General features: G+C 62.9%; 46 protein-coding genes (2 of these 46 cut by a window edge). 27 read left to right on the top strand and 19 right to left on the bottom strand.

The annotated features are described in order from the left end of the window. The 7 genes from A6F65_RS12065 to A6F65_RS12035 all read right to left on the bottom strand — a co-directional run. Positions 1 to 326, bottom strand: the 5' portion of a protein-coding gene (locus A6F65_RS12065; RefSeq protein WP_067789283.1) for a L,D-transpeptidase family protein. The gene continues 454 nt to the left of window position 1, outside the view; only the first 326 of its 780 coding nucleotides appear in the window; its start codon is at positions 324 to 326; the stop codon falls past the left edge of the window. 94 nt (positions 327 to 420) lie between these two features. Beyond that, positions 421 to 3,195, bottom strand: coding sequence for a phosphoenolpyruvate carboxylase (locus A6F65_RS12060; protein WP_067789281.1), 2,775 nt, complete (start codon positions 3,193 to 3,195; stop codon positions 421 to 423). Then, the gene (eda, locus tag A6F65_RS12055; RefSeq protein ID WP_067789279.1) at positions 3,192 to 3,806 is read right to left on the bottom strand and encodes a bifunctional 4-hydroxy-2-oxoglutarate aldolase/2-dehydro-3-deoxy-phosphogluconate aldolase; all 615 of its coding nucleotides are present in this window, start codon (positions 3,804 to 3,806) and stop codon (positions 3,192 to 3,194) included. Before eda ends, A6F65_RS12060 begins: the two co-directional genes overlap by 4 nt. A gap of 21 nt (positions 3,807 to 3,827) precedes the next feature. Further along, positions 3,828 to 4,808 (bottom strand): glucokinase, encoded by a 981-nt coding sequence (gene glk / locus A6F65_RS12050; RefSeq protein ID WP_067789277.1) that lies wholly within the window; start codon positions 4,806 to 4,808, stop codon positions 3,828 to 3,830. Beyond that, positions 4,805 to 6,631 (bottom strand): phosphogluconate dehydratase, encoded by a 1,827-nt coding sequence (gene edd, locus A6F65_RS12045; protein ID WP_067789273.1) that lies wholly within the window; start codon positions 6,629 to 6,631, stop codon positions 4,805 to 4,807. The genes glk and edd overlap by 4 nt, the downstream gene beginning before the upstream one ends. Next, complete coding sequence (zwf, locus tag A6F65_RS12040) at positions 6,624 to 8,063, bottom strand: glucose-6-phosphate dehydrogenase (RefSeq protein ID WP_067789271.1); 1,440 nt, start codon at positions 8,061 to 8,063, stop codon at positions 6,624 to 6,626. The genes edd and zwf overlap by 8 nt, the downstream gene beginning before the upstream one ends. 71 nt (positions 8,064 to 8,134) lie before the next feature. Then, positions 8,135 to 8,941 (bottom strand): transglutaminase-like domain-containing protein, encoded by an 807-nt coding sequence (locus A6F65_RS12035; protein WP_067789268.1) that lies wholly within the window; start codon positions 8,939 to 8,941, stop codon positions 8,135 to 8,137. Positions 8,942 to 9,311: 370 nt separating this feature from the next. Between A6F65_RS12035 and A6F65_RS12030 the strand changes: the two genes are divergently transcribed. The 3 genes from A6F65_RS12030 (at position 9,312) to A6F65_RS12020 (ending at position 13,185) form a co-directional block, all read left to right on the top strand. Further along, the gene (locus A6F65_RS12030) at positions 9,312 to 9,614 is read left to right on the top strand and encodes a hypothetical protein (protein WP_067789265.1); all 303 of its coding nucleotides are present in this window, start codon (positions 9,312 to 9,314) and stop codon (positions 9,612 to 9,614) included. A gap of 60 nt (positions 9,615 to 9,674) precedes the next feature. Continuing rightward, positions 9,675 to 11,360, top strand: coding sequence for a bifunctional helix-turn-helix transcriptional regulator/alpha/beta hydrolase (locus A6F65_RS12025; RefSeq protein WP_067789260.1), 1,686 nt, complete (start codon positions 9,675 to 9,677; stop codon positions 11,358 to 11,360). Between the two features lie 118 nt (positions 11,361 to 11,478). Beyond that, positions 11,479 to 13,185 carry an alpha/beta fold hydrolase gene (locus A6F65_RS12020; RefSeq protein WP_067789257.1) on the top strand — a complete coding sequence of 569 codons (1,707 nt, stop codon included), beginning with the start codon at positions 11,479 to 11,481 and terminating at the stop codon, positions 13,183 to 13,185. A 13-nt stretch (positions 13,186 to 13,198) separates the two neighbouring features. Here the strand turns inward: A6F65_RS12020 and rimO are convergent, their stop codons facing one another. Next, positions 13,199 to 14,581: a 30S ribosomal protein S12 methylthiotransferase RimO gene (gene rimO / locus A6F65_RS12015; protein WP_067789254.1), complete on the bottom strand. Its 1,383-nt coding sequence runs from the start codon at positions 14,579 to 14,581 to the stop codon at positions 13,199 to 13,201. A 76-nt stretch (positions 14,582 to 14,657) separates the two neighbouring features. On the opposite strand from rimO, the gene A6F65_RS12010 reads away from it, so the two are divergent. Continuing rightward, the gene (locus A6F65_RS12010) at positions 14,658 to 15,056 is read left to right on the top strand and encodes a DUF1761 domain-containing protein (RefSeq protein ID WP_067789251.1); all 399 of its coding nucleotides are present in this window, start codon (positions 14,658 to 14,660) and stop codon (positions 15,054 to 15,056) included. Between the two features lie 22 nt (positions 15,057 to 15,078). Here A6F65_RS12010 and A6F65_RS12005 read toward each other — a convergent pair whose 3' ends face one another. The 4 genes from A6F65_RS12005 to serS are packed head-to-tail and all read right to left on the bottom strand — an operon-like array spanning position 15,079 to position 18,997. Next, positions 15,079 to 16,161 carry a potassium channel family protein gene (locus tag A6F65_RS12005; RefSeq protein ID WP_067789248.1) on the bottom strand — a complete coding sequence of 361 codons (1,083 nt, stop codon included), beginning with the start codon at positions 16,159 to 16,161 and terminating at the stop codon, positions 15,079 to 15,081. Positions 16,162 to 16,164: 3 nt separating this feature from the next. Beyond that, positions 16,165 to 16,947 carry a M23 family metallopeptidase gene (locus A6F65_RS12000; protein WP_067789245.1) on the bottom strand — a complete coding sequence of 261 codons (783 nt, stop codon included), beginning with the start codon at positions 16,945 to 16,947 and terminating at the stop codon, positions 16,165 to 16,167. Continuing rightward, complete coding sequence (gene surE / locus A6F65_RS11995; protein WP_067789242.1) at positions 16,947 to 17,717, bottom strand: 5'/3'-nucleotidase SurE; 771 nt, start codon at positions 17,715 to 17,717, stop codon at positions 16,947 to 16,949. Before surE ends, A6F65_RS12000 begins: the two co-directional genes overlap by 1 nt. Continuing rightward, positions 17,717 to 18,997: a serine--tRNA ligase gene (serS, locus tag A6F65_RS11990; protein WP_067789239.1), complete on the bottom strand. Its 1,281-nt coding sequence runs from the start codon at positions 18,995 to 18,997 to the stop codon at positions 17,717 to 17,719. The genes surE and serS overlap by 1 nt, the downstream gene beginning before the upstream one ends. Before the next feature lie 108 nt (positions 18,998 to 19,105). Between serS and A6F65_RS11985 the strand changes: the two genes are divergently transcribed. After that, a complete protein-coding gene (locus tag A6F65_RS11985; RefSeq protein ID WP_067789236.1) occupies positions 19,106 to 19,357 on the top strand; it encodes a hypothetical protein in 252 nt (83 codons plus the stop codon). 70 nt (positions 19,358 to 19,427) lie between these two features. Here A6F65_RS11985 and fsa read toward each other — a convergent pair whose 3' ends face one another. Next, positions 19,428 to 20,081: a fructose-6-phosphate aldolase gene (gene fsa, locus A6F65_RS11980; protein ID WP_067789232.1), complete on the bottom strand. Its 654-nt coding sequence runs from the start codon at positions 20,079 to 20,081 to the stop codon at positions 19,428 to 19,430. A gap of 202 nt (positions 20,082 to 20,283) precedes the next feature. On the opposite strand from fsa, the gene A6F65_RS11975 reads away from it, so the two are divergent. Then, complete coding sequence (locus tag A6F65_RS11975) at positions 20,284 to 23,193, top strand: FecR domain-containing protein (protein WP_067789228.1); 2,910 nt, start codon at positions 20,284 to 20,286, stop codon at positions 23,191 to 23,193. Continuing rightward, positions 23,193 to 24,953 carry an adenylate/guanylate cyclase domain-containing protein gene (locus A6F65_RS11970; protein WP_067789225.1) on the top strand — a complete coding sequence of 587 codons (1,761 nt, stop codon included), beginning with the start codon at positions 23,193 to 23,195 and terminating at the stop codon, positions 24,951 to 24,953. Before A6F65_RS11975 ends, A6F65_RS11970 begins: the two co-directional genes overlap by 1 nt. Here the strand turns inward: A6F65_RS11970 and A6F65_RS11965 are convergent. Both A6F65_RS11965 and A6F65_RS11960 read right to left on the bottom strand, forming a co-directional pair. Further along, a complete protein-coding gene (locus A6F65_RS11965) occupies positions 24,950 to 25,792 on the bottom strand; it encodes a phosphodiesterase (protein WP_067789220.1) in 843 nt (280 codons plus the stop codon). The genes A6F65_RS11970 and A6F65_RS11965 overlap by 4 nt on opposite strands. A gap of 69 nt (positions 25,793 to 25,861) precedes the next feature. Next, on the bottom strand, positions 25,862 to 26,914 hold the full coding sequence (locus A6F65_RS11960) for a magnesium transporter (RefSeq protein WP_067789218.1): 1,053 nt from the start codon (positions 26,912 to 26,914) through the stop codon (positions 25,862 to 25,864). Between the two features lie 224 nt (positions 26,915 to 27,138). Between A6F65_RS11960 and A6F65_RS11955 the strand changes: the two genes are divergently transcribed. The 5 genes from A6F65_RS11955 (at position 27,139) to A6F65_RS11935 (ending at position 34,877) form a co-directional block, all read left to right on the top strand. Further along, on the top strand, positions 27,139 to 28,110 hold the full coding sequence (locus A6F65_RS11955; RefSeq protein ID WP_067789215.1) for a hypothetical protein: 972 nt from the start codon (positions 27,139 to 27,141) through the stop codon (positions 28,108 to 28,110). 158 nt (positions 28,111 to 28,268) lie between these two features. Then, complete coding sequence (locus tag A6F65_RS11950) at positions 28,269 to 30,161, top strand: sensor histidine kinase (RefSeq protein WP_205631878.1); 1,893 nt, start codon at positions 28,269 to 28,271, stop codon at positions 30,159 to 30,161. A 99-nt stretch (positions 30,162 to 30,260) separates the two neighbouring features. Next, positions 30,261 to 30,932, top strand: coding sequence for a response regulator (locus tag A6F65_RS11945; protein ID WP_067789210.1), 672 nt, complete (start codon positions 30,261 to 30,263; stop codon positions 30,930 to 30,932). 239 nt (positions 30,933 to 31,171) lie between these two features. Then, the gene (locus A6F65_RS11940) at positions 31,172 to 34,315 is read left to right on the top strand and encodes an autotransporter outer membrane beta-barrel domain-containing protein (RefSeq protein WP_169817029.1); all 3,144 of its coding nucleotides are present in this window, start codon (positions 31,172 to 31,174) and stop codon (positions 34,313 to 34,315) included. Positions 34,316 to 34,379: 64 nt separating this feature from the next. After that, positions 34,380 to 34,877, top strand: a complete 498-nt coding sequence (locus A6F65_RS11935) for a DUF3617 domain-containing protein (protein WP_067789203.1) — start codon at positions 34,380 to 34,382, stop codon at positions 34,875 to 34,877. Between the two features lie 93 nt (positions 34,878 to 34,970). Here A6F65_RS11935 and A6F65_RS11930 read toward each other — a convergent pair whose 3' ends face one another. Beyond that, positions 34,971 to 36,641, bottom strand: coding sequence for a pentapeptide repeat-containing protein (locus A6F65_RS11930; protein WP_067789199.1), 1,671 nt, complete (start codon positions 36,639 to 36,641; stop codon positions 34,971 to 34,973). Between the two features lie 311 nt (positions 36,642 to 36,952). On the opposite strand from A6F65_RS11930, the gene A6F65_RS11925 reads away from it, so the two are divergent. Next, a complete protein-coding gene (locus tag A6F65_RS11925) occupies positions 36,953 to 38,245 on the top strand; it encodes a tyrosine-type recombinase/integrase (protein WP_237164824.1) in 1,293 nt (430 codons plus the stop codon). A gap of 27 nt (positions 38,246 to 38,272) precedes the next feature. On the opposite strand, the gene A6F65_RS13240 is transcribed toward A6F65_RS11925, so the two are convergent. Then, entirely contained in the window at positions 38,273 to 38,512 is a 240-nt protein-coding gene (locus A6F65_RS13240; protein ID WP_157093137.1) for a helix-turn-helix domain-containing protein, read from the bottom strand. Between the two features lie 602 nt (positions 38,513 to 39,114). On the opposite strand from A6F65_RS13240, the gene A6F65_RS11920 reads away from it, so the two are divergent. The 11 genes from A6F65_RS11920 to A6F65_RS11870 all read left to right on the top strand — a co-directional run bounded on the left by A6F65_RS11920 (position 39,115) and on the right by A6F65_RS11870 (position 55,190). Further along, positions 39,115 to 39,876 (top strand): hypothetical protein, encoded by a 762-nt coding sequence (locus A6F65_RS11920; protein WP_067789192.1) that lies wholly within the window; start codon positions 39,115 to 39,117, stop codon positions 39,874 to 39,876. Positions 39,877 to 39,901: 25 nt separating this feature from the next. After that, positions 39,902 to 41,521 carry a site-specific DNA-methyltransferase gene (locus A6F65_RS12760; protein WP_083989515.1) on the top strand — a complete coding sequence of 540 codons (1,620 nt, stop codon included), beginning with the start codon at positions 39,902 to 39,904 and terminating at the stop codon, positions 41,519 to 41,521. After that, positions 41,521 to 44,220: a DEAD/DEAH box helicase family protein gene (locus A6F65_RS11905; RefSeq protein WP_067789185.1), complete on the top strand. Its 2,700-nt coding sequence runs from the start codon at positions 41,521 to 41,523 to the stop codon at positions 44,218 to 44,220. The genes A6F65_RS12760 and A6F65_RS11905 overlap by 1 nt, the downstream gene beginning before the upstream one ends. 678 nt (positions 44,221 to 44,898) lie before the next feature. Continuing rightward, positions 44,899 to 45,261, top strand: coding sequence for a hypothetical protein (locus tag A6F65_RS12985; RefSeq protein ID WP_157093136.1), 363 nt, complete (start codon positions 44,899 to 44,901; stop codon positions 45,259 to 45,261). A 58-nt stretch (positions 45,262 to 45,319) separates the two neighbouring features. Next, on the top strand, positions 45,320 to 46,585 hold the full coding sequence (locus tag A6F65_RS11900; protein ID WP_067789182.1) for a TolC family protein: 1,266 nt from the start codon (positions 45,320 to 45,322) through the stop codon (positions 46,583 to 46,585). Continuing rightward, positions 46,582 to 47,733, top strand: coding sequence for an efflux RND transporter periplasmic adaptor subunit (locus tag A6F65_RS11895; RefSeq protein WP_067789179.1), 1,152 nt, complete (start codon positions 46,582 to 46,584; stop codon positions 47,731 to 47,733). The genes A6F65_RS11900 and A6F65_RS11895 overlap by 4 nt, the downstream gene beginning before the upstream one ends. Next, positions 47,723 to 51,004: an efflux RND transporter permease subunit gene (locus A6F65_RS11890; RefSeq protein WP_067789175.1), complete on the top strand. Its 3,282-nt coding sequence runs from the start codon at positions 47,723 to 47,725 to the stop codon at positions 51,002 to 51,004. The genes A6F65_RS11895 and A6F65_RS11890 overlap by 11 nt, the downstream gene beginning before the upstream one ends. Then, positions 50,994 to 52,979, top strand: coding sequence for a heavy metal translocating P-type ATPase (locus A6F65_RS11885; protein ID WP_083989513.1), 1,986 nt, complete (start codon positions 50,994 to 50,996; stop codon positions 52,977 to 52,979). The genes A6F65_RS11890 and A6F65_RS11885 overlap by 11 nt, the downstream gene beginning before the upstream one ends. Before the next feature lie 674 nt (positions 52,980 to 53,653). Continuing rightward, entirely contained in the window at positions 53,654 to 54,235 is a 582-nt protein-coding gene (locus A6F65_RS11880) for a tyrosine-type recombinase/integrase (RefSeq protein ID WP_067789172.1), read from the top strand. Positions 54,236 to 54,291: 56 nt separating this feature from the next. Next, positions 54,292 to 54,657: a DUF3768 domain-containing protein gene (locus A6F65_RS11875; RefSeq protein ID WP_067789169.1), complete on the top strand. Its 366-nt coding sequence runs from the start codon at positions 54,292 to 54,294 to the stop codon at positions 54,655 to 54,657. Beyond that, entirely contained in the window at positions 54,657 to 55,190 is a 534-nt protein-coding gene (locus A6F65_RS11870) for a hypothetical protein (RefSeq protein WP_067789166.1), read from the top strand. Before A6F65_RS11875 ends, A6F65_RS11870 begins: the two co-directional genes overlap by 1 nt. Here A6F65_RS11870 and A6F65_RS12755 read toward each other — a convergent pair. Next, positions 55,147 to 55,416 carry a helix-turn-helix domain-containing protein gene (locus A6F65_RS12755; protein ID WP_083989511.1) on the bottom strand — a complete coding sequence of 90 codons (270 nt, stop codon included), beginning with the start codon at positions 55,414 to 55,416 and terminating at the stop codon, positions 55,147 to 55,149. The genes A6F65_RS11870 and A6F65_RS12755 overlap by 44 nt on opposite strands. A gap of 90 nt (positions 55,417 to 55,506) precedes the next feature. Here A6F65_RS12755 and A6F65_RS11865 point away from each other — a divergent pair, with 90 nt between their 5' ends. Then, the gene (locus A6F65_RS11865; protein ID WP_067789163.1) at positions 55,507 to 55,851 is read left to right on the top strand and encodes a hypothetical protein; all 345 of its coding nucleotides are present in this window, start codon (positions 55,507 to 55,509) and stop codon (positions 55,849 to 55,851) included. Further along, positions 55,848 to 56,624, top strand: coding sequence for a hypothetical protein (locus A6F65_RS11860; protein WP_067789161.1), 777 nt, complete (start codon positions 55,848 to 55,850; stop codon positions 56,622 to 56,624). The genes A6F65_RS11865 and A6F65_RS11860 overlap by 4 nt, the downstream gene beginning before the upstream one ends. Positions 56,625 to 56,673: 49 nt before the next feature. Here A6F65_RS11860 and A6F65_RS11855 read toward each other — a convergent pair whose 3' ends face one another. After that, entirely contained in the window at positions 56,674 to 57,390 is a 717-nt protein-coding gene (locus tag A6F65_RS11855; RefSeq protein ID WP_067789158.1) for a hypothetical protein, read from the bottom strand. Positions 57,391 to 57,566: 176 nt separating this feature from the next. Here A6F65_RS11855 and gntA point away from each other — a divergent pair, with 176 nt between their 5' ends. Then, positions 57,567 to 57,671: the 5' end (the start) of a guanitoxin biosynthesis heme-dependent pre-guanitoxin N-hydroxylase GntA gene (gene gntA, locus A6F65_RS11850; protein WP_067790626.1), read on the top strand. 546 nt of this gene lie beyond the right edge of the window; the window shows 105 of its 651 coding nt (coding positions 1-105); the start codon lies at positions 57,567 to 57,569; its stop codon lies off the right edge, out of view.

The following is a 57,671-nucleotide window of genomic DNA, read 5'->3' as shown; positions in this document are numbered from 1 at the left end:
GACTTGATGACGAACGGGTCGGAGCGGGGCGGCACGGCCTGCACGACCGGCTCCGAGATATAGCGCGTCTCGCCATCGGCCTCTGCGCGGCTTGTTTCGGCAGCGGTCTCCGCCGTCTCTCCGGCAAAGTCGCTCTCGAGCACATCAGTGCTCGTCTCGCCGGCCGTCACGCTGGTGTCGGCCGCGCCAAGCACATCCTTGCTATCGAGCCACTGTTCGGGATCCATCTCCCGTGCTTCCAGGGCGTTGCCACCCATCGCCAGCGCCGCGAAAACCGCGATGACGCCAAGGGTGGCCGCCACAATCCATTTGATGCCTGCGTTCATGGGCATGCTTATAAGCGCCGGAACGCCCGATTTCCAAGATTGCGAGCGCCTGCGTCCCGCCGCGGGACACGGGCGCACGACCGGTTAACGCGCGCTAACCATGCGCCCCGAATTCATTCGCAATCGCGGTCGAGATGCGCAGGGTCAGGCCATAGGCGCGCTCGATCGGATCGATGAACTCGGCGCGAAGTGCTGCATAACCGGCATCCCCGCTTTCCGGATAGTCGGTCGGCTCGTCCAGGTCGAAGTCGCCGATGCGCGGGAAATGCACCGGGAAGGCGCGCCGAAGCTGCGCCAATGCATCGTCGATGCGGAGGGTGAAAACCATCTCGATCACGTCGTCGCGGCTGATATCGTTCGCGCGGCTGAAGGCCGGGATGCTGACGGCCTTGATGAACATGTGTTGCAGCAGGGCGAGGCGAACAGCCTGCGCTGCCCCGATCACGCGGCGCACATGCTCGCGGTCGTCGCGTGGGGCCTCGTCGGGGATCACATCCAGCAGGCGGTGAAGCTTCAGCGCGTCGCTGCGCAGGCGGCTGGCGAGGCGGCGAAACACTCCGTTGCGATCATCTTTCACCAGGTAATCGGCCAGCGCCTCGCAGGCTTCGGAAATGTTGTTTTCCGTTCCGCGATAGGTGCGGCTGGCCCAGTAGGCGGAATTGAAAAGCTCGCCGTAAGCCGCGACCGTCTTGATGCTGGCGAGCGCATTGGACGCGCGCACCAGGCGGATGATCTGTCGGCCGCGCGCGCTCTCCTGCAGCAGCGCGCCCAGCTCCTCGTAATTGCCTTCCGCCGCGCTGCCGATACCGGCGATGATATTCACCGGGTAACCCAGCTGCTGCAGGATGGCATTGTGCGGGATGGCGCGGATCTGGCGCAAGCTCATCTCGCGGTCGGCGCTGAGATCGCTCTGGCGGCGGCTGACGCGGCTGCCGGTGGAATTGAGGAGGCCAAGGCCGAAGGCGGTGATGGCGCGGCTGTAAGTCCGGCTTTCCAAGTGGTCGCGCTGGTGTTCTTTTACCGCGCGGTAGAAATCCAGGCTCAGGTCCGTGCGGCGATAGAACGGGTCGGTCGGCGCGTCCGGATCCGCTTCGGCCGGGCGCAGTTCGGCGATGCGGGTGAGGGTGGCGAACGCCAATTCGGGCGTGGCGAATTTCAGGTAACCGTCGCCGCCCTGGAAGCTGACCTCGGGCTCCAGCCGGATGCCGCTGCGCATGAAACGCCGCTTGGCCCATGGGGAGAGCGGCCATGTGAGCCGGTCTTCCATGCCGGCGGGATGCGCGCCGCGGCCCATGCTTTCGCCATGGGTGTTGAAGATCAGCGCGGCGCAGTCGCCCAGGCCGTTTTCCTGCATCGCTTCGGCCAGCCGGCCCTGCAGCCGCTCGATGGCGAGGCTGGCGGGAACCTGCCCCACGAAACGCCCTGCATCGGAGAAACCGGTCTGGATCGCCACGCGCCCGCGCGCCTTGGCGTATGCCTGGTAAGCGTCCTCGGCCAGCAGCTCGTCCACGAAGCGCCCGCCATGTTCCAGCGCGGTTTCGGTTTCGAACAAGGGCGAGATATCGACCTTGTCCTCGATCCCGAACAGCTTCGCGAAATAGAGCGCGGAGAGCATGGTTGCAGGCTCTTCGCATTCCGCCACCAGCATGCGGATGGGCGTGTCTGAATCCACATGGGCAAGGATCTGCGCCATGGCCAGGAATTGCCGGATCGCCGTGCTGCTTTCGATGGCGAGGGCGGCGAAGTTGGAACGCAGCGGCTCGATATCCTCGATTGCGCGGCGCAGGTGAGACATGGCGCCCTTGCTGGCCAGGTCGATTTCGCCCGAAGGGTCCACGCGGCGGCGAATGGCATTGTGCAGCTGCTTGGCATTAACGCGGAAGTGGATCCAGCCCATGCCCAGGCCATCGCTGCGCATCGCGGCGGCGAGCGTCTTCAGCCCGATGGCGCGGTCCGTGTCATCGCTGTCACGCGCGTCGGCTTCCAGCCGGGCGATCGTGTCCTTCAGCGTCAGCAGGCGCCGCGGATCGGCTGCGGTGAGGCGGTTGGCCGCAACCGTCAGCGCGGCGGGATCGGTCAGGTCGGACTGGAAATCCTTCGCCCGTTCCTGCGCATAGGCGGTTGCCGCACGCAGTTCCGGCACCAGGTCGTGGCTGTCGTCGACACCTTCCAGCTGCGCCGTATAGCGCGCCAGCCGCTGTGCCTTTTCCGCCAGGCGGAAGCCGATGGAGGTGAACCACTTGATATCGGTTCGCCCGTCCATGTCGTAACCGACCCAGGTGGCGAAGCGGACCGGTTCGGGCTCCAGCCCGTCCCATTCGGCGGGGAAGGCGTCCTTGGCGCGGCGCAGCACATTGCCCACGATCCGGTCGCGCGCGTCCTGCGCATTGGCGATGGCGCGCATGGCGCGTTCGTGTTCGAACTGCAACGTGATTGCCGGCCGCTCTGCGCCGCCGGCATGGCAGGTCAGGTCGCTGCCGTGGCTGGCAGCCGCCGCAACCTGCGCGTGCTGTTCGGGCTCGAGCAGGAAGGTCGGGTGCGCGGTGAAGACGGCATGCAGCAGCGGGTTTTCCCAGCGCTTCCGGAATGCCGCGAAGTCATCGGCCGCAAGGCTTGCCCCCAGAGCGTTGTCGTTCGCTTCCAGCGCCACGGGGCCGAGGAGTGCGTCGAGCTGCTGCGCGCGGCTGCGCAGGCTTTCGCACTCCAGCTCGTCCACCAGCGCGGTCAGGCTATCGAGCGACATCTCGCCGCTTTCCAGCTTGCGCGACAGGTCGAGCGACAGCTGGAAGACCGGGTTGAACAGGGGCGTGGACTTGGTCTGCCGGTGCAATTCCTGCAGGCGGGCGATCAGGTCATCGACGCTGGTCATGCTGCCAGCGCCGCCGCGCGCCGTGCGCCCTCGGCAATGGCGACGTAATCGGGCGAGCCCTTGGGCACGAGCCAGCTGCCGCCGCAGCACAGCACGCTGTCCATCGCCAGCCAGTCGGATGCGGTATCTTCCGTGATGCCGCCGGTGGGGCAGAAGCGCACCTTGTGGAACGGCGCGGCGAGGGACTTCAGCGCGGGGATGCCGCCCGCTGCGGTGGCGGGGAAAAACTTGAAGCGGTCCAGCCCCAGGTCCAGCCCGCGCATTATGTCACCTGCATTGGCCGTGCCGGGCAGGAAGGGGATGCCGCTGTCGACCGCCGCGCGGCCCAGCGTTTCGGTGAGGCCAGGGGAGACGATGAACTCGCTGCCAGCCTCGATCGCCTGCTCCAGCTCCTGCGGATTGGTGACCGTGCCTGCGCCCACGATGGCGCCTTCGACCTGCTTCATTTCGCGGATCACATCGAGTGCGGCGTCTGTGCGCAGCGTCACTTCCAGCACCGTCAGGCCGCCTTTCACCAGTGCCTCCGCGAGCGGACGGGCCATGGCCACATCCTCCACCACCAGCACGGGTATGACCGGGGCGGTCCGCATGATTTCATCGATCCGGCTCATGCGAGATATCTCCGTTGCGTTCTATTTGAGGTGTTGCGAGGCATAGGCCGCAGCCGCACCATACAGGCCGGGCTGGGGGTGGACCATCAGCTTCACGGGAATTTTTGCCATCAGCGACTGAAAACGGCCTTTCGCCGCAAAGCGCTCAGCAAAGCCGGAAGAGACCAGCGTGTCGCGCAGGCGGAAGCCGAGGCCACCGGCGATCACCACGCCGCCAAAGCCGCCTTGGGCGAGCGCAATGTCGCCCGCAACGCTGCCCAGCGACATGCAGAACCGGTCCACGGCGGCAGCGCACAGGCTGTCTTCCCCGCTCATGCCCTTGGTCCAGATTTCGATATCGTCGCTCTCGGTCGTCGCGCGCTTTTCCATCGCCGCCAGCGTCTCGTAGATGTCGCTGATGGCGGGGCCTGCCACGACACGTTCGACCGACACACGCGTGTGGCGTTTGCGCAGCCGGGCGAGGATCGCGTCCTCGATCTGGTCGAGCGGCGCGAAGTCGATGTGCCCGCCCTCGGTCGCGGATACGCGGTAGCGCCCGTCCGGCTCGCGGTAGAGATGCGCCACGCCAAGCCCGGTGCCCGGCCCGAGCACGCTGAGGCGGCCGGTGGGGCTGAGCGGCTCCTCCGGCCCGGCGAGATGGGTGAAGCAGTCTTCCGGCAGGCGGGCGACGGCGTGGGCCACCGCCTCGAAATCGTTGACGATGGTGTGATGCGCCACGCCCAGCTTCTCTCCCACCAGAGCGGGGCGGATGATCCAGGGATTGTTCGTGAAACGGATCACGTCGCCGCCGGTGGGGCCAGCAATCGCCATGCTCACGCCATCGGGCAGCGCGCCGCCCTTGCGCTCGCGGAAATCCTCCCACGCGGTCTGGAAACTGGCGTGATCTTCGGTGTGGAGCGTGGTGGGCTCCTCCATCGTGATCGTGCCGTCACCGGCGATGTCCGCAATGGCGAAACGGGCATGAGTGCCGCCGATATCGACGGTGACGATCTGCGTGCTCAAAGTCCTGCTCCTGCCAGCATCGGGCTTGCGCCCTGTTCTGCGCCGTCCGCCAGCAGGCGGAAGGATGCGAAGAGTTCGCGGCCCATGCCCATGTCCGGCGCGGGATCGGGTGCTGCCTCGCGCGCATCCAGGTCTGCGGTGGTGGAAAGCGTGCCGGTGGCGGCGCAGACGCGCACGATGTCGCCATCTTGCAGTTTGGCCAGCGGGCCGGATGCGCCATCATGCGCCAGCGCCTCTGGCGTGACATGGATGGCGGCGGGCACCTTGCCGCTCGCCCCGCTCATGCGGCCATCGGTGACCAGCGCCACCTTGTATCCCCGGTCCTGCAGCACGCCCAGCGGCGGCGTCAGCTTGTGCAGTTCCGGCATGCCGTTGGCGCGCGGCCCCTGGAAGCGGACGACCACGACCACGTCGCGGTCCAGTTCGCCAGCCTTGAACGCCTCTGCCACGTCATGCTGCGTCTGGAAGACGCGGCACGGCGCCTCCACCGTCCAGCGATCGCGCTCAACGGCGCTGGACTTGAAGCAGGCGCGGCCCAGATTGCCTTCCAGCAGGCGCATGCCGCCATCGGGCTTGAAAGGGTTGCTGGCAGGGCGCAGCATCGTGTCATCCCCGCTCTCGCCGACATCGCGCCAGACCAGCGTGTCATCCTCGGCCAGCCCCGGTTCCTGCGCGTATTTCGACAGGTCGCTGTCGCTGACGGTCAGGATATCGCGGTGGCACAGTCCGGCATCCAGCAGCGCGCCGATGACATATCCCATGCCGCCCGCGTCGTGGAAGTGGTTCACATCGCCCGAACCGTTGGGATAGACCTGCGTTATCAGCGGCACCGCGCTGCTGAGTTCGGACAAATCCGTCCAGTCGAAGCTGATGCCCGCCGCGCGCGCCATGGCCGGGATGTGGATGGCGTGGTTGGTGGAGCCGCCCGTGGCCAGCAGGCCGATAGCGGCGTTGACGATGGCCTTTTCATCCACGCATTTGCCCAGCGGACGGTAATCCTCGCCATCCTGGTGCATGGCGGCGGTGCGATGCATGGCGGCCCGGTCCAGCGCCTGGCGCAGCTTCGTGCCCGGCTGGATGAAGGCCGAGCCGGGGACGTGCAGGCCCATCATTTCCATCATCATCTGATTGGAATTGGCCGTGCCATAGAACGTGCAGGTACCGGGCGAGTGATAGCTGCCCATTTCGCTGGCCAGCAGTTCGTCGCGCCCGACCTTGCCTTCTGCATAAAGCTGGCGGGTCTTCTGCTTTTCCTTGTTGGCGATACCGCTGGGCATGGGGCCACTGGGCACGAAGACGCAGGGCAGGTGCCCGAAGCGCAGCGCCCCCATCAGCAGGCCCGGCACGATCTTGTCGCAAATGCCCAGCAGGGCCACGCCGTCATACATCGCGTGGCTGAGCGCAACCGCAGTGCTGAGCGCGATGGTGTCGCGGCTGAACAGCGAAAGCTCCATGCCTTCCTGCCCCTGCGTCACGCCATCGCACATGGCCGGCGTCGCGCCTGCCACCTGCGCCGTAGCGCCCACTTCGCGGGCATAGATCTTCAGGCGTTCGGGGTACCGGCCGTATGGCTGGTGGGCGGACAGCATGTCATTGTACGACGTGACAATGCCGATATTCGGCCCCTTGGCGGCGACCAGCGCAGCCTGGTCTTCCGGTGTCCCGGCATAGGCATGGGCGAGGTTGGAGCAGGACACGCTGGCCCGGTCCGGCCGGTTGTCCGCCTCGCGCGCAATCAGGTCCAGATAGGCCTGCCGCCGAGGGCGCGATTTCTCTATGACGCGCTGGGTGACGCGGTGGATCGTGTCATTAAGCTCAGTCATGCCAGGTCACTCCGTCGCGTTCGGCCAGCGCGATGGCGCTGCTGGGCCCCCATGTGCCGGCGGAATAGGTCTTGGGCGTCAGGCCTTCCTCGGTCCAGGTCTGCCGGATGGCATCGATCCAGTCCCACTGGGCCTCCACCTCGTCGCGCCGCACGAACAGCGTCTGGTTGCCCTCGATCAGGTCCAGCAGCAGGCGTTCGTATGCGATGCGCCGCGCCGCGCCGACGAAAGCGTCGGGCATGGCGATATCCAGCGGTACGGAGCGGAGCCGCATCCCGTCACGGTCCAGCCCGGGCACCTTGGCCATCAGGGACAGGGAGATATTCTCTTCCGGCTGGATGCCGATGACCAGCCTGTTCGGCACGGTCTTGGCGTTGGTGAAGATGGAATAGGGAATGCAGCGGAACTGCACCACGATCTCCGTCACGCGTTCGGGCAGCCGCTTACCGGTGCGCAGGTAGAAAGGCACGCCCGTCCAGCGCCAGTTGTCGATATGGGCCTTCAGCGCCACGAAGGTCTCGGTGTCGCTGTCCTTGCCCAGTTCCTCGTCATAACCGGGCACGGATTTGCCGTCGATCGCGCCCGCGCGGTACTGGCCGGTCACGATCTCCTTGGCGGAAACCTTTCGCAGGGCGCGCAGCACTTTCACCTTCTCGTCGCGCACCGCATCGGCGTAGAAATGCGTGGGCGGCTCCATCGCCACCAGCGCCAGCAATTGCAGCATGTGGTTCTGCACCATGTCGCGCAGGGCGCCGGCATCGTCATAGAAATCGACGCGGCTTTCCAAGCCCACGGTTTCGCCCACGGTAATCTGCACATGCTCGATATGCTGTGCGTTCCACAGCGGTTCGAACATGATGTTGGCAAAGCGCAGGGCGATCAGGTTCTGGACGGTCTCCTTGCCCAGGTAGTGGTCGATGCGGAAAATGCGGTCTTCTGAGAAGGCGCTGGCGACCGCATCGTTGATTTCCTTGCTGCTCTGCAGGTCGGTGCCGAGCGGCTTTTCCAGGCTGATGCGGGACATCTCGCCCGCCAGCCCGGCATCGCGCAGGCCCTGGATCGTGGGCTCGAACAGGCTGGGCGCGGTGCTGAGGAAGATGGCCACGGGCTGTTCCCCGCCGCCAGCCTTCTCCGCCAGGTTCTTGAACCCTTCGGGCGTGGTCACGTCGACCGGGTGGTAACTCAGCCGGTTGATGAAATCCGCGATCCGCCCACGTCGCCCGTTGGGGAGGTATTTCTCCACCGCCTCGCGCGCAAAGTTACGGAACTCGCTGTCGGAAAGCTGCGAGCGGGCTGTACCGATGATCTTCAGCTCCGGGTCGAGCAGTTCGTCCGCGTCCAGCGCGCACAGGGATGGCAGGAGCATGCGCTGCGAGAGATCGCCGGTTGCGCCGAACAGGATCAGCCGCTTGGCCTTGAAGCTCACTACCATACTCCCTCAGGACAACATTTGTCTGTTTCTGGCTATCAGCGCCTCACCGTGCAGGGAAGGGTGCCGCATAGCTATTCATCTTCGGAGCGGGTCACGCTGACGCTCTGTTCAAGCATCTCGCAATTGCCGAAACTGGTCAGGAAGCTGACATCAGCGGCATCGCGCCCGACGCCGATCTTCACGCTGTGGGCCGGGTCGGCCATGCCCGTGGGATCGACGAGGTGCCATGCTCCGCCGTCCTTCACGCCCGGGTCCGCCAGGAAGACCTCTGCCACGGCATGGAAGTCCTGCGGGGTCACGCCGGGATCGTACAGGCTAACATATCGGGCGGGGATGCCGGCCGCGCGGGCCAGCATGATCATCACATGCGCATAATCGCGGCACACGCCCTGCCGCTCCACGAAGGTGTCCATGCCGGTGGTGTTGGCATTGCTGACCCCGGGCACATAGCTGAGGTGCGACCCGATCCAGTCGCTCATGGCCAAGACCTGCGCACCGCCGGTGCTGCTGCCGAACTCCTCCGTCACGAAATTCTGGAAGCGGTCGGCGGGGATGTAGCGGCTGTCGAATAGGTACTGCACGGCCTCGCCGGGCAGGTCGTGCGAGTCCAGCCGGGCCAGGCTGGCGATGTCCGGCAGCAATCGCTCCACCGCTACGCTGGCGGCATAATGCACATCGTATCGACAGTTGGCGTTCAGCCACATGCGAAGGCCGATATCGTCCTGCGCAGGCACGCGGGCCATGTGATCTGCCTCGTCCAGCGAGCATGTGGCGGACAGGATCTGCTGCTCGGGAATGTCCGCTGCCTCGAATTGCAGCAGGATGTCCGTCGGCTGCTCCAGCCGGAAGGCGAGTGTCACTTCGATATTGGTGGCCATGCAAAGCATACGCCCGGCCCGCGCGCTTGTTTCGCGCGGCCAGAGAATAAATCGGTCCTTATAGCCCATATGGGATATTCGCCCGGCTGATCCGCCCCACTAAACCGGCCGCAGGATCGTTTGGGGGTCTAAGCAAATGCGAAGTTCGATTGCCGACGGGGCGCCAATTGCCGGCGTCCCACAGGAAGCTGCCAGCATTTTTGGCAGCGCGATTTCGGACGCTTTGGCTCCCGACTCCATGCCCGGTGCCTGCCCCGTGAAGGGGCAGGCTTCGATCCTATGGCGCGGCATTCCAGCCAGCGACCCCAAACGACGGCAGGTATGTCGCGCCACCCACCGGCTTCATCCATCATCGAAGGATATTTCCATCATGCGTATGTTTTCCGCCATCGCCGCCGTCGCCCTGTGTGTCGGCACCGCACCTGTCGCCATGGCGCAGTCCTCCTCCACCGAAGTGCCGCGCGACGGTTCCTGCCCCACCGGCTTCAAGGCTTCAGGCAGCGACTGCGTTTCGAACAATGGCAGCGTCGCTATCGTGAAGATCGGCAGCTGCCCCACAGGCTTCAAGGCATCCAACGGCTATTGCCTGGGCGGCAAGAACGATTACGCCGAAGTCCGCTCGGGCTCCTGCCCGTCCGGCCTGAAGGCCTCGGGCAAGTACTGCGTGAAGTAAGCACGCGAGAGGGCGGCAGGGGTCAATGATGCCCCTGCCGTCCGCGCTCATCACAATACAATGTCTGACAGTCCAATCACGGAAGACCTGATCCGCGCAGCATATGCGGTTGTTGGACGTCCCGAGCGGCTGGTCGGCCTCTTGGAAGATGCATCGGAGCTTGGCACGCTGGACGATGCCGACGCGGGCCGGCTGGAAGCACATTTCGACCAGGTCACCAGACTGCTGGACGAAGTCGACAATACGATCGGGGAAGATTTTGGCGGCTGGTCCGGAGAAGACCCCGCCCGGCAGAGCGACGAGGGGGGCGAGGTCGCGATACTCCGCCGCGGCCCGAAACTCTGCGTGATGGGCGAAGCGCCTTCCTGGCTGGGGGATTGGACGGACGGCGAGCCGTTGCCGGAGTGGGCATCGGAAGCCTCATGCCAGGCCTTGAAAGACATCAACGCCGGACTGCGCGGGCAACCTGTGCGAACGGCCATGATGGTCCGCCTGCGCACTTCACGCATGAACGAAGCTGGAAGCCTTTTCTTGGCCCAGTTTTTCGAAGACGACAGCGGCCCCGGCTTTCGCCTGCGCCCGATCCGCCTGCGCTGGGACGAGCGAGTGGGCGAACTGTTCGCCAGTGTCATGAAGCTGACGCCGACCGAGGCCACGCTGGCCCGCTACGTCGTGGACGGCCTGACCCTGACGCAATTCGCCGAGTCTCGCGGGCGATCGGTGGGAACGGCGCGCAACCAGCTCAAGGTCTTGCAGCGCAAGCTGGGTATCGCCTCGCAGATCGACCTTGTTTCGCTTTACGGCGGCTTCCACGCCAGCTTCCTGGATGCAGAGGAGAGGCGCAGACCTGCCCCGGCCATGCCTGCCGCACAGGTCTTCACGACGGCAGGCGGGGCGGCGCTGCCCTATGAGACTCACGGCCCGGCCGATGGGATACCGCTGCTGTACCTGCATGCCACGGCAGATGGCGCTTACCTGACACCGCGGCAGCTTGCGGCCGTCAGGGCAAACGGCTTCCGCGTGATCGCCCCCTGGCTGCCGTTCTATGCCGGTACGCAGTATGCCGGATCCGGCCATGACGCGGTCGAAGATTTCTGCGCGCGGACCGAAGATCTGCTCGATTCCCTGGGGGTAGAGCGCTGCATCATCGTGAGTGTGCGCGTTTCTGCGCCCTATGGATTTCGCCTGATGCAGCGCGGCGGCGCGCGCTTTTGCGGGCTTGTTGCGGCGGGCGCCGTCACCCCGATCAGGACCGCGAGCGATCTCAGCCACCTCGCCGTGGGATACCGTGCTCCCATGCGCCTGGCGCGCAGGGCTCCCGCCTTCGTGCGCCTGTATTTCGCCGCTGCCGCCCGCATGATGCGGCGCGACCGCGGGGCCGGCTTCTTTCGCAGCCTGTACGGATCGAGCGAGGCGGACATGGCGGTGCTGGAGGACCCCGAAGTGGTGGAAGTCATGCGCCGCACAATGCAGCGCACGTTCCAGGATGGGTATGAGGCGACCCTGCAGCAGACGCTGCTGTCTGCCGGGGACTGGAGCGCCTTTTGCGAAGGGCTTGGTGGCAAGGCGACCCTCGTGTGCGGCGCGCAAGATGGCCTCGCCCCGCCGGAGGCGCAGCGCCGGCTCTGCAAGGATTACGGCTTCGACCTGGTCGGGCCGCTTGATAATTGCGGATCGCTGTTGATCCACCAAGTCCCGCGGCTGGTGTTCGATACGGCGAGGGCGCGCTGGGATGCAGCGCAATAACGGCGAGTATGGACCAGCCACTTTCGCAATTTTCCCAATGCTGTAGAAGGCGTTTTCCAATATCACATCCGGCCCCAGAACGCCCTGCGGCGTGCCGGCCAAATTGCGAAACCGATCATTGACCGAGCCATCTGACGACACCGACGCGCTGATCCGGTCGGCCTATGCCGTGGTCGCCAATCCGGAGCGGCTTTTCGCCCTGCAGGGCATGCTGGAGCGCGCCTCGCTGAGGGCCGATGGCACGGTGGAAAATATGGAGCAGCACCTTCGCCAGGCCGGTGACGTGTTCGACGAAGTACACCTTGGACCCGATGCCGATTTCTCCGGTTTCGCACTCGTGCCACAGACCGGCGAGCCTGCCGGTGGCGCTGGGACCTCAGCTGCCAGGCCCATTGTTTCGCTGGACCGGGACGGGACGGTCATCCGGCATCGCGAGGGCGTGCTTGGCGCTGCCGAAGTGCGCCCGGGAACGCCGCTGCCTGCCGCCGTATTGGGTATGGAAGGCGGCGCGCGAAAGAGGCTGGCCGCGGCACTGGAAACGTCGGCCGCCGACGGTTTTGCTTACCTGCGCCTGCATGCCGGGGAGGATGACGAGCGCGGCATGATGACCATCGTATCTTCGGTCGTGCGGGATGGCACGCCGCAGTTCGACCTCTTCCCGATCGGCCTGAAGTGGAACCCGCAGGATGGCGCGGCCTTTGCCGAGGCCACGGGGCTTACCGCCACCGAGAGCGAGCTGATCGGCTATGTCGTGGATGGCCGCTCGCTGCGTGATTTCGCGGCGGATCGTGGACGTGCACTGGGCACGGCGCGCAACCAGATGAAGGCGGTGTTCCGCAAGCTGGCCATTGGGTCGCAGGCGGAGCTTGTCTCGCTTTATGCAGGTTATGTGAAGTCGCTCGAAATCCGGCAACTGCATGGCAAATTGCCGGAAGCATCCACGGCCAGCCATGTCGCCAAGCTCGCCGATGGCACGCACATGGCTTTCGAAAGATACGGCAAGCGCGGCGGGCAGCCGGTCATCCTGCTGCACGGTGCGATAGAGGGGCCTTTTGCTACACCGGCCATGGAGCGGGCAGCAGCCGATGCAGGGCTGGAGCTGTTCGTGCCATGGATGCCCTTCTATTCTGATGAAGTCGCCGCCGGGAAACCGCTGCTGACCATCAGGCGCTTCGTCGACAAATTGCCGCTCTTCATGGACGCGCTCGGAATAGGGCAGGCGCCCATGCTCGCGGCAAGCGTCTCAGGCGCTTACGGCCTGGCCACGCTAAAGGCTTTTCCGACGCGCTTTTTCGGCCTGGTCCTGTGCGGTTTTGCGCCGCCACTTTCGCGTTTTGGCGGGGAGGACAAGGTCAACCCCATCTGGCGTGCACCGCTGGTGGTGGGGCGCCGGGCCCCTGCAGCAATGGACCTGGTGGTGCGCGCTGTCGTCAGGCTGGGCATGCGCGGCGAAGCCTATCGCTATTTCGACCGCCTGCTGGTGGACAGCCCGGTCGACCGCGAGACGCTGCGGCGGCCCGATGTCGGCGCAGTAGTGCGCAAGGCGATCCATAACCGGCCGGACCGTGCAGGGCGCGCGCTTGCCCATGCGATATTGGTGCAGGCGCAGGACTGGGGCGACTGGCTGGAAGGCCATGACAAGCCTGTCCGTGTTATCATCGGTGCGCAGGACGCCGTGCACGCCCCCGACCAGCAGATCCGCTTCTGCCGGCAGCTTGGCTTCGAACCGGTAGGTCCGCTGGTAGACACGGGCGGCTTCAGCCTGTTCCAGCAGCCGGCGCGCATCTTTGCCAAACTGTCCGCCATGGCGGCAGCCGGGGACTAGCGAAGGCCTGCCGTCAGGCGATGACGCCGAACAGGTCGTGCGCGTCGGAATCCTCTACGGTCACGTTCACGATGTCGCCTGCCTTCAGTGACGCGGGGACGTCGCGCAGGTAAACCGCACCGTCGATTTCCGGGGCGTCCGCCTGGCTGCGGCCGGTTGCGCCGATGTCGCCGTCCTCGTCCGCCTCGCCCACTTCGTCGATGATCACTGGCAGGGTGCGGCCGACTTTGGCGGAGAGCTTTGCGGCGCTGATCTTCTCGGTCAGTTCCATGACGCGGGCGAAGCGTTCTTCCTTCAGCTCTTCGGGAACGTGGTCGGGCAGGGCATTGGCCTGCGCGCCTTCGACCGGCTCGAAACGGAATGCGCCGACGCGGTCCAGCTGCGCCTCTTCCAGCCAGTCCAGCAGGTAAGCGAAGTCGTCCTCCGTCTCGCCCGGGAAACCGACCACGAAGCTGGAGCGGATGGCGATGTCCGGGCAGATTTCGCGCCAGGACTTCAGCCGCTCCAGCACCTTGGCCTCGTTCGCCGGGCGCTTCATGCGCTTCAGCACGGACGGGGCGGCGTGCTGGAAGGGAATATCGAGGTAGGGCGTCAGCAGTCCCTCGGCCATCAGCGGGATGACCTGGTCCACGTGCGGGTAGGGATAGACGTAGTGCAGCCGCACCCAAGGCGGTGTACCGTCGCCTGTGTCCAGCTGCCCCAGTGCGCGGGCGAGGTCGGTCATGTGCGCGCGCATCTGTTCGCCCGATCCGCGCGGCCATTCGCGCGCCTCGTGCCGGGTGTCGACACCATAGGCCGAGGTATCCTGGCTAATCACCAGCAGTTCCTTCGTGCCGGCGGCGACGAGCTTCTGCGCCTCCAGCAGAACGGCATCCACCCGGCGGCTGGCGAGCTTCCCGCGCAGGTCCGGGATGATGCAGAAAGCGCAGGAGTGGTTGCAGCCTTCGGAAATCTTCAGATAGCTGTAATGCCGCGGCGTCAGCTTGATGTCGGCTTCCGACGGCTGCGGGATCAGGTCCACGAAGGGGCCCTGCGCGGGCGGGGCGGCTTCGTGCACCGCTTCCACCACCTGCTCGTATTGGTGCGCGCCGGTCACGGCCAGCACCTGCGGATGGGCGGCGCGGATCGTGTCCGCGTCCTCGCCCATGCAGCCGGTCACGATCACGCGGCCGTTCTCGGCAATCGCCTCGCCGATGGCGGCCAGACTTTCTTCCTTTGCGCTGTCGAGGAAACCGCAGGTGTTTACGATCACCACGTCCGCGCCGTCGTAATCGGGCGACATGGAATAGCCATCGGCGCGCAGGCGCGTCAGGATCCGTTCGGAATCGACCAGCGCTTTGGGGCAGCCGAGGCTGACCATGCCGATGCGCTTGGGATCAGGAATGCTGGTTTGCATGATGGCCGCGCCCCTACACCTGCGCGCAGCTTTGCGCTAGGTCCGGCGTGAGGGCCGCTTGAGAGGGGAATTTGTCATGGGCGATATCAGCCTGCTTACCATCATCCTGGGCGCGGTGGCATTCTTTGCCGTGGGCGCGATCTGGTATTCCGTACTGTTCGGCAAGGCGTGGCAACGCGAAGTGGGCCTGAGCGACGAGACGATCGGCAATGCCAACATGCCGCTGATCTTCGGGCTCTGCTTCCTGTTCGAACTGCTGATCAGCACGATGCTGGCACACCAGTTCGCGATGACGAACCCCAGCGACCGCGGCAAGATGATGATCGCCATCGGCTATGGCGCCACGCTGATGGCCCCGGCCATCGGCATCAATTACCTTTACCAGCGGCGCAGCGGGAAGCTGTTCGCGATCGACGCGGGGCATTTCATTGTCGGCATGGCGGCGATGGGCGCGGTTTACGCGCTGATGGACTGAGACTGAAAGGGGGGGCGATCCGTCAGGTAACGAATTCGCCCTCCACGCCCTCTGCATCGGTCGGGCGGATTTCCACCACGATGTCGCCTGCCTGCAGCGCGCCTGCCTCGTTCTCCCAGAAGCCGCACGCACCGCCATTGCGATAAATGCGCAGGCCGCGTCCGCCGGTCACGAGTTCCGAAAGCGGCTTTCCGATTTCCTCGGGCAGCACGGGCCGCTCCACCAGCTGCACGCGCCCGGTGATGGAGGCGAGGTCGCCCAGGTAATCCGCGATATGCGCACCCTGCGCGCTGCCAGCCAGCAGAAGGCCGGTGAAGCGCACCGGGTTGATGACATTGTTGGCGCCCGCCTGCCGGGCCAGGATTTCATTGTCCGCCGCGCGCACCACCACGCTGATGGGGACATGCGGCGCGAGGTGGCGCACGGTGAGCACGATTAGGATGCTGGCATCGTCTCGCCCGGCGGAAACCAGCACCGTCTGCGCCTGCCCGATGCGGACCGCCATCAGGCTCTCGTCGCGCGTGGCATCGCCTTCGATGACGTTGCAGCCCATCGCTTCGGCGGCCGCGAGGCGTTCCTCGCTGCTGTCCATCACCACGATATTGCTAGGCTCCGTCCCGCGCTCGATCAACTCGCCCACGGCTTCGGAGCCGGAGACGCCGAAGCCCAGCACGACCACATGGTCGGACAGCTGTTCCTGAATGCGGGCCATGCGAAACTTCTCCCAGCTTCTCTTTATGATGAAATTGTATGCGGTGCCGACGAAAATGAAGAATACGAGGAAGCGGATCGGTGTCACGATCAGCGCCTCCACCAGCCGCGCCCGGTCCGAAATCGGCGCAATATCGCCAAAGCCGGTCGTGGTGATGGATATCATGGTGAAATACACGACGTCGAGGAAGCTGACATCGCCATCGAGATTATCGACCAGCCCGCCGCGGTCCCACCAGTGGATCATCACCACGATGAATACCAGGAACAGGGCGGCGAAGATGCGGCCACCAAGGTCCGCCCAGACGGGGACCTTCACGGCGCGGCGCAGGGGCGAGAAATTACGCTCCTTCAGCTGGTCCTGGATTTCCGCCGGGCGGTGCGATCGTGCCATGGATCAGTCGGCCAGCCTCAGGCGCGGCGCGGGATTGACCGGCGTGCCGTTGCGGCGGATTTCGAAATGCAGTTCAGGGCGGGTGGCGACGCCGCCTTGCCCGCCGATGCCGATGCGCTCTCCTGCCTTCACCGGATCGCCAGTGGCCACGGTAACGCGGGCCAGGTGGCCATAGCGCGTCTGCCAGCCATTGCCGTGATCGATGATGACGAGCTGGCCGAAGCGCTTGGGCTCTGCGCCGGCAAACAACACCGTGCCGCTGGCCGATGCGCGCACCATGTCGCCGGCATTGACTGCGAAATCCACGCCTTCGTGCCCGCCGCCATCGGCTCGGCGCGCCCAGCCCAGCAGGACCTTGCCGTCATGCGGACGGCGGAAATAGGGCGTGGTTGGCGTGGTGGCTGCGCGCGCGGCGCGTTCCGGCATGACGGCGGGGATGATCAGGCGCTGCCCGCTGCGGATGGTGCCGGGATTGTCGATGCCGTTGGCAAGCGCGATCTGCGATTGCGGCACGCCGTACCGCTCCGCAATGCGCGACAGGCTCTCGCCCGGTTTGACGGTGTGGGAACGCTGGCGCGGGATGACCAGTTTCTGGCCGCGCTTAACCACATAGGGTTCGGCCAGGCCATTGGCCTCGGCAATGATCGACAGCGGCACGCCTGCACGGTTGGCGATGCCTTTCAGCGTCTCGCCATCTTCCACCACATGCACGGTTTCGGTTTTCGGATCGCCCGCAGCGACCAGCGCGAGCGCGGCCAGTGCGATGAAGGCGACCCGCGCGCGCATCAGCTGGCCGGCTCTTCGGCGCTGAAGCGTTCCGCAAGATCGCCAATGGCGGAATGCAATGTCAGGTCCAGTTGCAGGGGCGTCACGCTCACATAGCCTTCGTTGACAGCTTCCAGATCCGTCCCGTGGTCGAGCGTGTGTTCCACATCGTAGAGGCCGAACCAGTAATAGGGCCGACCGCGCGGATCGCTGCTCTCCACCAGCGAACCGCGAGCATAATCGTGAAAACCCTGCCGTGTCACCCGTATTCCGCGGACGTCCGCAGTGGCGCAGGCGGGGAAATTGACATTGACCAGCGAGCGCCGGGCCATCCGCACGTCGATCAGCTTCTGCAGCACGCGCACCGCCCAGCCCTTGGCGGCGTCGAAACCCAGTCCGCTCTCGCGCAGCGCCTGGCTCATCGCGATGGCGGGCACGCCGGCCAGCGCCGCTTCCATCGCGGCAGAGGCCGTTCCGGAATATGTGATGTCGTCGGCCAGGTTCTCGCCGTGGTTGATGCCGGACAGGACCAGGTCTGGCTTTGTCTCGGTGAAGAATTTGCGCATGGCCAGGTTCACCGCGTCGCTGGGCGTGCCGGTGACGGCATAGCGCTGGTCGCCATGCTTGCGCAGCCGCACCGGGCTGTGCAGCGTCAGCGAATGGCCCGCGCCCGATTGCTCCTCGGCCGGGGCGCAGGTCCACACATCGTCCGAAAACTCGCGCGCGATCTCCTCCAGCAGCGCGAGGCCCGGCGCATGGATGCCGTCATCATTGGTGAGGAGGATGCGCATCAGCGATGCGGTTCCAGCTTTTCGATACCGCCCATATAAGGCTTCAGCGCTTCGGGCACGTTCACGGTTCCATCGGCCTGCTGGTAATTTTCCAGCACCGCCACCAGCGTGCGGCCCACGGCAAGGCCCGATCCGTTCAGCGTGTGAACGAATTCCGGCTTCTTGGCGCCTTCAGCGCGATAACGGGCATTCATGCGCCGGGCCTGAAATGCGCCGGTGTTGGAGCAGGAGCTGATCTCGCGGTAAGCACCCTGTCCGGGCAGCCAGACCTCCAGATCGTATGTCTTGCGCGCGCCGAAGCCCATGTCGCCGGTGCACAGCAGCACCTTGCGATAAGGCAGGTCGAGCGCCTGCAAAATGCCTTCCGCGCAGCCCGTCATGCGCTCGTGTTCGGCGTCGGAATCTTCCGGGCGGCAGATGCTGACCAGCTCCACCTTTTCGAACTGGTGCTGGCGGATGAAGCCGCGCGTATCCTTGCCGGCCGCGCCCGCTTCGCTGCGGAAGCAGAGCGTGTGGGCGGTGAGGCGCATGGACTGGGAGAGGTCGGGCAGGATTTCGCCTGCGACGGAGGCGGTGAGGCTGACTTCCGAGGTGGGAATCAGCCAGCGATCGTCCGTGGTGCGGAAGCTGTCCTCCGCGAACTTCGGCAATTTGTCCGTGCCGTACATCGCCTCGTCATTAACCAGCACGGGCGGGTTGCATTCGGTGTAGCCGTTCTGCCGCGTCTGCGTGTCCAGCATGAATTGGGCAAGCGCGCGGTGCAGGCGGGCCATGTCGCCGCGCAGGAATGTGAAGCGCGCACCGGACAGCTTCGTGCCGGTTTCGAAATCCATGCCGAGTGCGGGGCCGAGATCGGCGTGCTCCTGCGGGGTGAAATCGAAGCTGCGCTTCTCGCCCCAGACCGAGACTTCTACATTGTCACTCTCGTCTGTTCCGTGAGGCACGTCGTCGGCGGGAAGGTTGGGTATGGTGGCGAGCAGGCCGTCCAGCTCGCCGCCAACGATGCGGCCCTGTTCTTCCAGCTCGGGCAGTGTGGTTTTCAGCTCGGCGACTTCGGCCTTCAGCGCCTCTGCCGTTTCCGCGTCGCCCTGGCCCATCGCCTTGCCGATGGCCTTGGATGCCTCGTTCCGGCGCGCCTGCGCTTCCTGCGCCTGCGTGGTCAGGGCGCGGCGTTTCTCGTCCAGCTCCAGGATGGTGGCGCTGATCGGGGCAAGCCCGCGGCGGGCGAGGGCGGCGTCGAAATCGTGCGGATTTTCGCGGATATAGCGGAGGTCGTGCATGGCCAGCGCCTATGCCCGCGCCGGAGCGTGCCTGTCCAGTGGCTAGCTGCCCGCCAAATCCGGAACACAGCCCGCTCACGCTCGTTATTTGCGCAAAGGAGATTTCGTATGATTGGCAAGATGATCGGTGCATTCGTGGGCAGCAAGGCAGCCCAGAGTTCCAAGTCGCTGGGCGGCCCCACGGGCGCCGTCCTGGGCGTGCTCGCCCCCGCGATCCTGCGGCGCGTAAGCCTGCCCGCCATGATCGCCATCGGCGCGGGCGGTTACCTGGTGAAGAAGGTAATGGACAAGGATGCGAAACGGCAGGGCGAACCCGCCGTGACGCCGCTGAAGAACAAGGATGGCCTCGCCGCCGCCTGATACCGCTGGCAGACAGTAAAAAGGGTCCCACCGTTTACCGGTCGGGGCCCTTTTTCATGCGTGACGCGGATCAGAGGATGGACTGGCCGGTCTTCTTCCAGTCGGCCAGGAAGCCTTCGATGCCCTTGTCCGTCAGCACGTGGTTGGCCAGCGCCTTGATGACCTTGGGCGGGGCGGTCATCACATCCGCCCCGATGCGCGCGCTTTCCAGCACATGCGTGACATGGCGCACGCTGGCGACCAGGATTTCCGTGTCGAAGGCGTAATTGTCGTAGATCAGGCGGATGTCGCGGATCAGGTCCATCCCGTCCATGCCGTTATCGTCATGCCGCCCCACGAAGGGGGAGACGAAGGTCGCGCCCGCCTTTGCCGCCAGCAGCGCCTGCGTGGCAGAGAAGCACAGCGTGACATTCACCATCGTGCCATCGTCGGTCAGCGACTTGCAGGTCATCAGCCCGTCCACGGTCAGCGGCACCTTGATGCAGACGTTATCCGCGATCTTGCGCAGCTTTTCCGCCTCTTTCATCATCGTGTCGTGATCCAGCGCGACCACTTCCGCGCTGACCGGGCCATCGGTGATGCCGCAGATTTCCTTCGTCACTTCCATGAAGTCACGACCGGATTTCGCGATCAGCGAGGGATTTGTGGTGACCCCGTCCAGCAGGCCGGTTTTCGCCAGTTCCCTGATGTCGTCGATCTCGGCGGTGTCGGCAAAGAATTTCATTGGACCTGGTTCCCGTGCTGGCTGGCGCGCCAGAAGCATGATGAGGCGCGACTCGGTTCAGCCATGCGTTATCGCCCGCAGCGGTGTCCGGGCAAACCGGCGGGCAGGCTGTCCGGTGGAAAAGCCCGGGAACCGGGCAAGCGGTTTGACAGAGCAGGACTTTTTCCCCTTTAACCATGCGCCAAGGGCATTGGGGGGAATCATGATTACTGCATCCGGCAATCCGCGCGCAGGCGCGGGCAATTCCGCATTCGACAAATCGCTGCTGTGCGGGGCGGCCGTCATGGCGCTCGCTATTGCCGTACCAGCAGGCGAAGTCGCGGCGCAGACCGTGGCGCGCAGCGGGGACCTTTCGGGCCGCGTCGTGGGCGCCAAGGGCGGCGAGGAAGGGCGGCTGGTGCCGCAGCGCGCCTATCGCAATGTTGTGGTGAAGCAGAATTTGAAAGCGGGCGACATCCTGCGCACCAATGCGCGCGGCACGCTGGCCATCCTGTTCGCCAATCGCACCAAGGTGCGCCTGGGGCGCAACTCCACCATGACCGTGAAGCGGATCGCGCGTGGCGGGCCGTCCGAAGTGGAAATGACCGGCAAGGCCTGGGGCCGCAATCCGCGCAAGCGCAGCAACATGCGCGTGCGCACGCCCAATGCGACCGCCGCAATTCGCGGGACGGAATGGTACATCGATGCCAGCGACACCTCCACGCTGCTGGAAGTGTTCGAAGGCGAGGTGGTGCTGGAAAACGAATTCGGATCGGTGACGGTGCTGGCCGGGCAGGCCGCACGCGCCGACCAGGGACAGGCGCCGGTACTGGTCGCCATCGCCTCGCCCGATCCGCGCACGCGGTTGGCGGAGCTCGGCACGTTCGACGACGATCCGCAGGCCGTGGCGACCACGGCCTATGCCCAGGGCCTGCTGCGCCAGGGCCAGCTTGGCGAGGCAAACGAGCAGGCGCTCGATGCGGCAACCCTGCGCCCCTATGACGGCGAGACGCTGATGGTGCTGGCCGAGACATCCTACGATGATGACGGTGCGCCGGTATCGCGCCAGCAGCTCGACGCTATCGAGCGGGCCGAAGGCACCTCGCCCTATCTGCAGGGTGCGCGCGCTGCCGTGTCCATCGAGGAGAACGAGCCGGGCCGCGCCGTGGAGGAGCTGGGCATGGGCAGCGATGAACCCTTCCCGGGCAATGCCGCCAACATGCGCGAAGGTTCGCTGGACCGTCAGGCGCTGTCGAAGCTCGGCCTCGACGGCTGGGCACGCTTCCGCGGGGATCGCAATTTCGATCCCAATACCGGCGTCGGCTATGCGGATGAAAGCCTGACGCGGGCCTCCACGCCTTTCGCCAATGGCATCCCCACCGAGCAGGTTCCGGCTGAAGTCGACTTCCCGCAATCGGGCATCTCCATCCCCGGCACAGGCTCCAGCTGGGGCAATGCCGCACGCGGCGGGCGCGCCAATGGCGGGCGCACAGATGGATCGGCCCTGACCAATCTCGTGCTCGGCAGCCTCAACGAGCCGCTGCGCGTGGCTTCCTCGCGCAAACAGCTCCTGCTGTCTGAGCGCGGCTTCGCGGAAGGCTTTGCCGGTGGTCATGCCGTCTTCGGTTCCGGCTACAGCGGCTTCGGCCTGCATGGCGGCTTCGACATGCTGGCGCCCGGCACATCCTCCGGCATCGCGCTGTCGACCCGCATTGAGTACTCGAAAGCCGATCTAGACCGCGTCCAGTTCGACGGCCTCGTCCCGGCTGTCCCAGGGGAAGCCAACACGGATACGCTGTCTGCCGACCTGCTGGTGGGGATCAAGGCTGGCCCGTCCGACCGTATCTTCGGCGTGCTGGCCTACACCAATTCGGACGCGAGCCTGCAGGTGGAGAACACCGGCACGCTGGCCCCGCGGCCTGCAGGCACGTTCGATGCCGGCATCCTCGACCGCGAGGATGTGCGAGCGGGCGTGTACTGGAGCCACGATTTCTCCGCCACGACGCAGCTGACGCTGGGCGGCCTCTATTCGCGGCAGGACCTGCGGCGCCTGGTCGATGAGCCGCAGCTTGGTGCCACGCTGGATGACCAGCGCAATGCGAGCGATTACCTGGTCGGCAGTGTCGTGCTTACGCAGCAGGTCGGACCGGCCACGCTCAAGGCCGGCGTGGATCTCTCGCGCGAGAAGGGCGATACGGAGTTCATCTCGACCTTCAGCATCTTCACCACGCCGAGCTCCAACGCCTTCGATTACAACAAATTCGAACCTTATGCCGACGTCTATGTCGACCTTGGCCAGCTGCGGTTGCACGGGCAGGTTTCGTATTTCGACAGCTCATACGAGCTGCGGCCCAGCCGGTTCGACCCGACGCCTCCCTCGGTTAAACTCTCGGACGATGGCTTCACCTACAAGATCGGCGCAGCCTTTTCGCCGACGCAGGGCCAGTGGCTGCGCGCCACGCTGATCCGTGAGAACGAGCAGGGGCAGGGTTATGGCCTGATGCCCGTGTCCAGCGTGGGCATGCAGCCCATGGCCGGGCCTGCGGGCGGCAAGACTACGAATTACGCCGTGCGCTGGGATGCGCAGTGGAGCGATGCGGCATTCACCGCAGTGGGCTTCGAGCGGCAGGATGCGGAATTGCTGCTGTTCTTCTCGCCGAGCGGCCTGGCGCTGATCGATGCTGAAGATATCCGGATCGACCGGATTTCGGCCGAGGCGAACTTCCGCCTGGGTGCAAACGCCGGTGTGCGCGTGGCCTATGCCCGCAATGCCAGCGAAGTGCGCGGGTTTGCGGACATCAGCAATCCCTCGCTGTTCTTCCCCGTCCCGCAGGGTGGCCGCGTACCGTTCGTACCGAAGTCGGATGGCGAGATTGCCCTGACCTATGCCATTCCGGCCCCGCTGCGCGCCACCTTTTCGGCTTCGGCGCGCTACATTGGCGAATACCTCGGCATCAATGGCGTGACGCTGGATGACCGCATCAGCGTGGATCTTGGTGCGCAGGCTGAGCTGCTGGACCGCGCCTTGCTGGTGGAAGCAGGGGTTACGAACCTGCTCGACGACAAGGTGGAGCAGGGCGGGTACCTGCCTTCGGGCCGCGTCTTCCGGATCGGCGCTACCTTCCGCTTCTGATGCGCTGGCTGCGCCACAGCCACGCGGCCATCGCTGCCCTTGCGACGCTGGCCGTGCTGGCGCTGGCGCTGCTTCCTGCCTGGCAGGAGCTGCGCAGCCGCGCATTCGATGTGTTGTCCACCTGGGATGCGCCGCTGCCGGATGAGCCGGGCGTGGTGCTGGTGGCGATCGACGAGCCGAGCTTCGATGCGCTGGACGAGGACTGGCCCTGGCCGCGCGGATACCACGCACAGCTGGTCACTGCGCTGCGCGAAGCGGGCGCGGTGGCGGTCGGCTTCGACGTGGTCTTTGCGGACCCGACCGATACGGAGGAGGACGCGGCGCTGGTGGCGGCGGTGGGGCCGGACACGGTGCTCGCCTCCAGCCAGCAGCTGGTCGAGCGCGATTATGGCGAGACGCTGGTCGAAACGCTGCCCCTGCCTGAACTAAGCGAAGCGGGCGCAGTGACGGGGCTTGCCGGGGTGACGATGGATCCCGACGGCGTGGTGCGCCAGCTGCCCTACGAAGGCGGTCTCGCGTGGTCGCTGCTGCAGACTGCACAGGGGACGGACCCCGCAGCAGCGCCCGATGGCGCGCTGATCCAGTATTTCGGCGGGCCGAATAGCTATCCCACCGTCTCCTATTACCAGGCGCTCGAGCCGGAAGCGTACCTGCCGCCCGGCTTCTTCGACGGGCAGGTCGTACTGGTCGGCCTGGCGCTTCAGACTGCCATCGCCAGCGAGGAAGGCGGCGTCGACGCTTTCGAGACGCCTTATACCGCCAGCAGCGGCCTGCTGACGCCGGGCGTGGAAGTGCAGGCGACGGTCTTCGACAATCTGCGCGTGGGCCTGTGGATTGCGCGCGCGCCGGAATGGGTTCTGGCGCTGCTCGCCCTGCTCGGCGGCCTGTTCGGCTGGCTCGCATCGCGGCCCAAGGCGCTGTGGAAGCGCGGGCTGGCGCTGGCGGGCTTGCTGGCGTTGTGCGTGCTGGGCAGCTGGCTGGCCGTGCGTACCGGGCGCACATGGATCGCGCCGGTCGATCCCATGGCCAGCGCGCTGCTGTCCGTGCTGGGCATCGGCGTGGTGGATTTCGCGCGCGAGCAGAAGCAGCGAAAGGAAATCCAGGGCGCATTCTCCCGCTATGTCAGCCCGGACATGGTGGACCGGCTGGTGGCCGATCCCAGCCTGCTGCAGCTGGGCGGGGAGAAGAAGGAGCTGTCCGTCCTGTTCGCCGACATCCGCGGCTTCACCACCATTTCAGAGGCGCTGAAGGACGATCCGCAGGGGCTGGTCGCCGTGATCAACGATATCCTCGACCCGCTGTCGGAGATCGTGATCGCGCATGGCGGCACAATCGACAAATATATGGGCGATTGCATCATGGCCTTCTGGAACGCCCCGCTGGACGATCCGGACCACCGTGCCAATGCGCTGAAGGCCGGCCGCGCGATGGTGGAGGCGCTGCCCGGCATCAATGCCGCGATCGCCGACCGCCTGCCGCCCGGCGCCGAGGTAAAGATCGGCGTGGGCATCAATTCCGGCACCTGCGTGGTCGGCAATATGGGTTCGTCAAAGCGGTTCGATTATTCGATCCTGGGCGACACGGTGAACGCAGCCAGCCGGCTGGAGGGGCAATGCAAGGAGCTGGGCATTCCCATCGTCATCGGGGAAAGCACTGTGGAAGGCAGCACGGAAGCTGACCTGAAGCGCGTCACCAGCCTGACCCTGCGCGGCAAGTCGCAGGCGATGGACGTCTATACGCTGACGGACCTGGAAGCCTAACGCCCCCGGCGGATCCGCTCGACTTCGGCCGCGCTCTCGTCGGTCAGGGAGTAAAGCGGCTCGCTGTCCACGGCCTGCGCGAAATGCGTGGTGAGCTGCTGCCCGTCCCAGTGATGCAGGGCGTAAGCGGGCGGCCCGGTATGCACCAGCACGCGCCCGTCGGGCACGCCGGTATCGATGGCCGTCAGGTCCAGCGACAGGGGGCTGGAGACGGACGGGCAGACTGTCACCGGCACGCCGCGCAAGGTCGACTGGATGGGACGGTGGACATGCCCGCAGACGATGCCCACGACATTGCCTGCCTGCTCCACCACATCGGCAAAGCGGCTGCGCCATCCGTGCTCGCCCTCCGCGTCCATCCATTCGATACCGGTGGTCACGGGCGGGTGGTGCATGGCCAGCAGCACGGGCGTGTCGCCAGCCTGCGAGAGCTGCTCGCGCAGCCATTGGGCGCGCGCCTCGCAGAAGGCGCCGCCATGCAGGCCCTCGGACACGGTATCGAGCACGATGACCCGCAGCCCGCCCGCATCGTGAGCATATTGAAGGAAGCCGCCTGTCAGCTGCATGGCCTCATGCTGCGCCACCAGCGTGATCCTGTCGTCATGGTTGCCCGCCGCCAGCAGGGCCGGGAAAGGCACATCGGCCAGCGCCTTTGCCAGCAGCGCCTGCGCCGCCTCGCTCCCCTTGTCGGTCAAATCGCCGGTGACCAGCAGCAGGTCGGGCCGGTTCGGGCCTTCCAGCAGGGCCTCCAGCACGCGGGCGAGGCGCGCGGCATTGCCCTGGCCATCGGCGTCGCGGGCCGGGGTCAGGTGCGTGTCCGTTATCTGTGCGATCAGCATGGTGGTCAGCCTATGGCATTGCAGGCGCGGTGGACAGCGGCTCGCCGCCACTGCCCACAGCGCGCCGCATCACAGCAGCATGATGGTGGCGAGGCCCAGGAATACGCCCATGCTGGCGATGTCGCTCATGGTGGTCAGGAAGATGCTGGAGGCGGCCGCAGGATCGGCCCCCGCCTTCTTCAGCAGGATCGGTATGATCGCCCCGGCAATGCCGCTGATCACGCAGGCCACGACCATGGATATGAACACCACCACGCCCAGCATCACAGCATTGTCGCCGCCTGTCATCGCGGCATAGGCATACATGCCGATCCCGGCCGTGATGCCCACCAGAGCGCCGTTAATGGTGCCAAGGATGCCTTCCTTCCAGACCAGCTTGCCCTCGCTGCCGGATTCAAGGTCACCCAGCGTCATGCCGCGCACCGTCACGGCCAGCGCCTGTGAGCCGGTATTGCCCGTCTGGCCCGCCATGACCGGCAGGAAGACGGCCAGGATCACCAGCTGCGCCAGCGTTTCCTCGAAGAAGCCCACCACGGCCGCGGCGACGAAGGCCGTCAGCAGGTTGATCTGCAGCCACGGGTGGCGAAGGAACAGGCTGCGCTTGATGGAGGTGTCCAGCCGCTCTGTCTTGTCGACGCCAACCATTTTACCGGCCTGGGCGGAGATCTCGATCACCTGGTTGCGGAACAATTCCTCGCCCCGGATGATGCCCGCCAGCGTGCCGTCGGCCTTGGTCACGGGATAGGCCGGGTAATGCAGCTTGGCCGCATCCTGCAGCGCATCGGGCAGGACGGTTCCGGTATCGAAGCTGAAAGGCTGCGGTATCATCACGGCTGACAGCTTGTCGCCGGGCTTGGCCAGCAGCATTTCGCGCATCACCACCACGCCCAGCAGCTTGCCGGCCTCGTCGGTAACATAGCCATAGGTGATGAAGGCCGTCTGCGTTTCGGCGCGCAGCTGTTCCACTGCCTGGGCAACCGTCTGGTCCGGCTTGAAGATGCCGACCGGCGGCGACATCAGCGAACCGATCGTCGTCGTCTCGAAATCGGTGTCCGCGTCCAGTTCCCCATTCACGGCTGCGACCGTATCCACGCCTTCCGGCGCGGCTGCCACTTCACTCATTTCCCGATTCCCCCAAGTTTCCAACACCTTCTGGCACGGATGCGCAGGATGCGGAAGGGGAGGGGGCGAAGCGTCGGGATGGCAATCATTAGTCCTCGAATGCGCGGACTGGCTCGGCAGACACCCGAATGGTCATCGATGCGCGAGCGCCTGGCATGAATATGGCATAGGAATGCCCAAGGCATCTATGCACCTTCATGACCCCAGCCATTGGAGTCACCGTCATGAAATCGCTCGAAGTTTTCGCAATTGCTCTGACCTGCGGCGGCCTGTCGATACCATTTGCGGCATCGGCGCAGAGCTTTCCGAGCATGCCCCGGGTCTCCGAACTCCCACGCATCCCGGAAACGGTCGGTGGCGTTCTGGAGCGCGCGGATCCTTCGGCGCGTAACGAAGGCGTGAATGCATCGTCCGGAGACCTCACCGACCAATATATGGCAGACGTGATGATCGTTGCGCAGGGCACCAGCTTTGCCGGCAACTCGGAGGCCGATGACCGGCGGCTCGACAAGGAAATCGAAATGTACCGCGCGGCCGTCGACAGGCTCGCAAGCGGTCGATACGCCTCGGTGCCGAAGCAGGTTCGCGATTCCATGGAATTGCAAATGATGCGCTATTTCGATCAGCGCACGCAGCGCGTCGATGCCGACATCAACTTCATCAAGGGGCGGGTCGCTGAAAATGCAGGGTATGACGAACGGATCGGGACCCGCGTATACAACGGACTGATCTCGCTGGACGCAGAAATGTATGCGGCCAACACGCTGTTTCCGGGACGGGCGGGCTACGCAGAAGCGCAAGCGAAGGTCGCAAAGCTCGTGGCCGATTTCGGATCACGCGGCGGCGAGGCCAATGCTGCCCTCGGCGAACTCGGGGCGGAGCAGGCAGCCAAGGTGAAGATGCCGCCCGCAACGACCAGGGATCCGGCGCTGGAAGCAATGTTCCGGCGGGCGTTCAAGAGTGGCGGTATGGGCGGGGAAATCCTGCTCATTAACCCGAGAGGCGGCTGGACGGTAAAGCGCAACAGCCTGGGCCGCGTGATTGGTGAGACGCACGACGCAGCGATTGCCGCGACGAACCCCAAGATCGAAGGCGTCTGCAATCTGTATGAGTTCACCATGCTCAAGGAGACGAATGGCCAGGTCACGCGAGACTCCCACACGACGCGGCGTATCGCGTGTGAGAACGTCAAATAGAGCGAAGCGCCGTCTACCCCGCCAGACCTCACACCGAACTGCGCTAGCCATAAATATGGCATTTCGCATGGCACCATGAATATGGTGTCTTGGTGACGAGGTCCGGAGGGGGAAGGGCAATGCCGAGAATAGCGAATTTCATCGATGCCAGGCTGCGCGTGGCCCTGGCGGTGATCGGCGGCGTCCTGGTCCTGCTTGCAAGTCAGGTCGCGACAGAGAGACTTTCGCGGGTCGGCGACTATGCGCAGGATGACAATCTGGTCCTGATCCTGCCGGGCGAGAATTCGCAAAATATGGCCAACGCAAAGCGTGTGAAGCCGGAATATACAGCCGTGCCAGCCTATGTTTACGACGATCCGGATCGCGGAGGGCCGGGCGTTTTCGAAACCCGTTTCGAATGGAGCGCGGACCAGCCGGAACCGGCCCTCTTGCTGGCCTATTTTCGCCGGCTGGACGCGATTGAATTGAACGGAAACCCGGTTGCCATGCAGAATTTGCGCAACCAGTCGCTGTTCGGATCCTGGCGCCCCACTGCGGTGCTGTTTGAAAGGGCGCACCTTCGTAACGGCGAGAATATCCTGCGCATCACCGATCCCGGGCGCTCTCGCAAAGTGCTTGCGCCTTTCAAGATCGCCCCGGCAGACTCTGCAGAGGCCGCTGCCTTTGCCGGCGAGTTCTTCGAACTGCATCTGGCACTGGCTGTGACCGGGATCATGCTGTTCGTTGCCCTGTTCTGCGCGTTTCTGAACTGGCCCAGGGCCGAGAAACTGCAGATCCGCTGTTTCATCCTGCTGCTGGCTTTATGGAGTGTCCGCAATGCGATGGGTTTCGACCTGTTTTCGGACCTGCCCGGGCCATGGGACGTGTTCGTAGCATACTGGATCGGATTTCTTCTTGCGGCGGGATATGCCGCTTATTGCTTCGCTTGGGCGGGCAAGGGCGGGCGATGGATCGCCGCGGCCTGGATCAGTGTCGCTCTGGCTATCCTGCTTACGATTGTGGTTGGACACGAGAGCCGCGGAGAGGCCTTCGAAATTTCCTATCTGGTTGAAAGCTTGCTGATACCGGCGTTCGTCCTGATAGCGATAGCAATCGCGGCCCGGGGAGAGCTGCAATCCGGCGCCGCTCGTCCGGTTCAGTTGTTGCTGATCGTCGGCGCGGGCGCTGCTTTGGCGGTCGACGCATTGGACGAACGCTTCGATATTTCCTTGGGCTTTATCGATCCCCAGCCGATGATCTATTATGCGACGCCGCGCCACGGCCTGCTGTTGGCGCTGGGTGTCTTGGGCGCGATGATCTTCCACCAGGTGCGCGCTCGCCGCCTGTCCGAAGATCTCGCCGGCGAATTGAATGCCCAGCTTGCTGTACGCACTGCGGAGCTGTCCGACGCACATGAGCGGGAGAAGCTGTTCGTCAGGCACGAGGCGCTGAACGAGGAACGCCAGAGAATAATGCGCGATATGCATGACGGGCTTGGCAGCCAGCTGATGAGCATGCTGCTCGCGGCTCGTCGCGGGAAGGCAGAGCCGGCGAAAGTCGCAGAAGGTCTGCAGCAGGTCGTCGATGAAATGCGCCTGATGATCGATTCCATGGATTCCCTTGGCGAAAACCTGACGGCGGCATTCTCCAGCTTTCGAGGCAGGTTGCAGCCGCGCATCGAAGATGCCGGGTTCACACTGGTCTGGAATGATCATACGGCAGGAGCCCTGCCGACTTACCGCGCGCGCACTACCTTGCAGATCTTTCGAATCATGCAGGAAGCAGTCGTCAATGCCCTCAAGCACTCGAATGGCACGACCATCGCCGTGACCGTGCAGGATGATCCGTCCGATCCCGCCGGGCTGCATGTCACGGTGGACGACGATGGGCCTGGCTTCGCGCCTCGCCGGAAAGGCGTGGATTCGGGTGGCTATGGCCTGGAAAACATGCGCGCCCGTGCGCGGTCCATCGGCGCCCGGATCGATTTTGGGCAGTCGCCATCAGGAGGTGGGCGCGTCGCGCTGAGCGTGCCGGCGGCAAATTCCGATACCATGCCGAGCCGTGCCGACTAACGGCACGAAGCATGCCATAGATCAGGCGCTGACGAGCCGCGGTCCCCACCTTACGATCATTTCGGCCCCGGGCGAGTTAATGGTCAAGCGAGTTATGAAATGAAAGACGAAGCGAGAGAGTGGGACAGCCGAATCGCCATCGTGGAAGACGACCCGGTCGTTCGCGAACACTTCATCGAGATCATCAGCGATGAAGATGGGCTCGACCTGATCGGCGTTGCTCCAACCCTGCGCAAGGCGGCTGATCTGCTCGCCCAAAAGCCCGATCTCATCCTTCTGGATATCGGATTGCCCGATGGTAGCGGGCTCGATTTTATCGAGGTGATCCGCGAACGCTGCGACACGAAGATCCTGATCGTCACCAGCTTCGGCGACCGCCAGACGGTTGTAACCGCCATTCGCGCAGGTGCAGACGGATATCTGCTCAAGGACAGCAATACCCATCAGATTCTGGATGGTATCGAAGCGACGCTTCAGGGCGGCGCACCGGTCAGTGCGTCGGCCGCAGTCTATCTGCTGGATAGGCTGCGTGAGGGGCCATCCAATCTGGATGCTGATGCCGCGAATAAGGAGAGCGTCCTCACCCCGCGCGAAGTCGAACTCCTCGAGCTGTTTGCCAAGGGGCAAAGTTACAAAGTGGCCGCCCGTGAACTGGGCATTTCTCCCCTGACAGTGGGCAATCACGTGAAGTCGATTTACCGCAAGCTCGCTGTGCACTCGCGTGGCGAGGCAGTGTATGAAGCGGTCAAGAGTGGTCAGCTGAAGCTGTAGTCAGGCTGCAATAGCCCATGCCATGCTTATGGCATCATAGGCATGGCATTTTTCGAGACCCCGCGGTCTTTAGGACAATTCCCAAATAAATCAGCGAGGGAATGTCCAAAATGTCGAAGTCACAGAGTTTGAAGTCCGCCCTTCTTCGGGCATCGGCACTAACCGGTGCGGTAGTTCCAGCTTTGCTGGTCGCTGCGCCAGCGCATGCAGCGACTGCAACGGCAAACTCGCAACCGCAAATGTCAAATGCCAATGGTGGTGTTTGCCAAGCCCGCGCATTTTTCACAATGACCGCCACAACTGACGATGATGGTATTGGGCGGGACGAAGTGGTTATTCGCGCCAGAAATGTGACAACAAACACCGAGATCGTGGCGCCGTCGACGTTCTTCACATTTGTACCACAAACCCGTCCGATCAATTACCAACTGAACATCCCCATTGGGGCGGACCGAGGCGAAATCGAAATCTCGATGTTTGATGTCGTGGCGGGCGTAGAGAGCGCAGTGCCTTTGGCGACCGTGACCGTCGACCGGTCGGATTTTACAAACCCCTTGGCCCCCAATTGTGCGCGATATGCTCTCAGTTCGCTCAACGCTGATGCAGGCCCGGATCAAACACTGAGTCCGACTTCTTCAGGGGTAGTCTCCACAACACTGGATTCGACGGCAACGAATGATCCCGACGGCGACAGTTTCTCAGTCATGTGGTCTCAGATTGCGGGTCCGCAGGCGACATTCAGCAACGCGGCCAGCCCGACACCCGATGTTCAGTTTCCTGCAGTTTCGCAGCCCACCACTTTTCAATTCAGGGTGACCGCGACGGACTCCACATCATTTTCAGATAGCGACATAGTATCTATAACCGTCAATCCTCCACCCAACCAAGCTCCCCAGATTGACCCCATCCCCGGGCAGCTTGTCTCGGAAGGTGATACGGTCCAGCTGAACGCTTCGGCGACAGATCCTGACGGGGATCCGCTCACCTATCAGTGGACGCAGCAGTCCGGACCGTCAATCACGCTCAGCGATCCTACGGCTCTTAATCCTACCTTCGTTGCGCCACCGCGGATGGCTAACCGGCAGGATATCATCCTGGTCTTCGAGGCCAGCGATGGCTCGCTCAGTTCAACCCGCTCGACCCGCATCGTCGTGGAGGCGAATCTGCCGCCCGTTGCAGCCTTTAACGCTCCGAACACGATTTCAGCCGGGCAGACTGTGACGCTTGACGGAACACCTTCCAGCGACCCTGAAGGCGATGCGCTCGTTTACCGCTGGGAGCAAACCGCTGGTCCGCCAGTCACACTCAACAACGCCAACTCAGCGATTGCGACTTTCACGGCTCCGGCATCAACGGGAACCGATGAAGTCTTCCGGTTCCGTCTCACTGTCACCGATACGTTTGATGCATCAGGAACTCGGAATACGGCGATCACGCTTCCGGCCAATAGCCGCCCGGTTCCCGATGCCGGTCCAGACCAGTCGGTTTCAAGCGGCTCGACCGTCACGCTGGACGGAAGCGGTTCGACCGACCCTGAAGGCGATGCAATCACCTACGAATGGGTGCAGACAAGCGGACCGACGGTCACGCTGTCGGACAACACCGTGGTTAATCCGACCTTCACTGCGCCCGATACGCTGGGTCAGGACGTGGACATCGAATTCAGCCTGACTGTGCGCGACGCGACCACAGGAACGGCCGATCTCGTGGAGGACACGGTCACGATTACCGTTCTCGCCAATCGCCCTCCCACGGCAGATGCCGGACCCGACCAAGGCCCGATTGACAGCGGACAGACGGTGACTCTCGACGGCACGGGATCGGCTGACCCCGACGGCGACCAGCTCTTCTACACCTGGGTTCAGGTCTCGGGCACTCCGGTGACCTTGAGCGATCCCAGTGCAGCGCAGCCGACCTTCACCGCGCCAAGCGTCATGGGCAATGAATCTCTGGAATTCAGCCTCACCGTGACGGATGTCGACGGGCAAGTCAAAGTGCTCCCGCAGCAGATCGACAATGTCGTCATCGAAGTCCGCGCGGTCGGATCGATAACGCTGATCCCGCAAATCACGGGACGCGATACGCAGGTATCGTTCACATCGGATGTTGCGGCTCTCGATACGACGGTCGCCACATCGGGCGGTACGGCGCAGGTCACGGCAAGCAGCGTTGCTGCAGGCAGCTATAATGTGTCCGTCGCCGACCTGTCCGCCGATGGCTACGTCATCACCGCCATCAACTGCAATGATACGGACTCGGTCGTCAGCCTGTCCGCCCGCTCTGTCGCCATCGAGCTGTCGGCGAACGAGGACCTTGTCTGCACATTCTCTGCGGTCAATTCGCGTGAAACGGCCAGCGCCGCGATCTACAACTTCCTGACGGGACGCAATGCGCTGATCCTTTCGCATCAGCCGGATCTGCAGCGCAGGCTCGATCGCCTGTCCGGCACTGCGGGCGCGCGCGCGGGTTCTGGTTCGATAACGGCCTATGGCGTCCCGGTTCCGGGTAGCGAGCGCTTGCCGGTGCAGGCCGAAATCGCGAGCGGATCGGTGCGGGTCAGTTCAAACCTGTCGATGGCGCTTGGATTCGGCGAGGAAGCAGAGCGCAAATTCGACGTCTGGACAGAAGCGTATTTCAGCCGTGCCAGCATCGGGCAACAGGATGGGGATTTCCGGATTCTCTATATTGGAGCCGATGTGAAGGTCGGCGAAAGTCTCCTGATCGGTGCATTGGTCCAGCAGGATAAATTCAGCGACCGCGGTAATCTGGATGTCGGGGAGGCAGAAGGCGATGGCTGGATGGCCGGCCCTTATCTGACCGCTCGCCTGGGACCGAATTTCTATGCCGAGGCGCGTGCAGCTTGGGGCCGATCCGAAAACACGGTTTCGCCCTTGCCCGGGCAGGTCGATGCTTTCGATACATCGCGAAGCTATTACGCAGGCTCCCTCATCGGGCAATTCGATATCGGCCAGCTTACGACTTTCCGGCCGGAAGTGACGGTTCGCTATCTGAGCGAGAAGCAGGCCGAATACACTGATGGTGGCGGGGTGGTGATCCCATCACAAACCGTGGCGCAGGGTGATGTCAGCTTCCGGCCCCGTGTCAGCCACATGATCGCAGTGGGCGATGGCTGGACGCTGAGGCCATTCGCCGAAGTGGAGGGCATCTATACCTTTGGGACCGATCCCGATCAGGCGATTGCCAACGCGCTGCCGGTCGGCTTTTCGCCGGTACTGGATGGCCTGCGCGGACGGGTAGAGGGCGGCTTTGACCTTCTGGGCAGCGGCGGGCTGCGCGCCACACTTTCCGGCTTCCACGATGGCATCGGCAGTGACGATTTCGCCAGCACCGGCGTGCATGTCGGCGTGTCCTTCAGCTTCTGAGAAAAGCGCTGCAGCACCGAAATCGATCGGCATCGAGAATTCCAAGTCTATCAGGAGAACGACAATGAAGAAAACCATCACCCTGTCCGCCGCAGCCCTTGCCCTCACGGGCTGCGGCGGCGCTGCGCAGTCAGACTCTTCGCTCCAGCCCGGCAAATGGCAAGTCGGGTTCGTCGCAACCTCGTTCGACATACCCGGCGCAACGCCCGAGCAGGAGGCGATGTTCGAGGACATGATCGGAGAAGGCGAAACGCAGGAGCAGTGCCTCACACCGGAAGAGGCCGAGCGCGGATTTCAACCAATGGCCGAAGCGTTCAGCCAGGCAGGCCAGGACAGCCCATGCGAGGTCGCGAACTTCGAGGCAGCCGGAGGCCAGATCAGCGGCGACATGGTGTGCACGATTGCCGGGGCGGACGAGCCGTTGACCTCAAAGATTTCCGGTATTTACGACGAAGCGAAGTTTACAATCGACATCGGGATGACGATGGAACGCCCGGATTTCCCGGAGGGCTCGGCAACGATGGGCATGAGGGTTAGCGGCGAGCGTCTTGGCGATTGCTGACCGGGACGCGGCGTGCAGCTCCGCAGGCTGGCAGGCAATTGCCTCGGCCTTGCGGAGATGTACCTGCACCGCCCGCGCGTTGGCGCCTTTCGGCTAGTCCAGAAAAGGGACCAGCCAACGCTCCAGCAACTCCGGATCATGATCCAGGCGTCGCATGGCCGTGAAAGATGCCCGTGCACCGCACGTGACATAAGCCTGATCCTCGCGCGCAGGAAAATCCTGCGGCTTGCCATTTGCGGTGACATGCAAGGTGCCTTCGAGGATCTGAAAAAGCGGCACCTTGCGGCCATCGGCCGCTTCTACGGAATACCATCCACTGTAGCTGTCAAATCGCGCGCCCGTGCCATACAGGCTGCATGTATGCGCATTTGCGCCGATGGCTTGCCCCCAGATCGTGTATGATCCATCAGGCGCCCGCGTCACGCGGGCCGACATCCGCGACGCACCGGCGAGCGCTGGGACAATCTTGTCGTAAAGCGGTGTGCCGATAAAACTTTCGGGCAATCCAACCGTGTCGTGAATGAAAAAGGCCGATTGCCCGGGCTCCAGGAAACCGACGTCGCCCCTGATGCCGTTCAACCGTGCAATGCGATCCAGATACGCGTTTTCCACGCATGCCACGTCGGCGCACCGATCGCGTTCTCGCATCCAGCGTTTTTGCGCAGGGATAACGCCCGGAGCAACACGCCGGGTATCCATGAAAAGGACTGCCATCACGCGATCAAGGTATCGCAGATTATCCTGTAATTCGCCGCAGATCATGCGCTCGACGCGAGAGCGCGCCTTCTCGCACGCAAAGGACGGCTCCATGCTCTCCAGGGCGTAAGCGCCGACGACGGTCTGCAGGCTTGCGAACTCCGCCCGATCCAGCAGGACTTGAGCGGCTCCGCCCACGACGAGAACCGACGCGTGGATACTCGCGTCACCCAGATAGGGAATCTGCTGCGGCGAAATCCGAGTGCGTTGAAAGATTGCGCCGGTAAAATCCGATTGCCCCCACGTCGGGAAGCTAGAAATGTCCACATCGGTGAGATCGGCTCCGCGGAAGCTGATTCCGTCGCGATCGAGGGGGCAGCCATCGGAGATAGTAATCCCGCATTCGAAGCGGAATTCCGTCATGATCGCGCCCGAAAGGTTCCAGCCATCGACGGTAGTATCCCAGCCGCCGCTGAAGTGGCCTCCGTCGAGCCGCGCGTCCTGCATGTCCACGTCTCGCAGCGAAGTATCCTGAAACCTCACTCCTGGAAGCGTCGCATTCAGAAAGCTGGCTCCGGTAAGGGTGCTTCGAGCGAATATCAGGTTGGGGACCGTGCTCGCGTCCCACCTGGAGTATGACAAGTCGCTTTGATGGAAGCAGATGTTGGCAAGATGATTTACGAGCCCGGCAAAATCCCAGCCTGAGAAATTTCCTCCGGCAATCTCGACGAAGGTTTCCGACGGATGCCGATCGCTTTGAGCCCGCGCGCGCTCGATAGCATCTCGAAACGCTGTGGGAGATTTCAGCTGGCTTCCATCGATGACCAGCGGGACCGGCTTGTTTTCGCTCGCCCAGCGTTCTCCGCTATCGTCGAGCAATATCGCGCTCTGCTGGGCGCAAGGCGACTGCGGCGCGCCCTGCGCCGCCGCTTCGGTCGCACAGATGCCAGCCAGGAACATGGCGGATCCGACGAGAGCCTTGCCCGGATGGCTGCCACGCATCCATTTTTGCCAAGAGGTGTTTCCGGTTATGGGCTGCCGCATATTTTCCTCTACCTCCCGCTCCATCGCGCCAGGCCTGTCATGCAAGACCGGCGCTGCTCGACCGGAATTGTGCCGGTGCCTGCTTCAATCCGCCGCATCGTCACGGATGTCCGACAACATTTCTTCCGGGCAAACATAGCACCGGCTCGAAGATCGAAGGAAGCTGCCACGGCTATGGGATTGAACCAGCTCGGACTGCGTTTCTGTTTGGTTTTGCTATGATCGAGAGCGACCCGCTTCCGCCGTTTTCTCGCCGGGGATCGCGATAGTCCAGCGATCGCGATAGAATGGTGGGCGCGGCAAGGATTGAACTTGCGACCCCACCCGTGTGAAGGGTGAAGATATGGACTCTGGCGTACTTTCCCGTACTCGAAAGTGCGGAAAAAGAGAGTGTTGAGGTTCGCTGGAATCCAGCTAAGTTTTTCATGGATTTTTCATGGATACCGAAAGCGTGCCGATTGACCGATTTGAGCAAGATAGGAAACCGGCAGAAGTTGAAGCCGCGCCCTGGGGACGAGCCGCACTGGCAGAGGCTAAGGTCCGGTGCCTTCGTGGGTTACCGCCCCGCCAAGGGCCAAGGTAAAGGAAACTGGTTCGCTCGCGCCTATGATGCTGACAGGCAGAAATATTTGCGGCAACCACTTGGAGACTATGGCCAGCTGGAAGGCCATGTCGTTTTCGCCACCGCGCGACGAGATGCCGAGATCTGGGCGGATCGGGTACAAAGTGGAGGTATAACATCCGACCCGATCGTCACCGTAGAAGATGCATGCAGAGCCTATTTCAAACGAAATCCCGGCCCAATTGCAGCAGGTGTGTTTCGTCGTCACGTATTCGATGACCCGATTGCCTCGTTGCATCTATCGAAGCTTCGGCGGCACCATGTGCAGGCATGGCGGGACCGGTTGGAAGCCGCTCCCGCATTGATCAGTCGCAGCAAGGCGGGGCCGACACGAACCAAGCCTAGAGCGTCATCGACTGTAAATCGTGACATGGTTCCGCTGAGGGCCGCGCTTGGGCAGTTCTTGAATCCGGGTGCGCCAAATACGGATGCTGCGTGGCAGGAGGCGTTGAAGCCACATAAAGGCGCAGACAAACGGCGGGTGCTTTATCTGGACAGGAATCAACGTGAGCGGCTGCTGACGACCGCTAGCGAGGAAGTTGCTCCATTCGTTCGCGCAATGTGCCAACTGCCGCTGAGACCGGGTGCAATCGCGCAGTTGCAGGTCAAAGACCTCGAGCTGCGAACCAGGACTATTTCGGTCGGGAAGGATAAGAGCGGGCGAACGAGGCAGATTGCTTTGCCCGAAGCGATATCCCGGTTTTTGGCAAAACAAGCCGAGGGGTGCGGACCGATGGAGCCTCTTTTCCGACGCAAGGATGGCCGCGCTTGGAGCAAAGATGCTTGGAAAGGGCCGATTAAGGACGCAGCGCGTCTAGCTGAGCTGCCTGAGGCCACAACGGCTTATACCCTCCGGCACAGCGTGATCACGGACCTCATACGGCATGGCGTACCGGCGCTTACCGTCGCTCAGCTTTCGGGTACTAGTGTCGCAATGATCGAACGGCATTATGGACACTTGGTGCGAGAGGATGCGGAGGCAGCTTTGGAGCGCCTTATCCTGTAATAAACACCATCCCGTGGCGATAGGAGGTCAGTCACAGCATCGCGCCCGGCTCTCAACGTATTCGCGGATGCTGTTGAGTACTATCAACCTTCGACGGCCACAGCGAAAGGATGACAGCTCGCCGGACTTGAGAAGCTTGAAGACCGTAGAACGCCCCACTGACAACAGATTCTGGGCATCAGAAATGCTCACGGTGATTGGTTCCGTTTCGGCACCTTTTACCGCACGGCTCTTGCGAACGGCGTCGTTGCCAATCCAGTTGGCCATAATTTCCGAGACTATGAACGACACAACACACCTCACACGCCAAAAACTTCAATTGGGTGCGCCCGCCACCCCATATTGAGGCAGCGCGTTTGTCGCTGGAGGGTGCATGTGTGCAAACGAACCGGAAATTTCAACCCTGCCTAAGAAAATTGGCTCGGAAAAAGCCCGTTTCGATTCATCCCGACTTTGGGGCGTCTTGTCGCAAATCCAAGAAAATCGTCGTTTTGGGCCGAGTTGCGAATTCCACCGAACTAATTGTTCGCCGCATCCACACGCTCACCCTCGGTAACGACCACCTCGCCCCGGGGATGAGTGGGCACTTCCGCCTCGCGCATTATGCGCGCGTGGGTGTTGTTCAACCACTTTTCGCAACTCGAAGTTTATCAGGTTTCAACATGGCAATTCACAGATACAGACACGGACTACCAATCAGTGTGGAAGCTGTTCGACATACCGGCTCCCTCATCAATCAATCTAAGGTATACCAGGAACTCCCACCTCACCTGCGAAAGTTTATCCACGACCAGCTTGGAGGTGCCGTGCAGGTGAGTTCCTCAACGCCATGTTCTTACCTGCATGCACGGCTGAACTCCCTTCGATGCATGCAGGCTGCCACGCAACTCCACTTCAACAACTTGCTGGGCGAAACCCGCCCACCCTTTCTCATCACCTTCAGCTTCAAAAACGGTGAGATCGAAAAAGGTACCAGGCTCCGCAATGTTCAAACTTCGTTTCTCGAAGCTGTTGCTGCGATGGGGGCATTTGGCGTCGAAGGTGTGCTCATGCCGGATATCGACTTCATATGCCAAGAAGGCTCCGTTGATGAGGTGATCGCGTTCCACATTCATGGGATCGTAGTGGGTCCGCCGGAAAAAAACCTGAGACTCCGCTCCACCGCCGAAAAGATGGACGAGTTCATCGGTCGCGAATCCAGCTTACCGAAAGGTGTGACACTTCGCGGAAAACTGCCTGGGGACCAGCGTCTGCATGCCGAGAACATCAGCACCTACATAACAAAGGTTGTTGCGGCCAAGAAGCTGGATGTGGGCAAAGCCGACTTCCAACGCGATCGATGGTCATTTTCTGCCGAAGATGCGCTCTTCTCGCTTCATGCCTGGTCACAGCTTTCCCTGATAGGTGCGGCGCATGCCGTAGGCGATTTCGGCCGGAGTCTGCGAGCGACTTGGAGGCGCAAGCTTGTGGCAACTCGCGCAAGCAAGCCCGTCTGCACGGACTACGGACCTGAAGAATTCAAGGCAAACTGGCAGGAGATCGTTAGCCGGATCGACGCAAGCAGAGCGCGCCATCTCCATATGCTTTGCAAGCCGGACTTGCACCGCTCGCCGGGATGCGCGAACGCGTGATGCTGGAGGCAAAAAGAGGGGTCCAATGCCGATTTTATCTTGGTTGACGCGCGAGCAGGACCTGAAGGCGGCGGACCGCGTGCCTTACAAGCTGCTGGAGCGTGACGACGCGCTCAGCCACGGCGATCCGGGCGACGGCAGCTATGGCGGCAACATGCTCATCCAGGGCGACAATCTGGAGGCCCTCAAAGCTCTCCTGCCGTATTATCGCGGCCAGGTAAAATGCATCTACATCGATCCGCCTTTTGGTACGGGAAAGGAGTTCGAGAACTATGATGACAGTTGGAAGCATGCTCTCTGGCTGCAGATGATGTTCCCGCGAATTGAACTTCTTCGAGACTTGTTAAAAGACGATGGTGCCTTGTTTGTACACCTAGACGACAACGAACTGGACTATGCCAAGGTCATTTTGGATGAAATATTTGGCCGAGACAATTTTGTCTCGCGTATTTCGATAAAAGCACGCTCTCCTTCTGCGTTCAGCACGGTCAATCCTGGTGTATTCAAAGCATCAGAATATCTGCTGTGGTATGCAAAGGACAAGCCAAAAATGCCTCAACGCAGAGTATGGACGGCTAGAGAACCAGACACTGCTTACAAGAAATGGATCAATAACCCTGACGATGATCCAAGGGAGTGGAATATTGAGTCTGCAACCAAAAGGATCAATCAATATTTGAAGGAAGATGCGGGACGTCTTTCTCCATCTAACGCACTGAAAAAGTTCTACGTAGACAACGCTAAGCATCTTATGCGTTTGGCAGAGATCAGCGATAGCGGAGCTGGAGAGGACATCGTCAATCTAAAATACAAGTCTCTGGAGCGAAAAGGGCAAGTCCTAAAGATGGCTCGGGTAAACCACGACGATGTCATAGTGCTAGATGGCCAGCAAGTTTTGACCTATGACAAGAATATACACGAAATCGACGGAGTCCAAACGCCAGCTAGGATGCTCACCAATATCTGGGATGACATATCTTGGGAGGGTATTGCAGGGGAAGGCGGTGTGCGGCTCAAAAAGGGAAAGAAACCGGAGAAGTTAATACGCCGATGTTTGCAGCTTATCACTGTTCCTGGAGATCTGGTTCTAGATAGCTTTCTAGGCTCGGGCACTACGGCAGCGGTCGCGATGAAGATGAGGCGCAGGCTCATTGGTATTGAAAGGGGGCAGCAGGCTGAAACCCACTGCCACAAGAGGCTTGTAAAGGTATGTCAGAATGATGCCTCAGGGATCAGCAAGCTGGAAGGTTGGAAAGGCGGCGGCGAGTTCGCGTTCTACCGCCTCGGATGCGAAGTTTTCACGCCGGATGGCTCCATTTCGCCCGGCATCAAGTTCGCGCCGCTCGCTGCCCATGTCTGGTTTGCCGAAACGGGTGCTCCGCTTGCGAAGGAGGCTGCCTCGCCATTCCTTGGAGTGCACGAGGGGAAGGGCATTGCCCTGCTCTACAACGGCATCTTGGGGGACAAGAGCGTATCGGGCGGCAATGTCCTGACCCGCAAGACCCTGTCTGCCATCCGGCAGGCGGCGGGCGGCTTCGAAGGACCGCTGATCGTCTATGGCGAGGCGAGCCGTCTGGGCGAAGAGGCGCGCAAGCGCGAAGGCATCACTTTCCGCCAGACACCTTACGATGTGAAGGCGCGCTGATGGAACTCAAGACCTATCAGCGCGAAACGCTCGCCATCCTCCGGCGCTTCCTGCGCGATGCTCGTATACGCGGCCCGAAAGCAGCCTACGAGGCGATTACGCAGGAACCCGAACAGGCGAAACGCCTGCGCGGCTATGGTGGCAGCTACACCCCTTTGCTGGGTGACGAAGAACTGCCGTATGTCTGCCTCCGCCTTCCCACCGGCGGCGGGAAAACGGTGCTGGCCGCGCATTCCATCGCCGCTGCTGCAGAAGATTACATCGGGCAGGAGTATCCCGTTGTGCTGTGGCTGGTGCCATCGACCACAATCAGGAAGCAGACCGCCGAAGCCCTGCAGAATCCGCGCCATCCCTATCGCAAGGCGCTGGCCCAACATTTCGGCGAGCCGGTGCGGGTCTTCGACATGGCGGATTTCAGGCGCCTGGCGAAGCATGACCTCGGTCAGCACCTGTGCGTATTCGTTGGCACCATCCAGAACCTCCGGGTCAAGAGCACCGATGGCCGCAAGGTCTATGCCCATGATGAGAACTTGGAGAAATTTTTCACCGGCGTGGACAGACGCACTCCCGGTTTGGAACCTCTGGGTGAGGAAGTAGCCAAGAAGGTCGGCGGCGATCCGGCAGACATCCGGTACAGCTTCGCCAACCTCATGCACTTGCACCGCCCGCTGATGATCGTGGATGAGGCGCATAAGGCCGTCACCGGTCTCTCGCGCGAGATGCAGTCACGGGTAAACCCGGCCGCCGTCATCGAATTCACGGCCACCCCGCACAAGAAGAGCAACATCTTGCACGCCGTCAGTGCGCTGGAGCTTAAGAACGAGCAGATGATTAAGCTGCCCGTGCGCCTTGGCGAGCAGCAGACGTGGGAAGCCGCTGTCACGGCCGCCATCGCCAAACGTGCAGAACTGGCGGAAGAGGCCGAACGGGACCGCGAGGGGTATATCCGCCCGATCGTCCTGTTCCAGGCGCAGGACAAGGGTCAGGATGTGACCGTGGACGTGCTCAAGCAGCACCTGATCGACGTACACGGTATCGACGAAAGCAGCATCGCCATTGCAACCGGAGAACAGCGCGAACTGGACGGCATCGATCTGTTCGACCCTGATGCTGACCCCTTGATTGAATTTGTGATCACGAAGGAAGCATTGAAGGAAGGCTGGGATTGCTCTTTCGCTTACGTCTTCTGCTCGGTCGCGAACATCAAGAGTTCGACCGATGCGGAACAGCTGCTTGGGCGAGTTTTGCGCATGCCGTATGCGAAGCGGCGCAAATCGCCGAAGCTCAACAAGGCGTATGCCCACCTCGTCAGCAAGAGCTTCGCCGAAGCCGCGACGGCCTTGCGCGATCGTTTGGTGGAAATGGGTTTTGAAGAAACCGAAGCTGAAGCGAACATCGAAGCCGACCCGCAATTCGGTTCCGATGACACAGACGGCCTTTGGGCACCCCAGCGCAGGCCGAGACCGACGGCGCGCATCGAGGTCGCGGCAAATGAGGAAGCGCTTGAAAGGGCGCGGGCTGCATCGTCGGATCGGCTGACCGTGACCAAGAGCGACGCCGGCAAGGCAGAGGTTGTTGTCACGGGCTTCGTCAGCGATGAGCAGTTGGAGCGGGTCGCGGCTGAGCTACCCGAAGAAGCAGCCAATCGCGTCCGGGAAAAAGTTGCGAGCTATCACGCAGAATATGCGCTTTCCGCCTCGCCTGCCGAAAGAGGAGCATCATTCGTTGCTCCGGCTCTCATGGCCCATGTGCAAGGCGACCTGTTTCCGGCGGACACAGAACGGTTCACGGAGTATTTTGATTGGTCGTTGAAGGATGCATCGGTCCAGCTCGGGAAGGATGAATTCGACGTCAGCGTGACCGAAGATGGGTTCGAAATCGATCTGGACGGCAATCACCTGACCTTGAGGCCCACAGACCAGTCCGACCAATTGTTGCTCGATATCGATGTGGAGGGGTGGAGCGAGGCTGGGTTGGTCGCCCTACTCGCCCGGCAAATCCGCGCGATCGATATTCCTGACAGCGAGAAGGTCGAATGGCTTTCGAGTGTAGTAAGATACCTTGTCGGCGCACGGAATATTCCGCTTGCCGCCCTGATGCGGTGCCGTTTCATCCTCGCGCGCAAACTGGATGAGAGGATCGACGCCCTGCGGCAGGCGGCAAAGCAGAATGCCTATCAGGCATGCCTGTTCGGTCCCGATGCGGATGTCGCGGTTTCGTTCGAGAACGGCTTCCGCTTCTTCGAAGGGATGTTTGACGGCGTGCCGACATACCGGGGCACGAAATACACCTTCGCAAAACACTTTCTGGGTCCTGACCGCGTGCCGCGCTTCGATGGCAAGGGTGATGACGGAGCAGATGGTGATGAATTCAAGGCCGCGCAGCTCATCGACGCGACTGACGAGATCGAATACTGGGTTCGAAACGTGGCAGGCCATCCCAATGCTTTCCGTTTGCCGGTGGCCCACGGCGGGAATTGGACCTACCCTGACTTCGTTGCGAAGCTGAAGGATGACCGCATCCTGGTAGTCGAGTACAAGGGTGCTCACCTGGTCGATCAGTCCCTCGCAAAACGCGCGATCGGGCAATTATGGCAACGCGCGAGCGATGGCCGAGGTGTGTACGTGCTGGCGGAAAAGTCGGTCGCTGGAATGGACGTCCGCGAACAGATCAAGCTTGCAATCTCGACAAAGACATAGCGACTGGCAACTCAGTAGCTTTTCGTAAAAGTGACATCACTGGATTGCGCCCCATTCTCAGTTATTCGGCGACCTGAGCGACGGGCCCAAAAGCGGACATTAATGACACGGCGTTGACCGGTCCCCAAGTTGCCGACGGTCCGCATCGGCGCAGCTACCTGGTTTGCCGTAGTTGGTGCAGCCAGCCAGTGGAGGGATGTTTTGCTGGAGGCATCACATTTAACGCCATTCGGACGGCGCTTACGCCCGAAAGACATCTCGGCCCGGACGAGGGGAAACGCCGCGATGACACACCGAGCCGCGAGCCACACGCCCGCGGATCGCGCGAGAATCTGAAGCTCCAGGACGGTCGGCCATTAGCTCCACCGAACAAGTCCGGCAAGACACATAGCGCAATACAATGATAGTATGATGTCACAATTTCCAGCCGACTGTTTACAATCCGCGCGCGAGCTGGACATCGGCGGCTGCGCACACCCGAACAGAAACGGACGGTAAGGGACGGTCCTCGAGGCCACCTGTCCGCTGTCGCGCAGGCGGACATGCGCAGCGGGCAATCGGCAATGCGATTCTTGATCGCAAGGATACTCCAGCACCCGAGGGGAACTTGCCAAGAAGCTGGATTGTATTTGAAATTGACCTTGTAAGCTCGGACGATTCCGGCCAGCCTGTGTGCGCATGCAACATTCGATCCACAGCGTTTGGCTCAATTTGATGGCCTGTCTGTGCGCCGCCACCATGCTTGTGGCCGCGGCGGTCGATGCGTCTGCCTGTGCATCCGAATTCGTGGGCCATGACGTGACCGAGCTTTCGGACAATGCAGCCAGCCCTGGCGATATCGCCGGTGACGGAGAATTTCCCGAGGCCCCAGAACAACACTCCTCCTGCGCGCATGGCCATTGCCATCACACATCAAGCGCGTTGCCCGGCCAGAATTCCGCCATGCATTTTGCCTCGCACCCGGGTACCTGGCGCATCGGGTCGGCACCGGCCTATCGTTCGCTGACTGGCGACGGTCCCAAAAGACCTCCTCGTATCTGATTTGACCTTCGGCTGCCTGCGCGCAGCTGTCCGTCATATCAGATAAGGAAATTTCCCTATGTTTACAGATTTGTGGCGCAGCGCCCCGCTGGGTGCGCTCGCTTTGGTTTGGACGGCAGGCGCCGTTCAAGCTGAACCCACTGGCGTCATGTCGCTCGACGATGCGCTGCTACAGGCCGGCGTTGCTGATATTCCCGTCGAAACGACTGCAAATCCACGGCTCATCGGCCCCAAGGCGGATGTTCGCGCGGCTGAAGCGCTCGTCGACCAGGCACGCCAGGGCCCGTGGCCGGAACTCACCTTCGATGCCGAGAACTTCGCCGGAACAGGGGCTTTCAACGGATTGCGAGCCACCGAGTACACGCTTGGCTACGCGCAAACATTCGAACTTGGTGGGAAGCGGGATGCCCGGGTCGGCTACGCGAGCGCCAATGTCAGGACAGCCGGTCTGCTCGAAGAATATGCCAGAGCCGAATTGGCGCTTGCAGTGCGCGAACGGTATGTCGACGCCGTTGCCGCGCAGGCCATGGTACGACTGGCAGGCGAAATCCTCGATCGGAAGGCAGAATTGGCGCGCATTGCGCGTGTGCTGGTCGAAGCGGGACGGGAACCTCCTCTGCGCGCCATGCGTGCGGAGGCGGAGCTGGCCGATGCGAAAGTCGATCTGGAAGTGGCACAGGCCCGCAGCGCAACTGCACGCGAAGCTTTGGGCGCGTTGATGCCAGGGCCTTGGGCCGGGACAGTTCCTGCGGACTTTCCCGAGATCCGGCCCCCTTATGATTTGGCCACGGATTACAACGGCCTGCCACTGGCCATCGCCGTAGCGGAAAGCGAATTGGCCAGCGCCGCGATTACCCGCGAGACGAGCTTTAGGTATCCGGATGTCACGGTTTCGGCGGGGCTCAGGCACGCTTCGGAAAGCAACAGCCAGGCCTTCGTGCTCGGCGTTTCCATCCCGTTCCCGTTCGGCAATCGCAATGCCGGCAATATCGCCGCAGCGCAGGCAAATTCCGATGCCGCGCATGCTCGCCTGCGGGTGGCGGAAGCCGACTATCGCCAAGCGGTGACAGAGACACGTACAGACTACTTTGCCAGCCAGCGAAGGATCGAAGTGCTCGAGGCTAATGCCCTGCCGCAAGCCGAAGAAGCGCTGCGACTGGTGCTGATCGGATACCGCTACGGTCGCTTCCCGCTGATCGAAGTCCTTGCGGCGGGCGAGGCGCGTGATTCGCTATTGCAGGAGAGAATCCAAGCCTATCAGGAACGGAGCAAGGCCGCTGCACGCCTCATCTTCCTGGGAACTCCTGCGGGAGAGGTCCGATGAAAGCCGCGCACAAGATCGCATGCGGCATCGCCGCCGCCGCCCTGATGATCGGGACATGGGCTGCCTGGCCCGATCACCCTCAAGCCCATGACGAGGATGATCATGCCGAGGGCACCGAAGCGGAGGTCGAAGGCGTCCTCACGCTTTCGCCGGAGCAGATTCGAAATGCCGGGATCTCACTCGAGACTGTCGGGCGCGGAGCGGCGGTCGAGCTGCTGTTCCCCGCGACGGTCGTGGCCAGTCCAACGGGTGTCGGTGTCATCGACGCACGGGCACCTGGCATCGTGCGCAGCATTTCCAAGACGCTCGGCGACAGCGTCAGGCGCGGTGAAGTGGTGGCACGGATCGAGAGTGCCGAAGCAGCCGATCTGGCAGCAACGCTCAGCGCCGCGCGGGCCGAAGCAGTGGAATTGCAGGCAGCTTACGAGCGCGAACGGCGGCTGTTCGAAGAGGGTGTCACTGCCAGGCAGGATCTCGAAACAGCGCGCGCCCACCTAATGGTCGCCCAGGCCGAGGTGCGCCGCGCGGAGGCAGCCTATGCCGCCGCCGGAGTCAGCGGCGATGGCCGCTCTCTGGCCGTCACCAGCCCGCTGTCGGGGCGCATCACCGCCTCGGATGCGACGCTGGGTGCCTATGTCAACGCGGGCGACGAACTCTACCGCGTTGTTGACCCGGCGGCGCTGCAAGTGGAAGTGGCCCTCCCCTTCGTCGATGCGAGCCGCATTTCCCCCGGCGACGAAGCAGCACTGTTGCTACCCGACGGGCGCGAGATCGGTGCGCGGGTGCGCTCGGTCACGCCCTCGCTCGACCCGGAAAGCCGCTCGGCAACCGCCGTGCTGGGTCTAGTGCGGTCCATCCCCGGATTGCAGCCCGGATCTTTCCTGCAGGCCCGTCTGCGGCCTTCGGGAGAGATCGATACGAACCGGATGGCCATACCGGAAGACGCGGTACAGGTCGTGGAGGGGCGCGAGGTCGTTTTTGTCCGCACCCGCACGGGTTTCCGCACCCAGCCGGTCGAAACGGGCAACCGTTCTGGCGGCAGGGTGACGATCCTGTCGGGCCTCGAACCCGGCAAAATCATCGCCACGACCAATGCTTTCTTGCTGAAGGCCGAACTGGGCAAGGAGGGCGCAACCCATGGTCACTGATGCACAGGCGCAATTACCAACACAGGCAGACAGCCGCTCCGGCCCGATTGGCGCGATCCTAGACCTGTCAGTGCGGTTCCGCTGGGCGGTCATTCTTCTTACCCTGCTGGTCGCCGGATGGGGCGCGCTGAACCTGCTACGCCTGCCGATCGATGCCGTGCCGGATATCACCAACACGCAGGTGCAGATCAACACCATCGCGCCCGCGCTTTCGCCTGATCAGGTGGAAACGCAGGTGACGTTCCCCATCGAAACCGGGCTGGCGGGGATCGAGGGGCTGGAGATGACCCGCTCCATTTCGCGCAACGGCTTCAGCCAGGTCACCGCGATTTTCGAGGAAGGGACTGACATCTATTTTGCGCGCCAGCAGGTGAGCGAACGACTTGTCCCGATCGGTTCCGAGCTGCCGGAGGGTGCAGAGCTGTCCATGGGGCCGATTTCCACCGGCCTTGGCGAAGTGCTGATGTATTCGGTCGATTATGTCCATCCGGGCGGGAAGGATGCCCCGCGGGGTGGAAGCACCGGCTGGCAGGCGGACGGCACTTTCGTCACCGAGCGCGGTGACCGGCTGGATAGCGATGTGGCGCGAGCCGCATACCTGCGAACCGTGCAGGACTGGGTGATCGCGCCGCTGATGCGTTCGGTCGATGGCGTCGCCGGAGTCGATTCCATCGGCGGTTTCGAGAAGCAATTTCTGGTGCAGCCCGATCCCGCGCGGCTGACCGGTTATGGCCTGTCCTTCGACGAACTGATCGAAGCGCTTGAACGCGCCAACCTCGCGGAGGGTGCGAATTTTGTGGACCGTGCGGGAGAGGCTTTGCTGGTGCGCGTGGATGCGCGGCTGGGCGGTATCGCCGATCTCGAACAGGCGGTCGTTACCACGCGCGAAGGCGTGCCGGTGCGGATCGGCGATGTGGCCACCGTGGCAATCGGTGGCGATCTGCGCACAGGCGCAGCCTCGCTCAATGGCGAGGAAGCGGTGATCGGCACGGTGCTGATGCGCAGCGGCGAAAACAGCCGGACAGTGGCGGCAGAGGCGGCAGAGCGGTTGAAAGAGGTCCAGAGTTCGCTGCCCGCAGGGGTGAAGGCCACCATAGTCTACAACCGCTCTTCGCTGGTCGATGCGACCATCGCCACGGTCGAAAAGAACCTCGCCGAAGGCGCGTTGCTGGTTATCGCCGTGCTGTTCTTCATGCTTGGCAATATCCGCGCCGCGATCATTGCCGCACTGGTCATTCCGCTGTCCATGCTGATGGCGGCAATCGGGATGAACCGGCTTGGGGTTTCGGGCAATCTGATGAGCCTGGGGGCGCTCGATTTCGGACTGATCGTTGATGGCGCGGTCATCATCGTGGAGAACAGCGTTGCGCGACTGGCCGCCCGCCAGCATCACGAAGGGCGCTTGCTGGACCTCAAGGAACGGCTCTCTGAAACGCGCGCCGCAGCGCAGGAAATGATCAAGCCCACGGTCTATGGCCAGGCGATCATCCTGCTGGTCTATGCCCCGTTGCTCACCTTTACGGGGGTCGAGGGCAAGACCTTTTCGCCGATGGCGATCACAGTGATGCTGGCGCTGGCTTCGGCCTTCGTCCTCTCGCTCACCTTCGTTCCGGCGATGGTGGCGGTGCTGCTGAACAAGAAGCTGACCGAGAAGGAGGTTCGCCCGGTGCGCGCTGCGAAGGCCCGTTACGGCCCGGCAGTGCGCAGGGCGATCGCGCGGCCCTGGCCGGTGATCGGCGCAGGCGCAGGGCTTTTCGCGATTTCCGCGGTGGTGTTCACCCTCCTCGGCAGCGAGTTCACGCCGCAACTCGACGAACGCGATCTGGCGGTGCAGTCGCTGCGCATCCCCTCGACCGGGATCGAGCAGTCGCTGGCAATGCAGCGGCAGGTCGAGCGCAAGTTGGCGGCCTTTCCGCAGGTCGCGCTGGTGTTCTCGCGCACCGGCACGGCGGAGGTGGCGAGCGACCCGATGCCGCCCAATGCATCGGATGCCTATGTCATCCTCAAGCCGCGCGAGGAATGGCCCGATCCGGACCTGGCGAAGGAAGATCTGGTGGCGCAGATGGAGGAGGAGCTGGGCGGACTTGTCGGCAATCTCTACGAGTTCAGCCAGCCGATCCAGCTGCGCTTCAACGAGCTGATCGCGGGCGTGCGCGGCGATGTTGCGGTGAAGCTGTATGGCGACGATCTGGAGGCGCTGACAGCGTCCGCCGGGGAAGTGGCGCAATTGCTGCAATCCACACCCGGCAGCGCCGACGTCAAAGTCCAGCAGGTCACCGGCTTTCCCACGCTCGACGTCGATTTCGATCGCGCCACCATCGCCCGCTACGGGTTGACGGTGGAAGAGGTCGCGCAATCGGTGGCCATCGCGCTGGGCGGCAGGCCTGCGGGGCTGGTGTTCGACGGCGACCGCCGGTTCGATGTGGTCGTGCGCCTGCCCGACGCCACGCGCAACGATTTCGACCAGCTCGGCGCCTTGCCAGTGCTGCTCGACAACGGCGTGAGCGTGCCCTTGCGACAGCTTGCCAGCTTCCGCGTGGTGGATGGGCTGGCCGAGGTGCGGCGCGAGCAGGGGCGGCGGCTGGTGATCGTGTCGGCCAATGTGCGCGAACGCGATCTCGGCTCTTTCGTGGAGGAAGCGCAGGGCAAGGTGGCCGATGGCGTCACCCTGCCCCCGGCCTCCTTCATCGAATGGGGCGGGCAGTACCAGAACTTGCAGGAAGCGCAGGCGCGCCTCTCGCTGGTGGTGCCGCTGTGCTTCGCGCTGGTGCTGCTGCTGCTGTTCATGGCGCTGGGCGGCTGGGTTCCCGCGCTGGCGGTGTTCAGTGCTATTCCGATGGCGCTGGCGGGCGGCGTCTTCGCCCTTGCCTTGCGCGGAATGCCGTTCTCCGTATCGGCGGCGGTCGGCTTCATCGCCCTGTCGGGAGTGGCGGTGCTGAACGGGCTCGTGATGATGACCGCGATCCGCCAGCGCTTGGCCGATGGCCTGCCGCTAGCGGAGGCTATCGCAGACGGCGCGCTCGCTCGCTTACGGCCGGTGCTGATGACGGCGCTGGTCGCCTCGCTCGGTTTCGTGCCGATGGCGATCGCCAGCGGAACGGGCGCTGAGGTGCAGCGTCCTCTGGCCACCGTGGTCATCGGCGGCCTGATTACCGCGACCGCGCTGACCCTGTTCGTGCTGCCCGCCATCGCGCGGCTGGTGCTGCGCGGACGGGACGACCTTCCCGAAATCGAACCTGCTATCGAAGGAGCACCGCATCATGGCGGATGATCATAACCACACCGACAAGCACAACCACGCCCACGGGGACGCCAGACTGTTTGGCGTCCCCATCGAGCTGGCCTTCGCAATCCTGTCCGGCGTTACGCTGGCGGCAGGCTTCGCGGTGGAAAAGTTGGTTCCCTCGGCACCCGACTGGCTGCCGCTGGCGTTTTATGTCGCAGCGTATTTCTTCGGCGGGTTCTTCACCTTGCGCGAAGCGGTGCAGAACGCGCTGGCACGGCAGTTCAAGATTGATTCGCTGATGCTGGTGGCGGCAACCGGGGCGGCGATCCTGGGCGAATTTGCCGAAGGGGCGCTGCTGCTGTTTCTCTTCAGCCTCGGCCACGCGCTGGAAAGCTACGCGATGGGCAGGGCCAAGCGGGCGATCGACGCGCTCGCCGAGCTCGCTCCGGACCGTGCCACTGTCCTGCGCGATGGTCAGTCGATCGAAGTGCCGGTCGAAGAGCTGGTCGTGGGTGATGTCGTACTTGTCCGCCCCAATGAGCGGCTGGCGGCGGACGGCTTCGTCATCAAGGGCCGGTCGGCGATTGATCAGGCTCCGGTCACGGGCGAAAGCATTCCGGTCGACAAGGCGCCCGTGGCGGATCGCGCAGTAGCGCGGGCGCAGCCGCAAGCCCTGAAAGACGATGAACGCGTGTTCGCCGGGACGATCAACGGCAGCGGCGCGCTAGAAATCGAGGTCACGCGCATCGCGTCCGAAAGCACGCTCAGCAAGGTCGCCGAACTGGTCGCCGCGGTCGAGACGGGTCGCTCGCCCACCCAGCGCATGACCGACCGGTTCGAGCGTATCTTCGTGCCCGCCGTGCTGGTGCTCGCCGTGCTGCTGTTGTTCGCCTGGGTGGTGGTGGACGAGCCGTTTCGCGACAGCTTCTACCGCTCGATGGCGGTGCTTGTCGCGGCCAGCCCCTGCGCGCTCGCCATCGCTACGCCCAGCGCGGTGCTGTCGGGCATCGGGCGCGCGGCCCGCAGCGGCGTGCTGATCAAGGGGGGCGCCGCGCTGGAGGATCTCGGCACGCTGACGGCGATGGCTTTCGACAAGACCGGCACTTTGACGGAAGGCGAGCCCCGCATCACCGACGTGCTTCCGGTGGACGGCGTTGAAGAGTCCGAGCTGCTGCAAGTGGCTGTGGCGGTCGAAGCGCTGAGCGATCACCCGTTGGCCCAGGCGGTGGTGCGCGACGGCACGGCACGGCTCGGGGATGGGCCGAGACTGGAGGCAGGCGGGCTCGAAAGTCTGACCGGACGCGGGGTCCGCGCGGGTCTGGACGGCGAAACCGTGCTGATCGGCAAGGCAGAGATGTTCGGTGCGGACGGGATTGCTCAGCTAGGCGAGCAGGCCTCCGCCCTCATCGAGCGCATGCGTTCCGAAGGCCGCACGACGATGGTGGTGCGCCATGGGACGCGCGACCTCGGCGTCATCGGCCTCATGGACACCCCGCGCGAGGGCGCACGCGAGGCGCTCGCCGAACTGCGCGCGCTGGGGATCGAGCGGATGGTGATGATCTCGGGCGATCACACCGGCGTCGCCGAAGCCATCGCTCGCGAGGTGGGACTGGACGAGGCGCGCGGCGACCTGATGCCGCAGGACAAGGTCGATACTATCGCCGCGCTCGGCAAGGAGGGGATGGTCGCGATGGTCGGTGACGGGGTCAACGACGCCCCCGCGATGGCCAGCGCCACCGTGGGCATCGCGATGGGCGCGGCGGGGTCGGACGTGGCGCTGGAGACCGCCGATGTCGCCTTGATGGCGGACGACCTGCGGCACCTGCCCTTCGCCGTCGGCCTGTCGCGCAAGGCCCGCTCGATCATCCGCCAGAACGTCTATGTCAGCCTAGGCGTGGTGGCGCTGCTGGTCCCTGCAACCATTCTGGGCCTGGGCATCGGCCCCGCAGTGATCGCGCACGAAGGCTCGACCCTGCTGGTGGTGTTCAACGCGCTGCGCCTGCTGCGTTACGAGGGGTGACCGAGGCACGCTCGCGCAGCAGATGACTTCAACAGTTGATCGCGCGGGTGGTTCCCGACACGAACAGGGGCGATCCCGGTTCAGAAGGAAGTTAGACCGTGATCTGCGACAGGCTGCCCATGTCCTCGCTCTGCATGATCGTGATCCGTTCGGGCGCGGGGCCGTGGGCATCGCGCAGATAACCGTCCAGCGCCCCCGCCGCTGCGCCGGTGGCCGGGCTTCCAGCACACCGCCTGAAGCGAAGGCGTTGTGCACAACGAAGCGGTCTTGCCCGGCCCGCTAGACCAGGCTGATGGTAGTGAGATCGTGCGCCCGCACGAGAGTGCGCCCGGCGTCGAGGTCGTAAGTCATCGTGGCCAGCGTTGCCGCTCGGCCAGCGGCAACAGCAGGTGGCGCGCTCCGGCCATGACGAGAGCAGGACCAATCTCTGTGCCGGGTGCCAGAACGTCGCGATCGCAGCCGAAAGTGGAACGACAGCTTTCCACTATCTGACCTCCGTAACCGGCTCGTCTTCTTTCGGCCCAAATTCGGTCGTTCACTTGTAAACAGCTGCAATGGCTTGAACTCGTTTCAACAGGTTGATTTTAAACAACAAATTGACATGGCCATTAAGTTGCGCTAATTGACAGTCAGCAGCGGCATGCGCTGCGCATTCTTAAAAATCGGAGATAACCATGAGACGGGCACCCGCACGAGTGCTCGAACCGGCTGACGTGCGCCGATTGTACACACATGTCGGCAGGCTTCGGCACCCTCTACGAAATCAAATCATCGTGCTGGCGAGCTTCAAAGCTGGCTTGCGGGCATGCGAGATCAGTCAGCTCACCTGGCCGATGGTATTGCGGTCGGACGGTAAGATCGCTGACGCGCTCACCGTGCCGGGGGCGATTGCTAAATATGGCAGTGGACGGATCATCCCGCTGCAGCTTGAGTTGAAGAAGGCCCTTCGTCAACATCATCAAGCTTCGGGATCGCCGAGGTCCGGTTTCATAGTCCAGTCAGAACGGGGCGGGGCGATGACATCGCAGAGTATCGTCAACTGGTTTGCTGCGATCTACCGTGACCTCGGCATCGATGGCGCCTCATCGCATTCTGGCCGCCGTACTTTCATCACGACCGCCGCGCGCTCGCTGTCCAAGGTCGGCGGTTCTTTACGCGACGTGCAGGAACTGGCGGGGCACCGGGCGCTGTCCACGACCGAACGGTACATCCAGGGCGATCGTGACGCCCAGCGCAAGCTCATAAAGCTGATCTAAACCCTGGCAGCGAGGCTCGCTGCAATCCCTCAAGATTTGAAAAAAGGACACTGACCATGGAAAGTCAGAGCGATGACGCGTGCCTGCAATCCACGCAGGACCGTAAGCTACGCATTCGGGAGTTGAACGATGCGCTGCGCAAGGGGCGCGGGCAAGGTCAGCTGTTCGTCACTCCGGGCGTGATCGACTTGGCAAACGGAGCATTGCCGGACATCGTCGTGATGGTCAGCGAGTTCGACGAGTTCACCGAGGAGAACGACCCGCATGGCGAGCACGACTTCGGGGCCTTCACGTACCGTGGTGAGAAGCTGTTCTGGAAGATCGACTATTACGATCGTTCGCTGCAAGCAGGTTCGGACGACCCTGCCGATGATGCCGTCACCATGCGTGTGCTCACGATCATGCTGGCGCGAGAGTACTGATGGCGGACGACATCTTGCCGCAGTCATTCCGGCTTCCCGCATCGAAGCGATTGTTGCCAATCCAGCAGGGCGAGCTCGATGGGCTGTGCGGTATCTATTCGCTCATCAATGCGATCCGCTTGCTGAAGACCGAGGCCGGAACGCTGGGTCGCTACGATAGCGCAACTCTGTTCTCGTTTGCCATCTACCGCCTGGCCGAACGCGGTGACCTCAGGGAACGGCTGAACACCGGCATACCGTGGACGATGCTGAAGCGCATAGGAGAGCGCGTGGCCCGCGTCGCGTCGGACGATCGTCTGCAAATGACCATAGCGCCCATTCATCGAGGTTCGCCCGACCGGCTCGACGTCATCAAGCGCACCCTCCTGCAAGGCAGACCGATCATCGCCAGTGTGCATCGGCATGAGCATTACACCGTGCTGGCAGGGTATTCGCGGACGCGGGCCATCATTTTTGACAGCAGCGGCGGTCACTGGGTGCCGCTATCCTCTATCCGGCGCAGTCTGTGCTTGGCGGTGGCGGCCCGTCGCTAACAAGCTGAGCGAGTTCACAGCCAAGCGCAGCGGCGATCTTCGCCAGATTCAGAATGGTAACGTTGCGCTCGCCGCGCTCGATCTTCCCCATATGCGAACGGTCGATCTTCGCCGCATCGGCAAGAGCTTCCTGCGACAAAAGAAGTTCGCCCCGCCGCGCTCGTATTCGCGAACCGATCTGCGTCAGCAGCTCTTTGTCGCCATTCTTTCCAGACACGCGCGCCATCGGCGCACTTGGAAAGATAAACTGCCTCTACGGCCACGGTATTTACGACCCATAATGCCGACGCTATCACCATCGAAAAGGAGACCCAATATGTACGTTACACTTAACGACCCGGACACGGGCAAAACCCGCAACATCAAGGTGGGCTTTAGTTGGTTCTTCCTACTGCTCACGCCCTTCTACGGCATCCCTCAGTTCGTGAAGGGCATCTGGAAGCACGGGCTGGTGGTTGCTGCGCTGGGCATCTTCGCCGTGCTGACGATGGGATCGTCGGCATCTTCGCTGGTTGGCGTGCTGCTGATTGCCGCCGCCGTGTTCTACGGCATCAAGGGCAACAAGATTGTCGCGCAGTCGCTGTTGGCCAAAGGATGGACCTTCGATGGCGATGAGCACTCCATCCATCAGGCGCGCATCCGGTGGGAACTTCCGGCATGAGCTTCAAACTTCGAGTATCGCCGCTGGCCATCGTAGCTAGCCTTGCGCTAGGTGTTGGGGGTTGTTCACCCGATCCGCTGACTGCCGAGGAGCAGGCAGTGCTAGACCGCGTCTACACCGATATGCCGGAGCGTCAGGCGGTCGCGGTTAAACAGAACTTGCGTATCACCGGCCTCTACAAAGGCGAGTTGGACACGGCCTACTCACCCGCGCTGGGCGAAGCGATCAATCAGGTTCACTTCGACCTCGACATGGTGGATGATCGCTACCAGCTCGACAACGCAGCAGATGCATCGGGCTTTCTGCAGAGCTTGGCTTCCACATCGATACGACCGAGCCTTATCAACGACCTGTCAGTAAACCCGGCGGAGTTCGTTCTTGTGGAGGCGCCAGGCGCCGAAGCCTCTCCCGATGGCCGTGGCTGCTCCGTGAGCGGCGGCACGTATTCACGCAGCGGCGAACTCATCGCCCTGCGCTTCCATAAGCAAAACCGGCAGGTCGGTATCGAGATCGTGTGGGATGGATGGCCTAGCCCAGTCTTCCCGCGCATCCTTGCGGTCGGCTTCGGTGATACAGGTTTGCCGCTTATGGTCGAGTACGAGCAGGATGGTCCTATCACCAATGCTTACGCTTTCACCGATAATGGCTTCTGGGTGACGGATGCCATGAAGCAAGCGGATCGGTTGGAGATCGGGCCGGAGAGCGACATTGCGCCGCTCGAATTGCCGACTGGTAGTCTCTATCAGGCGGCTAAGGCGCTGGAGAATTGCTAAACTGCCCCGGACGCGATTGGTCGTGCTTGTTATGAAAGGTTGCCAATCTTCAGCTAACCACCCGTGAAAGCTTGTCCGATTCTTTTCGTACAGGCTCCGTGGCCTCTAGCTCAAAGTCGAGAAACGACTTCACGTGCTTCCGATCTTGATGAGAAAGCGGTTCATACCTCGTCGGACTGAACGGCTGACCGCCCTGGCCCTTGTATGAACCGATAGGCTCAAACTGCGTGGGCATGTCGTGCCCGGACAGTGCTGCAACCCGTCCCACGATCTCGTCCGGTTGCGCGACAAGTTCGGACTGCGAGACGTTGAGGAACGCTGCCGAACGTCGGGAAAGGGCGGACCAGTTCCGCAGTTTCGCGGTTCGCATCGCAACAGCATTTGCGAAGGGGTTGCCGGTTACCGGACAGGTCTCTTCCTCGATCCGCTTCCCGTAAAGCGGATGCGATGCGTCGATACCCCAGAAATCTTCGTCCCAGACAGTTCGCCATTCGGCGCGGATGAAGTCCGAGAATTCAAGGTCCCGCATTTCGGGCACCACGTGCCAGGGATTGCGATGCAGGCTGCGCAGCCAGCTTTCGACCTCGCGAACAATTACGATCACGAGCAGGTCCGACGGGATCGGCCTGTTTTCCGGTACGAGCCAGTGCTTGAAGCCGGTTTCCTCGCAGAAGGGCAGGGTGGGAAAGTTGGTTTCGACCAGCTTGATGAGCGCGTTGGTGCCGCTGCATCTCTGGCCGAACACTGTAAACCGTTCAATGGACATCCCGGACCGGTTACAAAGACTGCGACCAGGAGGCCAGTTCGAGCCAGGCTGGACCAACGGGAATTTCGCCTGATTTAAGTTACTTGTACGAAACCTTCGGCCTTACCGCACCTTGGGTCCACATGGTCTTGGTATCGCAAAAGGCGGGGGCGCCCGACAAGCTGGATCACGTTCGCATGCGTGAAACCTTCAGGCAGCATATTGCAGACCGCGAATTCCCCTGTGTCGGCGCGAAATCTGCGCTAGCAACGGACAGGCTGCAAATCGAAACATGCTGGAAC

It is taken from the genome of Paraurantiacibacter namhicola (genome assembly GCF_001687545.1).
In the GTDB taxonomy this organism is placed as follows: Bacteria; Pseudomonadota; Alphaproteobacteria; order Sphingomonadales; family Sphingomonadaceae; genus Paraurantiacibacter; species Paraurantiacibacter namhicola.
Note: the sequence above shows the minus strand (reverse complement) of the source record. Positions and strands in the feature narration are given on the sequence as shown.

What these genes read in the sequence shown, in the direction of transcription:
- A6F65_RS12060 (WP_067789281.1), bottom strand. Translation starts at nt 3,195, where the DNA reads ATGACCAGCGTCGATGACCTGATCGCCCGCCTGCAGGAATTGCACCGG.
- eda (WP_067789279.1), bottom strand. Translation starts at nt 3,806, where the DNA reads ATGAGCCGGATCGATGAAATCATGCGGACCGCCCCGGTCATACCCGTG.
- edd (WP_067789273.1), bottom strand. Translation starts at nt 6,631, where the DNA reads ATGACTGAGCTTAATGACACGATCCACCGCGTCACCCAGCGCGTCATA.
- zwf (WP_067789271.1), bottom strand. Translation starts at nt 8,063, where the DNA reads ATGGTAGTGAGCTTCAAGGCCAAGCGGCTGATCCTGTTCGGCGCAACC.
- A6F65_RS12035 (WP_067789268.1), bottom strand. Translation starts at nt 8,941, where the DNA reads ATGGCCACCAATATCGAAGTGACACTCGCCTTCCGGCTGGAGCAGCCG.
- A6F65_RS12030 (WP_067789265.1), top strand. Translation starts at nt 9,312, where the DNA reads ATGCGTATGTTTTCCGCCATCGCCGCCGTCGCCCTGTGTGTCGGCACC.
- A6F65_RS12025 (WP_067789260.1), top strand. Translation starts at nt 9,675, where the DNA reads ATGTCTGACAGTCCAATCACGGAAGACCTGATCCGCGCAGCATATGCG.
- rimO (WP_067789254.1), bottom strand. Translation starts at nt 14,581, where the DNA reads ATGCAAACCAGCATTCCTGATCCCAAGCGCATCGGCATGGTCAGCCTC.
- A6F65_RS12010 (WP_067789251.1), top strand. Translation starts at nt 14,658, where the DNA reads ATGGGCGATATCAGCCTGCTTACCATCATCCTGGGCGCGGTGGCATTC.
- A6F65_RS12005 (WP_067789248.1), bottom strand. Translation starts at nt 16,161, where the DNA reads ATGGCACGATCGCACCGCCCGGCGGAAATCCAGGACCAGCTGAAGGAG.
- A6F65_RS12000 (WP_067789245.1), bottom strand. Translation starts at nt 16,947, where the DNA reads ATGCGCGCGCGGGTCGCCTTCATCGCACTGGCCGCGCTCGCGCTGGTC.
- surE (WP_067789242.1), bottom strand. Translation starts at nt 17,717, where the DNA reads ATGCGCATCCTCCTCACCAATGATGACGGCATCCATGCGCCGGGCCTC.
- serS (WP_067789239.1), bottom strand. Translation starts at nt 18,997, where the DNA reads ATGCACGACCTCCGCTATATCCGCGAAAATCCGCACGATTTCGACGCC.
- A6F65_RS11985 (WP_067789236.1), top strand. Translation starts at nt 19,106, where the DNA reads ATGATTGGCAAGATGATCGGTGCATTCGTGGGCAGCAAGGCAGCCCAG.
- fsa (WP_067789232.1), bottom strand. Translation starts at nt 20,081, where the DNA reads ATGAAATTCTTTGCCGACACCGCCGAGATCGACGACATCAGGGAACTG.
- A6F65_RS11975 (WP_067789228.1), top strand. Translation starts at nt 20,284, where the DNA reads ATGATTACTGCATCCGGCAATCCGCGCGCAGGCGCGGGCAATTCCGCA.
- A6F65_RS11970 (WP_067789225.1), top strand. Translation starts at nt 23,193, where the DNA reads ATGCGCTGGCTGCGCCACAGCCACGCGGCCATCGCTGCCCTTGCGACG.
- A6F65_RS11965 (WP_067789220.1), bottom strand. Translation starts at nt 25,792, where the DNA reads ATGCTGATCGCACAGATAACGGACACGCACCTGACCCCGGCCCGCGAC.
- A6F65_RS11960 (WP_067789218.1), bottom strand. Translation starts at nt 26,914, where the DNA reads ATGAGTGAAGTGGCAGCCGCGCCGGAAGGCGTGGATACGGTCGCAGCC.
- A6F65_RS11955 (WP_067789215.1), top strand. Translation starts at nt 27,139, where the DNA reads ATGAAATCGCTCGAAGTTTTCGCAATTGCTCTGACCTGCGGCGGCCTG.
- A6F65_RS11945 (WP_067789210.1), top strand. Translation starts at nt 30,261, where the DNA reads ATGAAAGACGAAGCGAGAGAGTGGGACAGCCGAATCGCCATCGTGGAA.
- A6F65_RS11940 (WP_169817029.1), top strand. Translation starts at nt 31,172, where the DNA reads ATGTCAAATGCCAATGGTGGTGTTTGCCAAGCCCGCGCATTTTTCACA.
- A6F65_RS11935 (WP_067789203.1), top strand. Translation starts at nt 34,380, where the DNA reads ATGAAGAAAACCATCACCCTGTCCGCCGCAGCCCTTGCCCTCACGGGC.
- A6F65_RS11930 (WP_067789199.1), bottom strand. Translation starts at nt 36,641, where the DNA reads ATGGAGCGGGAGGTAGAGGAAAATATGCGGCAGCCCATAACCGGAAAC.
- A6F65_RS13240 (WP_157093137.1), bottom strand. Translation starts at nt 38,512, where the DNA reads ATGGCCAACTGGATTGGCAACGACGCCGTTCGCAAGAGCCGTGCGGTA.
- A6F65_RS11920 (WP_067789192.1), top strand. Translation starts at nt 39,115, where the DNA reads ATGCAGGCTGCCACGCAACTCCACTTCAACAACTTGCTGGGCGAAACC.
- A6F65_RS12760 (WP_083989515.1), top strand. Translation starts at nt 39,902, where the DNA reads ATGCCGATTTTATCTTGGTTGACGCGCGAGCAGGACCTGAAGGCGGCG.
- A6F65_RS11905 (WP_067789185.1), top strand. Translation starts at nt 41,521, where the DNA reads ATGGAACTCAAGACCTATCAGCGCGAAACGCTCGCCATCCTCCGGCGC.
- A6F65_RS12985 (WP_157093136.1), top strand. Translation starts at nt 44,899, where the DNA reads ATGCAACATTCGATCCACAGCGTTTGGCTCAATTTGATGGCCTGTCTG.
- A6F65_RS11900 (WP_067789182.1), top strand. Translation starts at nt 45,320, where the DNA reads ATGTTTACAGATTTGTGGCGCAGCGCCCCGCTGGGTGCGCTCGCTTTG.
- A6F65_RS11895 (WP_067789179.1), top strand. Translation starts at nt 46,582, where the DNA reads ATGAAAGCCGCGCACAAGATCGCATGCGGCATCGCCGCCGCCGCCCTG.
- A6F65_RS11890 (WP_067789175.1), top strand. Translation starts at nt 47,723, where the DNA reads ATGGTCACTGATGCACAGGCGCAATTACCAACACAGGCAGACAGCCGC.
- A6F65_RS11885 (WP_083989513.1), top strand. Translation starts at nt 50,994, where the DNA reads ATGGCGGATGATCATAACCACACCGACAAGCACAACCACGCCCACGGG.
- A6F65_RS11880 (WP_067789172.1), top strand. Translation starts at nt 53,654, where the DNA reads ATGAGACGGGCACCCGCACGAGTGCTCGAACCGGCTGACGTGCGCCGA.
- A6F65_RS11875 (WP_067789169.1), top strand. Translation starts at nt 54,292, where the DNA reads ATGGAAAGTCAGAGCGATGACGCGTGCCTGCAATCCACGCAGGACCGT.
- A6F65_RS11870 (WP_067789166.1), top strand. Translation starts at nt 54,657, where the DNA reads ATGGCGGACGACATCTTGCCGCAGTCATTCCGGCTTCCCGCATCGAAG.
- A6F65_RS12755 (WP_083989511.1), bottom strand. Translation starts at nt 55,416, where the DNA reads ATGGCGCGCGTGTCTGGAAAGAATGGCGACAAAGAGCTGCTGACGCAG.
- A6F65_RS11865 (WP_067789163.1), top strand. Translation starts at nt 55,507, where the DNA reads ATGTACGTTACACTTAACGACCCGGACACGGGCAAAACCCGCAACATC.
- A6F65_RS11860 (WP_067789161.1), top strand. Translation starts at nt 55,848, where the DNA reads ATGAGCTTCAAACTTCGAGTATCGCCGCTGGCCATCGTAGCTAGCCTT.
- A6F65_RS11855 (WP_067789158.1), bottom strand. Translation starts at nt 57,390, where the DNA reads ATGTCCATTGAACGGTTTACAGTGTTCGGCCAGAGATGCAGCGGCACC.